This window comes from Burkholderia sp. E168m15, assembly GCF_016586105.1.
Classification (GTDB): domain Bacteria; phylum Pseudomonadota; class Gammaproteobacteria; order Burkholderiales; family Burkholderiaceae; genus Burkholderia; species Burkholderia orbicola.
Genome location: NZ_BCPO01000083.1, coordinates 1 through 55,727 on the forward strand (window position 1 = coordinate 1; position 55,727 = coordinate 55,727).

54 protein-coding genes and 1 pseudogene (1 of these 55 running past the window's edge) are annotated in these 55,727 nt (G+C 67.9%); 14 read left to right on the forward strand and 41 right to left on the reverse strand.

Annotation, left to right across the window (positions count from 1 at the left end; genetic code table 11):
• The 4 genes and pseudogenes from JMF86_RS14100 to JMF86_RS14115 all read right to left on the reverse strand — a co-directional run.
• A pseudogene (locus JMF86_RS14100) lies at positions 1–254 on the reverse strand (recombinase RecA); the annotation flags it as partial.
• Positions 255–486: 232 nt separating this feature from the next.
• Positions 487–1,281 (reverse strand): ABC transporter ATP-binding protein, encoded by a 795-nt coding sequence (locus JMF86_RS14105; RefSeq protein ID WP_027805337.1) that lies wholly within the window; start codon positions 1,279–1,281, stop codon positions 487–489.
• A 1-nt stretch (position 1,282) separates the two neighbouring features.
• Positions 1,283–2,179 carry an ABC transporter permease gene (locus JMF86_RS14110; RefSeq protein WP_011546267.1) on the reverse strand — a complete coding sequence of 299 codons (897 nt, stop codon included), beginning with the start codon at positions 2,177–2,179 and terminating at the stop codon, positions 1,283–1,285.
• Positions 2,180–2,317: 138 nt separating this feature from the next.
• Positions 2,318–3,283 carry an ABC transporter substrate-binding protein gene (locus JMF86_RS14115; protein WP_027805336.1) on the reverse strand — a complete coding sequence of 322 codons (966 nt, stop codon included), beginning with the start codon at positions 3,281–3,283 and terminating at the stop codon, positions 2,318–2,320.
• A 333-nt stretch (positions 3,284–3,616) separates the two neighbouring features.
• Here JMF86_RS14115 and JMF86_RS14120 point away from each other — a divergent pair, with 333 nt between their 5' ends.
• Positions 3,617–3,925: a VF_A0006 family four-cysteine protein gene (locus tag JMF86_RS14120; RefSeq protein ID WP_012329261.1), complete on the forward strand. Its 309-nt coding sequence runs from the start codon at positions 3,617–3,619 to the stop codon at positions 3,923–3,925.
• Positions 3,926–4,011: 86 nt separating this feature from the next.
• Here the strand turns inward: JMF86_RS14120 and JMF86_RS14125 are convergent, their stop codons facing one another.
• Positions 4,012–4,827, reverse strand: a complete 816-nt coding sequence (locus JMF86_RS14125) for a MetQ/NlpA family ABC transporter substrate-binding protein (RefSeq protein ID WP_006477742.1) — start codon at positions 4,825–4,827, stop codon at positions 4,012–4,014.
• 211 nt (positions 4,828–5,038) lie between these two features.
• Positions 5,039–6,676, reverse strand: a complete 1,638-nt coding sequence (locus JMF86_RS14130) for a methyl-accepting chemotaxis protein (RefSeq protein ID WP_201317019.1) — start codon at positions 6,674–6,676, stop codon at positions 5,039–5,041.
• Between the two features lie 227 nt (positions 6,677–6,903).
• Here JMF86_RS14130 and JMF86_RS14135 point away from each other — a divergent pair, with 227 nt between their 5' ends.
• Positions 6,904–7,194, forward strand: a complete 291-nt coding sequence (locus tag JMF86_RS14135) for a YciI family protein (RefSeq protein ID WP_012329263.1) — start codon at positions 6,904–6,906, stop codon at positions 7,192–7,194.
• 142 nt (positions 7,195–7,336) lie between these two features.
• Here JMF86_RS14135 and JMF86_RS14140 read toward each other — a convergent pair whose 3' ends face one another.
• The 5 genes from JMF86_RS14140 to JMF86_RS14160 are packed head-to-tail and all read right to left on the reverse strand — an operon-like array spanning position 7,337 to position 11,419.
• Positions 7,337–7,954 (reverse strand): SCO family protein, encoded by a 618-nt coding sequence (locus tag JMF86_RS14140; protein WP_077180365.1) that lies wholly within the window; start codon positions 7,952–7,954, stop codon positions 7,337–7,339.
• A gap of 18 nt (positions 7,955–7,972) precedes the next feature.
• Positions 7,973–8,875, reverse strand: a complete 903-nt coding sequence (gene cyoE, locus JMF86_RS14145) for a heme o synthase (RefSeq protein ID WP_006477738.1) — start codon at positions 8,873–8,875, stop codon at positions 7,973–7,975.
• Between the two features lie 8 nt (positions 8,876–8,883).
• On the reverse strand, positions 8,884–9,996 hold the full coding sequence (locus tag JMF86_RS14150; RefSeq protein WP_011546270.1) for a heme A synthase: 1,113 nt from the start codon (positions 9,994–9,996) through the stop codon (positions 8,884–8,886).
• Positions 9,997–10,021: 25 nt separating this feature from the next.
• Entirely contained in the window at positions 10,022–10,648 is a 627-nt protein-coding gene (locus JMF86_RS14155; protein WP_041492027.1) for a cytochrome c oxidase subunit I, read from the reverse strand.
• 60 nt (positions 10,649–10,708) lie between these two features.
• On the reverse strand, positions 10,709–11,419 hold the full coding sequence (locus tag JMF86_RS14160; protein ID WP_236593014.1) for an SURF1 family protein: 711 nt from the start codon (positions 11,417–11,419) through the stop codon (positions 10,709–10,711).
• 84 nt (positions 11,420–11,503) lie between these two features.
• Here JMF86_RS14160 and JMF86_RS14165 point away from each other — a divergent pair, with 84 nt between their 5' ends.
• Positions 11,504–11,713 (forward strand): twin transmembrane helix small protein, encoded by a 210-nt coding sequence (locus JMF86_RS14165; RefSeq protein ID WP_006477735.1) that lies wholly within the window; start codon positions 11,504–11,506, stop codon positions 11,711–11,713.
• A 174-nt stretch (positions 11,714–11,887) separates the two neighbouring features.
• On the opposite strand, the gene JMF86_RS14170 is transcribed toward JMF86_RS14165, so the two are convergent.
• From JMF86_RS14170 to JMF86_RS14205, 8 genes are all read right to left on the reverse strand, one after another.
• Entirely contained in the window at positions 11,888–12,745 is an 858-nt protein-coding gene (locus JMF86_RS14170; protein WP_006477734.1) for a cytochrome c oxidase subunit 3, read from the reverse strand.
• A 182-nt stretch (positions 12,746–12,927) separates the two neighbouring features.
• The gene (locus tag JMF86_RS14175; RefSeq protein ID WP_011546273.1) at positions 12,928–13,128 is read right to left on the reverse strand and encodes a DUF2970 domain-containing protein; all 201 of its coding nucleotides are present in this window, start codon (positions 13,126–13,128) and stop codon (positions 12,928–12,930) included.
• A gap of 16 nt (positions 13,129–13,144) precedes the next feature.
• On the reverse strand, positions 13,145–13,753 hold the full coding sequence (locus tag JMF86_RS14180; RefSeq protein ID WP_006477732.1) for a cytochrome c oxidase assembly protein: 609 nt from the start codon (positions 13,751–13,753) through the stop codon (positions 13,145–13,147).
• A 35-nt stretch (positions 13,754–13,788) separates the two neighbouring features.
• Positions 13,789–13,929: a cytochrome oxidase small assembly protein gene (locus JMF86_RS14185; RefSeq protein WP_011546274.1), complete on the reverse strand. Its 141-nt coding sequence runs from the start codon at positions 13,927–13,929 to the stop codon at positions 13,789–13,791.
• An 80-nt stretch (positions 13,930–14,009) separates the two neighbouring features.
• Positions 14,010–15,617, reverse strand: coding sequence for a cytochrome c oxidase subunit I (gene ctaD / locus JMF86_RS14190; protein WP_006477731.1), 1,608 nt, complete (start codon positions 15,615–15,617; stop codon positions 14,010–14,012).
• Between the two features lie 43 nt (positions 15,618–15,660).
• Positions 15,661–17,259: a cytochrome c oxidase subunit II gene (coxB, locus tag JMF86_RS14195; RefSeq protein WP_011694413.1), complete on the reverse strand. Its 1,599-nt coding sequence runs from the start codon at positions 17,257–17,259 to the stop codon at positions 15,661–15,663.
• A 56-nt stretch (positions 17,260–17,315) separates the two neighbouring features.
• Positions 17,316–17,840: a DUF2244 domain-containing protein gene (locus JMF86_RS14200; RefSeq protein ID WP_011546277.1), complete on the reverse strand. Its 525-nt coding sequence runs from the start codon at positions 17,838–17,840 to the stop codon at positions 17,316–17,318.
• 195 nt (positions 17,841–18,035) lie between these two features.
• Entirely contained in the window at positions 18,036–19,001 is a 966-nt protein-coding gene (locus tag JMF86_RS14205) for a methyltransferase domain-containing protein (RefSeq protein ID WP_011546278.1), read from the reverse strand.
• Between the two features lie 81 nt (positions 19,002–19,082).
• On the opposite strand from JMF86_RS14205, the gene JMF86_RS14210 reads away from it, so the two are divergent.
• Together JMF86_RS14210 and trmL are read left to right on the forward strand one after the other, a co-directional pair.
• Positions 19,083–19,880 carry a ComF family protein gene (locus JMF86_RS14210; RefSeq protein WP_054928063.1) on the forward strand — a complete coding sequence of 266 codons (798 nt, stop codon included), beginning with the start codon at positions 19,083–19,085 and terminating at the stop codon, positions 19,878–19,880.
• 95 nt (positions 19,881–19,975) lie between these two features.
• A complete protein-coding gene (gene trmL, locus JMF86_RS14215; protein ID WP_006477726.1) occupies positions 19,976–20,446 on the forward strand; it encodes a tRNA (uridine(34)/cytosine(34)/5-carboxymethylaminomethyluridine(34)-2'-O)-methyltransferase TrmL in 471 nt (156 codons plus the stop codon).
• A 34-nt stretch (positions 20,447–20,480) separates the two neighbouring features.
• On the opposite strand, the gene JMF86_RS14220 is transcribed toward trmL, so the two are convergent.
• The 5 genes from JMF86_RS14220 to JMF86_RS14240 form a co-directional block, all read right to left on the reverse strand.
• Positions 20,481–21,005, reverse strand: a complete 525-nt coding sequence (locus JMF86_RS14220; RefSeq protein ID WP_027807188.1) for an O-acetyl-ADP-ribose deacetylase — start codon at positions 21,003–21,005, stop codon at positions 20,481–20,483.
• Positions 21,006–21,097: 92 nt separating this feature from the next.
• Complete coding sequence (locus JMF86_RS14225) at positions 21,098–22,096, reverse strand: NAD(P)H-dependent glycerol-3-phosphate dehydrogenase (protein ID WP_054928064.1); 999 nt, start codon at positions 22,094–22,096, stop codon at positions 21,098–21,100.
• Between the two features lie 26 nt (positions 22,097–22,122).
• Positions 22,123–22,617: a protein-export chaperone SecB gene (gene secB, locus JMF86_RS14230; protein WP_006477723.1), complete on the reverse strand. Its 495-nt coding sequence runs from the start codon at positions 22,615–22,617 to the stop codon at positions 22,123–22,125.
• Positions 22,618–22,724: 107 nt separating this feature from the next.
• Entirely contained in the window at positions 22,725–22,985 is a 261-nt protein-coding gene (gene grxC / locus JMF86_RS14235; RefSeq protein ID WP_006477722.1) for a glutaredoxin 3, read from the reverse strand.
• A complete protein-coding gene (locus JMF86_RS14240; protein WP_006477721.1) occupies positions 22,982–23,404 on the reverse strand; it encodes a rhodanese-like domain-containing protein in 423 nt (140 codons plus the stop codon). The genes grxC and JMF86_RS14240 overlap by 4 nt, the downstream gene beginning before the upstream one ends.
• A gap of 135 nt (positions 23,405–23,539) precedes the next feature.
• Here JMF86_RS14240 and gpmA point away from each other — a divergent pair, with 135 nt between their 5' ends.
• The 3 genes from gpmA to JMF86_RS14255 all read left to right on the forward strand — a co-directional run bounded on the left by gpmA (position 23,540) and on the right by JMF86_RS14255 (position 26,947).
• Positions 23,540–24,286, forward strand: coding sequence for a 2,3-diphosphoglycerate-dependent phosphoglycerate mutase (gpmA, locus tag JMF86_RS14245; RefSeq protein WP_012329275.1), 747 nt, complete (start codon positions 23,540–23,542; stop codon positions 24,284–24,286).
• Positions 24,287–24,542: 256 nt separating this feature from the next.
• Complete coding sequence (locus JMF86_RS14250; RefSeq protein WP_011546283.1) at positions 24,543–26,090, forward strand: S41 family peptidase; 1,548 nt, start codon at positions 24,543–24,545, stop codon at positions 26,088–26,090.
• A 104-nt stretch (positions 26,091–26,194) separates the two neighbouring features.
• A complete protein-coding gene (locus tag JMF86_RS14255; protein ID WP_054928065.1) occupies positions 26,195–26,947 on the forward strand; it encodes a molybdopterin-synthase adenylyltransferase MoeB in 753 nt (250 codons plus the stop codon).
• A 68-nt stretch (positions 26,948–27,015) separates the two neighbouring features.
• Here the strand turns inward: JMF86_RS14255 and ptsP are convergent, their stop codons facing one another.
• The 7 genes from ptsP to JMF86_RS14290 form a co-directional block, all read right to left on the reverse strand.
• Positions 27,016–28,788 carry a phosphoenolpyruvate--protein phosphotransferase gene (ptsP, locus tag JMF86_RS14260; protein ID WP_027807186.1) on the reverse strand — a complete coding sequence of 591 codons (1,773 nt, stop codon included), beginning with the start codon at positions 28,786–28,788 and terminating at the stop codon, positions 27,016–27,018.
• 201 nt (positions 28,789–28,989) lie between these two features.
• On the reverse strand, positions 28,990–29,259 hold the full coding sequence (locus JMF86_RS14265; RefSeq protein ID WP_006477716.1) for an HPr family phosphocarrier protein: 270 nt from the start codon (positions 29,257–29,259) through the stop codon (positions 28,990–28,992).
• A 67-nt stretch (positions 29,260–29,326) separates the two neighbouring features.
• Positions 29,327–29,797: a PTS sugar transporter subunit IIA gene (locus JMF86_RS14270; RefSeq protein WP_006477715.1), complete on the reverse strand. Its 471-nt coding sequence runs from the start codon at positions 29,795–29,797 to the stop codon at positions 29,327–29,329.
• A gap of 237 nt (positions 29,798–30,034) precedes the next feature.
• Positions 30,035–30,991, reverse strand: a complete 957-nt coding sequence (gene gshB, locus JMF86_RS14275; protein ID WP_054928066.1) for a glutathione synthase — start codon at positions 30,989–30,991, stop codon at positions 30,035–30,037.
• 27 nt (positions 30,992–31,018) lie between these two features.
• The gene (gshA, locus tag JMF86_RS14280; protein WP_006477713.1) at positions 31,019–32,308 is read right to left on the reverse strand and encodes a glutamate--cysteine ligase; all 1,290 of its coding nucleotides are present in this window, start codon (positions 32,306–32,308) and stop codon (positions 31,019–31,021) included.
• A 242-nt stretch (positions 32,309–32,550) separates the two neighbouring features.
• Positions 32,551–34,053 carry an ammonium transporter gene (locus JMF86_RS14285; protein WP_006477712.1) on the reverse strand — a complete coding sequence of 501 codons (1,503 nt, stop codon included), beginning with the start codon at positions 34,051–34,053 and terminating at the stop codon, positions 32,551–32,553.
• 37 nt (positions 34,054–34,090) lie between these two features.
• Positions 34,091–34,429: a P-II family nitrogen regulator gene (locus JMF86_RS14290; RefSeq protein ID WP_006398175.1), complete on the reverse strand. Its 339-nt coding sequence runs from the start codon at positions 34,427–34,429 to the stop codon at positions 34,091–34,093.
• Between the two features lie 355 nt (positions 34,430–34,784).
• Between JMF86_RS14290 and JMF86_RS14295 the strand changes: the two genes are divergently transcribed.
• Positions 34,785–35,036, forward strand: coding sequence for an accessory factor UbiK family protein (locus JMF86_RS14295; RefSeq protein WP_006489451.1), 252 nt, complete (start codon positions 34,785–34,787; stop codon positions 35,034–35,036).
• Positions 35,037–35,315: 279 nt separating this feature from the next.
• A complete protein-coding gene (locus tag JMF86_RS14300) occupies positions 35,316–36,920 on the forward strand; it encodes a YifB family Mg chelatase-like AAA ATPase (RefSeq protein WP_175809937.1) in 1,605 nt (534 codons plus the stop codon).
• Positions 36,921–37,253: 333 nt separating this feature from the next.
• Here the strand turns inward: JMF86_RS14300 and JMF86_RS14305 are convergent, their stop codons facing one another.
• On the reverse strand, positions 37,254–37,826 hold the full coding sequence (locus tag JMF86_RS14305; protein ID WP_054928080.1) for a hypothetical protein: 573 nt from the start codon (positions 37,824–37,826) through the stop codon (positions 37,254–37,256).
• A gap of 157 nt (positions 37,827–37,983) precedes the next feature.
• Here JMF86_RS14305 and JMF86_RS14310 point away from each other — a divergent pair, with 157 nt between their 5' ends.
• Positions 37,984–38,520 (forward strand): peroxiredoxin, encoded by a 537-nt coding sequence (locus JMF86_RS14310; protein WP_006490813.1) that lies wholly within the window; start codon positions 37,984–37,986, stop codon positions 38,518–38,520.
• 103 nt (positions 38,521–38,623) lie between these two features.
• On the opposite strand, the gene JMF86_RS14315 is transcribed toward JMF86_RS14310, so the two are convergent.
• The 9 genes from JMF86_RS14315 to JMF86_RS14355 all read right to left on the reverse strand — a co-directional run bounded on the left by JMF86_RS14315 (position 38,624) and on the right by JMF86_RS14355 (position 51,593).
• Positions 38,624–39,976: a sigma-54 dependent transcriptional regulator gene (locus JMF86_RS14315; protein WP_175809959.1), complete on the reverse strand. Its 1,353-nt coding sequence runs from the start codon at positions 39,974–39,976 to the stop codon at positions 38,624–38,626.
• A gap of 87 nt (positions 39,977–40,063) precedes the next feature.
• A complete protein-coding gene (locus JMF86_RS14320; protein ID WP_006477706.1) occupies positions 40,064–42,073 on the reverse strand; it encodes an ATP-binding protein in 2,010 nt (669 codons plus the stop codon).
• A 4-nt stretch (positions 42,074–42,077) separates the two neighbouring features.
• Complete coding sequence (locus JMF86_RS14325) at positions 42,078–43,370, reverse strand: dicarboxylate/amino acid:cation symporter (RefSeq protein ID WP_006477705.1); 1,293 nt, start codon at positions 43,368–43,370, stop codon at positions 42,078–42,080.
• Positions 43,371–43,725: 355 nt separating this feature from the next.
• A complete protein-coding gene (locus JMF86_RS14330; protein ID WP_175809936.1) occupies positions 43,726–45,411 on the reverse strand; it encodes a cation acetate symporter in 1,686 nt (561 codons plus the stop codon).
• An 11-nt stretch (positions 45,412–45,422) separates the two neighbouring features.
• Positions 45,423–45,728, reverse strand: a complete 306-nt coding sequence (locus JMF86_RS14335) for a DUF485 domain-containing protein (protein WP_006477703.1) — start codon at positions 45,726–45,728, stop codon at positions 45,423–45,425.
• Between the two features lie 95 nt (positions 45,729–45,823).
• Positions 45,824–47,029 (reverse strand): CaiB/BaiF CoA-transferase family protein, encoded by a 1,206-nt coding sequence (locus JMF86_RS14340; protein WP_201317021.1) that lies wholly within the window; start codon positions 47,027–47,029, stop codon positions 45,824–45,826.
• Positions 47,030–47,059: 30 nt separating this feature from the next.
• Positions 47,060–48,205 carry an acyl-CoA dehydrogenase family protein gene (locus tag JMF86_RS14345; RefSeq protein WP_077180381.1) on the reverse strand — a complete coding sequence of 382 codons (1,146 nt, stop codon included), beginning with the start codon at positions 48,203–48,205 and terminating at the stop codon, positions 47,060–47,062.
• A gap of 14 nt (positions 48,206–48,219) precedes the next feature.
• Positions 48,220–49,428, reverse strand: a complete 1,209-nt coding sequence (locus JMF86_RS14350) for an acyl-CoA dehydrogenase family protein (protein WP_006477700.1) — start codon at positions 49,426–49,428, stop codon at positions 48,220–48,222.
• A gap of 38 nt (positions 49,429–49,466) precedes the next feature.
• Positions 49,467–51,593, reverse strand: a complete 2,127-nt coding sequence (locus JMF86_RS14355; protein ID WP_077180382.1) for a 3-hydroxyacyl-CoA dehydrogenase NAD-binding domain-containing protein — start codon at positions 51,591–51,593, stop codon at positions 49,467–49,469.
• Between the two features lie 179 nt (positions 51,594–51,772).
• On the opposite strand from JMF86_RS14355, the gene JMF86_RS14360 reads away from it, so the two are divergent.
• From JMF86_RS14360 to JMF86_RS35045, 3 genes are all read left to right on the forward strand, one after another.
• Positions 51,773–52,735: a LysR family transcriptional regulator gene (locus JMF86_RS14360; RefSeq protein ID WP_011546297.1), complete on the forward strand. Its 963-nt coding sequence runs from the start codon at positions 51,773–51,775 to the stop codon at positions 52,733–52,735.
• 95 nt (positions 52,736–52,830) lie between these two features.
• On the forward strand, positions 52,831–54,705 hold the full coding sequence (gene ggt, locus JMF86_RS14365; RefSeq protein ID WP_077180383.1) for a gamma-glutamyltransferase: 1,875 nt from the start codon (positions 52,831–52,833) through the stop codon (positions 54,703–54,705).
• Positions 54,706–55,105: 400 nt separating this feature from the next.
• Positions 55,106–55,727 carry the 5' portion of a hypothetical protein gene (locus JMF86_RS35045; protein ID WP_230463041.1) on the forward strand. Its footprint extends 329 nt past the window's final position, so only the first 622 of its 951 coding nucleotides appear in the window; it begins with the start codon at positions 55,106–55,108; its stop codon lies beyond the right edge, outside the window.

The window sequence follows — 55,727 nt, forward strand, 5'->3', positions numbered from 1 at the left end:
GGCGCGACGAGCGCGAGCGGCCGCCGCGCGCTGACGCTGCGGGCGAGCGCGGGCGCGAGCAGCCGCATCTCGCCGCCGCCCGGCTGCGCGGCCAGCAGTTCGACGAGGCCGCCGACCGGCCAGCCGCCACCCGGCAGCTCGGCCGACAGCGGCGCGAAGCCCGTGTCGATCGTGCGCGGACCGCCGCGCGCGAGCTGCGAGCCGCGCCAAAGGGACGGATGAAGGGATTCGGGAGCAATGGAGGATGCGAGCATGACGCCACCCACAACTGTATGGATATACAGTATATGGCAATGCGTCCGCGCCGCACAGCACCGGTGTAAAACCGGTTTTCGTCAGAAGAAAAACGACGGGAAAGCCGGCGTGGCCGTCATGTTACGCCGCGCCGGAGCGGGCGTGCCCGGATCGTGTCGCCCGGCCGGGCCGGCACGCCAACCCGCCGGAGAACCGGCACGATGCAGCACCCCGCACCGCACCGGCCGCCCGTCAGCCGAGCAGCAGCGCGTCGTCGTCGAGCTGCTCGTGCCGCACCTTCTCGAACATCTGCAGCAGGTCCGGCACGTCGAGCCCGCGACGCGCCTCGCCCGACACGTCGAGCACGACCTGCCCCTGGTGCAGCATCACCGTGCGGTCGCCGTAGTCGAGCGCCTGCCGCATGCTGTGCGTGACCATCATCGTCGTCAGCTTGCTCTCGGCGACGATGCGCGCGGTCAGCTCCAGCACGAACGCGGCCGTCTTCGGGTCGAGCGCGGCCGTGTGCTCGTCGAGCAGCAGGATCCGCGACGGCCGCAGCGACGCCATCAGCAGGCTCACCGCCTGCCGCTGGCCGCCCGACAGCAGCCCGATCCGGTCGGTCAGCCGGTTTTCCAGCCCGAGGTTCAGCAGCCGCAGCTTGTCGCGGAACAGCTCGCGCGACGGCCGGTCGAGCGCGGCCCGGAAGCCGCGCCGCGCGCCGCGCGCCATCGCGAGCGCCATGTTCTCCTCGATCGTCAGCGCCTCGCAGGTGCCGGCCATCGGGTCCTGGAACACGCGCGCGACGAGGTGCGCGCGATCCCACGCGGCCTTGCGCGTGACGTCCGTGCCGTCGATCGCGATGCGTCCCGCATCGACGCGCTGGTCGCCGCTGACCGCATTGAGGAAGGTCGACTTGCCGGCGCCGTTCGAGCCGATCACCGCGACGAACTGGCCGTCGGGAATCTCGAGCGACAGCCCGCGCAGCGCGCGCGTCTCGATCGGCGTGCCGGGATTGAACGTGAGTTTGAGATCGTGTGCGGACAGCATGTCAGGCCCCTCCGTTCTTGCGCGCGAACAGCTTCTTGCGCGTCGCCGGCAGCACCAGCGCGATCGTGACGAGCGCGGCCGTCACGAGGTTCAGGTCCTGCGCCTTCAGGCCGATGAATTCGCTGTTCAGCGCGAGCGCGATGAAGAAGCGGTAGACGATCGCGCCAAGCACGACGGCGAGCGTCGTCAGCACGAGCCGGCGCGCGGGCAGCAGCGTCTCGCCGATGATCACCGCGGCCAGCCCGATCACGATCGTGCCGATCCCCATCGAGATGTCCGAGCCGCCCTGCGTCTGCGCGAACAGGGCACCCGCGAGCGCGACGAGCGCGTTCGACAACGCCATCCCGGCGAGCGTCGCGCGGCCGGTCGCGATGCCTTGCGCCCGCGCCATCCGCGGGTTCGCGCCGGTCGCGCGCATCGCGAGGCCGAGCTGCGACGAGAAGAACCAGTCGAGGCCGAGCTTCGCGACCACGACGACGATCGCGAGCAGCGCCGGGCGCAGCACGTAATCGGGCATCCAGTCGGGCTGCAGCACGGTGAAGAGCGTCGGCTCGGTGATCAGCGGCACGTTCGGCCGGCCCATGATCCGCAGGTTCACCGAGTAGAGCGCGATCATCATCAGGATACTGGCGAGCAGATCCATGATCTTCAGGCGCACGTTCAGCCAGCCGGTGACGAAGCCAGCCAGCGCGCCCGCGACGATCGCGATCACGGTCGACGTGAATGGGTCATGGCCAGCCGAGATCAGCGTCGCGGCGACGGCGCCGCCGAGCGGAAAGCTGCCGTCGACGGTGAGGTCGGGGAAGTTGAGGATGCGAAACGAGATCAGCACCCCGAGGGCGACGAGGCTGAAGATCAGGCCGATCTCCAGTGCGCCCAGAAACGAGAACAGAGACATGATGGGGAAATCCTGTTGCTTCCCGGCCGGACGTGTACGGCCGGGCGAAGCGAACGGGCGGCCCCGGGTGGAGGCCGCCCGTCCGGCGATGTCGTCGAGGCCCGGATCGGGCCTGCCAGCGCGGCGTCGGGCCGCGGCTTACTTGATGACCGTCTTCGCTTCCTTCACGAGATCCGGCGACAGCGTGACACCCTGCTTCGCGGCCGCGCCCGTATTGACGAACAGCTCGAGGTTGCTGCTCGTCTCCGACGCGATCGCGCCCGGCTTCTCGCCCTTCAGGATGCGCGCGACGACCTTGCCGGTCTGCCGGCCGAGGTCGCCGTAGTTGATGCCGAGCGCCGCGATGCCGCCGCGCTTCACGCTGTCGGTATCGCCCGCGACGAGCGGGATCTTCGCTTCGTTCGCGACCTTCACGAGCGCTTCGTACGCGGACACGACGTTGTTGTCGGTGTTCGTGTAGATCACGTCGACCTTGCCGATCAGGCTCTTCGCGGCCGGGCCGATGTCGACGGTACGCGGCGCGGCCGCTTCCTTCAGCGTCATCCCCTGCTTCGCGAGGATCTCCTTGAGCTCCTTCACGACGACGACCGAATTCGCCTCGCCCGGGTTGTAGACCATGCCGACCGTCTTCGCATTCGGCACGACGCGCTTGATCAGCGCGACCTGGCGATCGAGCGGCAGCTTGTCGGACACGCCCGTCACGTTGGTGCCCGACGGGCCCCAGCCCTTCACGAGCTGCGCGGCGACCGGGTCGGTCACGCCCGAGTAGACGACCGGCACGCTCTTCGTCGCGGCGACGACCGACTGCGCGGCCGGCGTCGCGATCGCGACGATCACGTCGGGCTTGTCGCCGACGAACTTGCGCGCGATCTGCGCGGCCGTGCCCGTGTTGCCCTGCGCGCTCTGGTACTCCCACTTGAGCTTGTCGTCGCCGTAACCTTCCGCCTTCAGTTCGGCGCGCACGCCGTCGCGGATCGCATCGAGCGCCGGATGGTCGACGATCGACAGCACCTTGACGGTCTGCGCATGCGCGGCGCCGGCCAGCGCGAATGCGGCGACGCCGGCCGTGATCGAACGGATCGCGAAAGTCTTGAATCGCTTCATGGGTATGTCTCCCCCGTATTGTGTCGGTTCTGGATGATGGATTCCCGCCGCCGTCGGGCGGGCGCCGCCCGTGCGTACGAAACGCGGGCGATCGGCCCGCGCATGCTCCGGGAAAGCATGCAGCGGCGAACGCACGAGGATACCATTTCCGCAGACCACCGCCTGACTCCACGCTTTCACGCGGCACGCCGGACGCAGCCCTCGCCGAGGCCCCGCGAAGGCGTCCAAAGCCCCGCCGGTGGCGGCTCCGGCGCGTGTCGGCCAACGCGTCAGCCGTGCTCATGGCTTTACGCTATGCTGTCGGCCGACCCAATCCACTCCATCGGAGGGCAGATGAAACGGGGTATCCGAGCCGTCGCGTTCGCCGCCGTCGCACTGGCGCTGCCGGGCGCGGCGTTCGCACTGACCGACGGCAGCGCGCAATACGACGACTGCATGCTCAATGCGCTGCGCGAAAGCCGCAACGGCGCGGCGGCCCAGTTGATCCAGCGCTCGTGCGACGCGCTGTACCGCAACAACGCGATGCTGCTGCCGCGCGAGCGGCGCTTTCACGAGTGCGTCGTGCAGTCGCTGCCCGGCGTGCGCGACAACTACGCGATCCAGCAGATCATGTCGATCTGCTCGCGGCGCGGGGAGATGTAGGCATAGGCGCGCGTGCCGCGCCAATGAAAAAAGGGCCTGCGCGATGCAGGCCCTGTTCGTTCAGCGGTCCGACCGGTGAGCAGCGTTCAGAACGACGCGACCATCGAGCCCTTGAACTGCTTCTTGATGAATTCCTTCACTTCCGGCGACTGGTACGCCTTGACCAGCTTCTTCACCCACGGCTGATCCTTGTCCTTCGCGCGCACGGCGATCAGGTTCGCGTACGGGCTGGTCAGCGCCTCGAGTGCGATCGCGTCCTTGGTCGGCTGCAGGTTCGCGGCCAGCGCGTAGTTGGTGTTGATCACGGCCGCATCGACGTCCGACAGCACGCGCGGCAGTTGCGCGGCGTCGAGTTCGGAGATCTTCAGCTTCTTCGGGTTCTCGGCGATGTCGAGCACCGTCGCGTTGTTGCCGCCCGTGCCGGCGCCCGCCTTCAGCTTGATCACGCCTTGCGTCTGCAGCAGCAGCAGCGCGCGGTTTTCGTTCGACGGATCGTTCGGCACCGCGAGCTTCGCGCCCTGCGGCAGATCCTTCAGCGACTTGAACTTCTTCGAGTACACGCCGATCGGCGAGATGTAGGTCAGGCCCGCGCTGACGATCTTGTAGCCGCGCTGCTTCACCTGGCTGTCGAGGTAGGGCTGGTGCTGGAAGCTGTTCGCGTCGAGGTCGCCCGAATCGAGCGCCGCGTTCGGCTGCACGTAGTCGTTGAACTCGATGACCTTCACGTTCAGGCCTTCCTTCTCTTTCGCGACCTTCTGCACGACTTGCCATACTTCCGAATCCGGGCCGGCGACCGTGCCGACCTTGATCACCTTGTCTTCGGCGTGCGCGCCGGCCGACAGCGTCAGCGCGGCACCGGTGGCCAACACGGAAAATACCTTCAGGAGACTGCGACGCTTCATCTGTTTCTCGCTTGCTTGCTTACTTGAAATGGGGCGCGATACGGGTATGCCCGGACTCGCAGGAAGGGCCAAATGGTGTCACAGGATCGGTGGGAAGTGAAATACATCCCGCTCATATGGGTATGCACCAGCGCAGTGCTGGGGGCCGACGCGTCGACTCGGCCGTTAGTTGCATTTCTCGCTCAACGCATCGGCCCGTCGACCGACCGCGTCACGCCGCCACCGCCTCGTCGGCCGTCTGCTTGCCGAAGGCCGGCTCGGCTGCCCGCGCGCCGGCTCCGCGCGGCGACGCGCCGCCGGTATTGCCGACCCGGAACGCGCCGACCGCATCGCGCAGCCGTGCGGCCTGCTCCTGCAGCGACGCGGCCGCCGCCGCAGCTTCCTCGACCAGCGCCGCATTCTGCTGCGTCACCTGGTCCATCTGCGTGACCGCGCGCCCGACCTGCGTGATGCCGCTCGCCTGCTCCTCGGACGCGGCCGCGATCTCGCCCATGATGTCGGTCACGCGCGCGACCGCCTGCAGGATCTCGCCCATCGTCGTGCCGGCCTGGCCGACCAGCGTCGAGCCGTTGCGCACGCGCTCGACCGAATCGACGATCAGCTCGCGAATCTCTTTCGCGGCCGTCGCGCTGCGCTGCGCGAGCGAACGCACCTCGCCCGCGACCACCGCGAAGCCGCGCCCCTGCTCGCCCGCGCGCGCGGCCTCGACCGCCGCGTTCAGCGCGAGGATGTTGGTCTGGAATGCGATGCCCTCGATCACGCCGATGATGTCGGCGATCTTGCGCGAACTGTCGTCGATCTCGCCCATCGTGCCGATCACGCGGTTCACGACGTCGCTCCCGGTGCGCGCGATGTCCGACGCGTTGTTCGCGAGCCCGCTCGCCTGCCGCGCGTTGTCGGCGTTCTGCTTCACCGTCGCGGTCAGCTGCTCCATGCTCGCAGCCGTTTCCTCGAGCGACGCGGCCTGCTCCTCGGTGCGCTGCGACAGGTCGTCGTTGCCGGCCGAGATCTGGCGGCTCGCCGACGCGATCGCTTCGGCCGACTGGCGAATCCCGCCGATCGTCGCCTGCAGCCGCGCCTGCATGTCGTGCATCGCGGCCATCATGCTCGTGCGGTCGCCCGCGCGCACCGGCACCGGCAGCGTGAGGTCGCCCTGCGCGATGCGCGCCGCGAGCGCGGCCGCTTCGTCCGGCTCGCCGCCGAGGCTGCCGCGCACGTTGCGGATGATCACCAGCATCGCCGCGCTGATCACGAAGCCGATCACGAACACCACGGCCAGGTGGCCGAGCAGCGTCCGGTAGTAGACGGTGTCGATGTCCTTCAGGAACACGCCGCTCGAGATGTTCCAGTCCCACGGCGCGAACCGCGTGACGTAGCTGATCTTCGGCACGGCCGTCTCGCTGTGCGGCAAGCGCCCGCGATATTCGGCGAATCCGCTGCCGGTTGCCTTCGCGGCGTTCAGGATCGTCACGAACAGCGGCTTGCCGTCCGGATCGAGATAGTCGCCGACCTGCGTGTCGACGAGCTTCGGCAGCGTCGGATGCATCAGCACGACCGGCTTCGAATCCATCACGAACACATAGCCCGAATCGCCATAGCGCATCGCGGCGAGGCTCGCGAGCGCGTCGCGCTTCGCGTCGGCCTCGGGCAGCGTGCCGTTCTGCGCGAGCGCGTGATAGGCCTTCACGATGCCCGCCGCCGAGTCGACGAGATTCGCGATGCCGGCCTTGCGTTCGGCGAGCATCGTCGCGCGCGTCTCGTAGGCGCTCCATGCGCCGACGCCCAGAAGACCGATCCATACCAGCGCAAGCGCGAGCCACAGCTTGCGGTTCAAACTCATTCTGCTCATCTGCGTGCCTCTGTCGATGTCGATGCATCCGGCGCGCCAACGGCCTGCCGCGCGCAAACGGTTGCTCTTTTATTTACGGCAACGAGGCTTACATCTTGAATACACGCGAACACGGCGAACCGGAGATCGACAAACGCGCCGCCCGCCGGCGCGACAGCCCGCATCCGCTGTGCTAAAAAGACCGGCTGACCGTCGCACAAAGCGCCGGCATCATTCCAAGGCCATCCATGTACGTCATCGACATCCACTACACCGCGTCGCTCGAGCGCATCGACGACGCGCTCGAACGCCACCGCGCGTACCTGCAGCCGCAGTTCGACAAGGGCATCTTCATCGCGGCGGGGCCGAAGGTGCCGCGCGAAGGCGGCGTGATCCTCGCGGCCCGCATCGATCGCGACGCACTCGACGCGATCCTCGAAACCGACCCGTTCGTCACCGAGGGGCTCGCCACCTATCGCGTGACGGAATTCCGGATCACGCGCGCCGCGTCGGGCTTCAACGTGCCGGCGCTGCCGTAACGCGGCTTCGGCGCAATACGCGCGCATGCCGACGCGCCGCCCGGCGGGCAGCGCATGTGCACGACAACGAGAGCGGGAAAACGCGACGGCGCGAAAACGGCCGTCACGCGAAACGCCGGACCGGGCGCCCGGCGGTTGCCGGTCAGTCGACCAGCAGCTTCAGGTCGTGGACCCACGGGGCCGGGCCCTGGCCATCGCGTACGAACAAGCGCAGCTTGCCGTCGCGGTCGAACACGTAGCTCGCGGCCGTGTGATCCATCGTGTAACTGCCGGGCGTCTTGCCGGGCACCTTCGCGTAGTACACGCGGAAATCCTTCGTGACCTTCTTCAGCGCCGCGTCGTCGGCCGGCCGCAGGCCGATGAACGACGGATCGAACGCGGGCACGTACTGACCGAGCAGCGCCGGCGTGTCGCGTTCCGGATCGACGGTGACGAACAGCACCTGCACGCGCTTCGCGGCGTCGGGGCCGAGCTGCTTCAGCGCTTCGGACAATTCGGCCATCGTGGTCGGGCACACGTCCGGGCAATGCGTATAGCCGAAGAACATCACGACGGCACGGCCCTTGAAGTCGGCGAGCGTGCGGACCTTGCCGGTCGTATCGGGCAGCGAGAAGTCGCTGCCGAACTGCGTGTTGCCGGTGATGTCGAGATTCTGGAATTTCGGCGCGTTGTCGCATCCGGCGAGCAGCAGCGCTGCCGTGAATGCGCACGCGAGCATCCAGCCTTGGCGCGCGCGGCGCCCGAACCGTGATGGAAGCATTGCGTTCAAACCGTGCGGTTACACGCCGAGCAGCGGGCGTGCATAGTGATCGACGAGCAGCGCAGCAAACAGCAGCGACAGATAGACGATCGAGTAGCGGAAGGCCTTGCGGGCGAGTTCGTCCGAATAGTCGCGATGGATCTTCCACGCATACGCGAGGAACACCGCGCCGAGCAGCACTGCGCTCGTCAGGTAGACGGCCCCGCTCATCCCGGAAATGAACGGCATCAGCGTGACCGCGAACAGGATCACCGTGTACAGCAGGATGTGCAGCCGCGTGAACTTCTCGCCGTGCGTGACGGGCAGCATCGGCAGCCCGGCGTTCTCGTAATCCTTGCGGCGATACAGCGCGAGCACCCAGAAATGCGGCGGCGTCCAGACGAAGATGATCAGCACGAGGATCCACGCGTCGCCCGGCACCGCGCCGGTGACGGCGGCCCAGCCGAGCGCCGGCGGCATCGCGCCCGACGCGCCGCCGATCACGATGTTCTGCGGCGTCATCGGCTTGAGCAGCAGCGTGTAGATCACCGCGTAGCCGACGAACGTCGCGATCGTCAGCCACATCGTCAGCGGGTTCGTGAACGTATAGAGCGTCCATGCGCCGACGCTGCCGAGCACGGCCGAGAACAGCAGGATCTGCGGCGTCGTGATCTCGCCGCGCGCGGACGGACGCCACGCGGTGCGGCGCATCATCGCGTCGATCTTCTGTTCGACGAGGCAGTTGATCGCGAACGCGGCGCCGGCCAGCAGCCAGATGCCGACGGTGCCGCCGATCAGCACATGCCACGGCACCATGCCCGGCGTCGCGAGGAACATGCCGATCACCGCGCAGAACACCGCGAGCTGCGTGACACGCGGCTTCGTCAGCGCCATGTACTGGGAAAAGCGGCTACCGGGCGATTGGGAGAGGGTGCTTTGCATGGGGACGGTCACGCCGGGGCGGCGTCGCGCGCAGGCTGCGCGACACGGCCGGGGCGGCTTGAAAGGATGCGAAAGTTTAACATGACGACGAGCAGCAGCAGGATCGCGGCCCCGCCGTTGTGCGCGACGGCGACGGGCAGCGGCCACTGCAGCACGATGTTGGTCAGGCCCGTCACGAACTGCAGCAGGACGACCAGCAGCACGCCGTTCGCGGGCCGCCGCAGCGAGTCGAAGCGGCGCATCTTCAGCGCGAACGCGACCAGATACGCGACCACGACGAACGCGAACGTGCGGTGCGTCCAGTGGATCGCGACCAGCGCGTCCTGCGTGATCGCGTCGCCGTCCTTCGTCATTCCGAGCGCGCGCCACAGGTGGAAGCCGTGCTGGAAGTCCATCGGCGGAATCCACTGGCCGTTGCAGGTCGGGAAGTCGGTGCACGCGAGCACCGCGTAGTTGGTGCTCACCCAGCCGCCGAGCGCGATCTGCACGACCAGCAGCACGAGCGCCGCGAGCGCGGCCGCACGGTAACGCCCGGCCTCGGGGTCATACGACGGCAGCGGCGTCTGCCGCGCCGCGAGCCAGCCCAGCGTGCCGAGCAGCGTGAGACCGAGCAGCAGGTGGATCGTGACGATCACCGGTTGCAGCTTCATCGTGACCGTCCATGCGCCGAACGCGCCCTGCACGAGAATCAGCAGCAGCAGGCTCGTCGGCCACCACGGCGACACGTGCAGCGGGCGGCGGCGCAGCCGCGCGGCCCATGCGATCACCGTCTGCGCGATGATCAGCACGCCGATCGCCATCGCGAAATAGCGGTGGATCATCTCGATCCACGCCTTCGTCATGCTGACCGGCCCGGTCGGCATCGCCTGGTGCGCGGCCGTGATCGCCGCGTGCGCGATGAACGGCGACGACGTGCCGTAGCAGCCGGGCCAGTCGGGGCAGCCGAGGCCCGAGTCGGTCAGCCGCGTGAAGCCGCCGAACATCACGAGGTCGAGCGTCAGGAACGTGGTGATCCACACGAGCTTGCGGAACTTGTCGTCGTCGGCCTTCACCCACACGTACGACAGCGGCAGCAGCGCGATGCACAAGCCGATCAGGCCGAGTTGCAGTAGATACGACATCGGAATGGTGCCTCGTTCTCTCGCCTTAACCGATGCTCGACCACTTCAGCAGCTTCGTCACGTCCGACTTGATCTTGCTGGGATTCGGGTCTTTCGGGAAACGCATCATCAGGTTGCCGTTCGGGTCGACCATGTAGATGTGGTCGCTGTCCTTCGTGCCGGCATCGGCCGGCAGCCACGCGGCCACCGCGGCCGGATCGGCGACGAGCCGGCGCGTGTCCGGATACGCATCCAGCACCTTCTGCGGCATCGCGCCCGCATCGCTGCGCAGCCACACCATCGTGATCCGGTGCCGTTCGCCCGCCTGCGTGACGCGGACCTGACGCATGAAATAAAGCTTCTGCGCGCAGGCGTCGTCGCACGCGCTGCGGTCGGTCATCACGAACAGCCAGACCCCGCGCAGCGACGACAGCGGCACCGTCTTGCCGGTTTCGTCGGTGACCTGCAGATCCGCCGGGATCGGGCGCTGCGGCTCGATCAGCGTGCCGTAGTTCGTCGACCCGCCCTTCGGCTTGATCACGTAATAGGTGAAGTACGACGCGATCATCGGCGCGGCGCACACGAGACCCAGCAGCACGAGCATCCAGCGGCCGCGCTTGCGGGCCGCGGGCGACATCGGCGCAGCGGCCGAACCCTGACGGGGAGATTGCATGGACAAATCAGACCTCTCGAAACGAACCCGCGGCGCCGGCGCCGCGTCCTGGCATGACGCTCACGCGCCGGCCGACTTCTTCGCCGCACGCCGCGCGGCGTACAGGCCGAAGCCGAGCGCGGCCGCCGCCATCGCCCACCACTGAAACATGTAACCGTAATTGCGCTCGACGCCGGTCGTCGCCGCCGGCCAGTCGCGCACGAGCTTGTCGCCGTCGTCGCTCGTCTGCTGGATCACGAACGGCTGCAGCGGCAGCCCGGTTTCCTTCGCATACGCGGCGACGTCGAGGTTCTGCCGGATCTTCTGGTACGCGGCCGACCCGCCTTCGCCGAGCTCGAACGCGCGCGACGCGTCGGCACGCGCGATGCCGACGATCTCGATGTCGCCCGCCGGCGTCGCGAACGGCTCGATCGCCGTGCGATCGGCGATGTTGCGCGGCAGCCAGCCGCGGTTCACGAGCACGACGCCACCGCCCGTGAGTTTAAACGGCATCACGACGTAAAAACCCGGCTGGTCGTTATACGGCCGATTGTCGAGGAACACCGCCTGCTCGGGCATAAAACGGCCCTTTGCCCGTACGCGATGAAACTCGATCGACGCGAGCGGCACCGGCTGCGCGCCGATGTCGACCGGCACCGCCTGCTCGTAGCGCTCGACGCTCGCCTGCAGCGCTTCCTTCTGGTGCGCGCGGTCGCGCTGCCAGAACCCGAGACGGATCGTGATGGCGACGACGACGAGGATCAGCAGCGCGGGCAGCCAGCGAATCTTCATCATGCGGCCCGCCCGGCACCTGCGCGAAAGCGAAGTGCGATAATTATCCTCTTCCTTTCGAATTGCCGTCGTCCGGTTCGTGTCATGCACATACTCGTTCCCATCGCCTTCGTCCTCATCATTGCCAGCATGGGCTCGGCGCTCTACTTCATGATGCACGACCGCGGCCATACGAAGCGCATGGTCTGGTCGCTCGCCACCCGCGTCGGGCTGTCGGTGTCGCTGTTCCTGCTCATCCTGTTCGCGAACTGGATGGGCTGGATCCATTCGACCGGCCTGCCGATCGGGCGTTGATGCCTTTGCCGCGCCGACCGCTGTGACATTTAGCCGCACGGCCGCGCCACCAAGCAAAAGCGCCGCCTGACTGAGTCGCGGCGGCGCCAGGGTGGTATCGCTCGCGGCTTCGCCGCCGCGCCCACGACACCAATGAAAACGGCCCGCGCATCGCTGCGCGGGCCGTCGTTCCATTTACAGCCAGTAGACGACGACGTACAGGCCGAGCCAGACGACGTCGACGAAGTGCCAGTACCACGCGGCGCCTTCGAAGGCGAAGTGATGATCGGGCTTGAAGTGGCCGCGGATCATCCGCACCAGCACCACCGCGAGCATCGTGCCGCCGAGGAACACGTGGAAGCCGTGGAAGCCGGTCAGCAGGAAGAACGTCGAACCGTACACGCCCGAGTTCAGCGTCAGGTTCAGTTCGTTGTACGCGTGGTAGTACTCGAAGCCCTGCAGGAACAGGAAGCAGATCCCGAACACGAGCGTCGCGGCCAGCCACGCAATCGCCTTCTTGCGATGATCGTCGCGCAGCGCGTGGTGCGAGATCGTCAGCGTCACGCCCGACGACAGCAGGAACGCGGTGTTCAGCGTCGGGATCGGCCACGGGCCCATCGTCTTGAAGTGACCGGCGAGCGCGGCGGGGCCTTCGTTCGGCCACACGGCGGAGAAGTCCGGCCAGATCAGCTTGTAGTCGAGGCTGCCGAGCTGGTGCAGCGCGATCTCACGCGCATAGAACAGCGCGCCGAAGAACGCGCCGAAGAACATCACTTCCGAGAAGATGAACCAGCTCATGCTCCAGCGGTACGACTTGTCGACGTTCTTGCCGTAATGACCGCCTTCCGATTCGGCGATCGCGTCGCCGAACCAGTGATACAGCGTGAAGAGCAACCACAGCAGGCCGAGCAGCGCCGTAAACGGCGCCCAGTCGTGACCGTTGATCCACAGCGCGGCCGACCCGAGCATGACCAGCAGGCCGATGGCCGCGCTGATCGGATGCTGCGACGGATGCGGCACGAAATAGTACGGGGTCTGGTTTTGACCGCTCATGCTTGATTCTCCACTTCAGTCCAATTTGTGTACCGGAAACCGCTCCGGCTTTATTTCTTGCGCGGCGAGACCGCCGCCGCGCTTTCCCGCACGCCGCGCCGTGGCGCCGCGCACTGCATTCTTTCGTCGTTGCTAGCCGCTAAGCCGTGCGCCGCTAGCCGCACGCCACTAGCCGTGCGCCCTCAACCCACGACGGCACGCACGATCAGGATCAGCACGCCGATGAACACGCCGGCCGCGAGCAACGCGACGATCAGCACGTGCAGCGGATTGAGCTGCGTCGCGTCGGCCTCCAGGTCGCGCCGCTTGCGCACCCCGAAGAACGACCACAGCACCGCTTTCAGCGCCTGACCGAACGTTCCGCTCCGCTTGACCTCCGTCATCGCCCCGTCTCCTTCGTCATGCGTCCGGCTTCGCCGCACCCTGCGCCGCCGTACTGCGCTGCGCCGGTGCCGGCGTGGCCGGAGTATTCAGCTCGAAGAACGTGTACGACAGCGTGATCGTCTTCACGTCCTTCGGCAATTTCGGGTCGATCACGAACACCACCGGCATCTTGCGCGACTCGTTCGCGGTCAGCGTCTGCTGCGTGAAGCAAAAGCACTCGATCTTCTTGAAGAACTCCGTGGCCTGCTTCGGCGCGTAGCTCGGAATCGCCTGCGCGACGACCGGCCGGCCCTGCCCGTTCGTCACGTCGTACACGATCGTCGTCAGTTCGCCCGGATGCACGTCGAGGCTGTTGTGCTCCGGCTTGAACCCGAGTGGCCCGCGCGCGTTCGCATCGAACTCGACCGACACCGTGCGGCTGGTGTCGACCTGCGAGTTCTTCACCTCGCGCTCGCTGACATCGCGCTGCACCAGGTTGTTGATGCCGGTGATCTGGCAGATCGCCCGATACATCGGGATCAGCGCGAAGCCGAAACCGAACATCAGCCCGGCCACGACGAAGAGCTTCACCAGCATCGAACGATTGAACGCACGATCCACGGCGCCCTCTTCCGGCTTCGACATACGACGACTTCCTCGCTACTGCGTCAGTTACTGCATCAGTGGGTGGACAGCCACCACTGCTTGATCACGACACCCACGAAAAAAACGGCGGCGATGACGAGCAGGGTGAGGCCGAGCCGCTTGTTGCCCGCGCGGATCTGCTCGGGCGTTCGTCTTTCTGGTGGATTCCGGGTCATCTGAAACTTCGCTGAAACTTCCGTTCCGCGCCCGCCGCGCCTGCCTGCGCGGCAGGCAGCGGCGGAACGCTCGGTGAAACTTATTCGACGTGCGGCGGTTGCTCGAACGTGTGGAACGGAGCCGGGCTCGGTACCGTCCACTCGAGGCCCGTCGCGCCATCCCACGGCTTGTCCGACGCCTTTTCCAGCTCGCCGCCGCCACGGTAGGCCGGCAGCGCGACCGCAAACAGGAAGTACACCTGCGCGAGGCCGAAGCCGAATGCGCCGATCGTCGCCACCTGGTTGAAGTCCGTGAACTGCGCCGGGTAATCCGCATAGCGGCGCGGCATGCCCGCGAGACCGACGAAGTGCATCGGGAAGAACGTCAGGTTGAAGAAGATCATCGACGCCCAGAAGTGGATCTTGCCGCGCGTCTCGTTGTACATCCAGCCCGTCCACTTCGGCGCCCAGTAGTACCAGCCCGAGAACAGCGCGAACAGCGAGCCGGCCACCAGCACGTAGTGGAAGTGCGCGACCACGAAGTAGGTGCCGTGATACTGGATGTCGAGCGGCGCCATCGCGAGCATCAGGCCCGTCAGGCCGCCGAACGTGAACACGAACAGGAAGCCGATCGCGAACAGCATCGGGGTTTCGAACGTCATCGAGCCGCGCCACATCGTCGCGAGCCAGTTGAACACCTTCACGCCCGTCGGCACCGCGATCAGCATCGTCGCGTACATGAAGAACAGCTGGCCGGTGACCGGCATGCCCGTGGCGAACATGTGGTGCGCCCAGACCATGAACGACAGGATCGCGATCGATGCCGTCGCGTACACCATCGAGCTGTAGCCGAACAGCGTCTTGCGTGCGAACGCCGGGATCACCTGCGACACGATCCCGAACGCCGGCAGAATCATGATGTACACCTCGGGGTGGCCGAAGAACCAGAAGATGTGCTGGTACATCACCGGGTCGCCGCCGCCTGCCGCGTTGAAGAACGACGTGCCGAAGTGGCGGTCGAACAGCACCATCGTGATCGCGCCCGCCAGAACCGGCATCACGGCGATCAGCAGGTACGCGGTGATCAGCCACGTCCACGCGAACATCGGCATCTTCATCAGCGTCATGCCCGGTGCGCGCATGTTCAGGATCGTCACGACGATGTTGATCCCGCCCATGATCGACGATGCGCCCATGATGTGGACCGCGAAGATCGCGAAGTCCATGCCCGGGCCCATCTGCGTCGACAGCGGTGCGTACAGCGTCCAGCCGGCGGCCGTCGCGCCGCCCGGCGCGAAAAACGAGCCGACCAGCAGCACGGCCGCGACCGGCAGCAGCCAGAAGCTGAAGTTGTTCATCCGCGCGAACGCCATGTCGGATGCGCCGATCTGCAGCGGAATCATCCAGTTCGCGAAGCCGACGAACGCCGGCATGATCGCGCCGAACACCATGATCAGGCCGTGCATCGTCGTGAGTTCGTTGAAGAACTCCGGACGCATGATCTGCAGGCCCGGCTCGAACAGCTCGGCACGGATGCCGAGCGCCATCACGCCGCCCGACAGGAACATGATGAACGAGAACAGCAGGTACAGCGTACCGATGTCCTTGTGGTTGGTGGCGAACAGCCAGCGACGCCAGCCGTGCGGGGCTTCGTGCGCGTGGTCGTCGTGCGCGTGGTCCGCGGCTACGTCGTGCCCGATGCTAGACATGAGAATCTCCTAATGCGAATACGTCGACTAACTCAGCGACACGTCAAGCCGCCGGGCCGATCTCGACACGCCGGGCTTCCTTCGCGTCAGCCCCGCCCGTGATCGTTTCCGGCTTTTTGAGAATAATGTGGTCTTCCGCCACGCCTGCTGCCTTCAGCGCATCGCGCACGGCCTGCGCGCGATGCTTCGCCAGTTCGGCGTTCGCGTCGGCCGAGCCCGTCTTGTCGGTGAAGCCCGACAGCGCGAGCTTCGCGTCCGGATGTGCCTTCGCATAGTCGGCCGCGGCGGCGATCGCCGCCTTCGCGTCGGCCGGCAGCACGCTCTTGCCCGTCTCGAAGTAGATCGTCGACAGCGCGGCCGATGCCGCTGCCGCCGGCTGCTCGGCGCCCGACGCGGCTTGCGCCGGTGCCGAAGCCGCTTCTGCCGGGGCCGCTGCCGTTGCCGCGCCCGCCGTGTCTTCCGGCAGCTTGCCGTTGCGTGCGTCAGCCACTTGCTTCGGCTGCAGCAGGTCGTTCTTGTGGTTGCCCCACGAGTTGCGTTCGTACGTGACGACCGAAGCGATGTCGAGGTCCGACAGCGACGCCCACGACGGCATCGCGCCCTTGCCGTGCAGCACGCGCTCGACGTGCGCGGCGATCGGGCCGTTCACGATCGGGCTGCCGTCCATCGCCGGGAACGCGCCGAGGCCCTTGCCGTTCACCTGGTGGCAGGCCGCGCAGTTCGCCTTGTAGACTTCCTCGCCGTGCGCGACGAGTTCGGCCATCGTGTAGACCTTGTTCGGGTCGACCGCCGCGCTGGCCAGCTTCGCCTTCTGCGCGCTGACCCACTTCGCGTAGTCGTCGTCCGACAGGACTTCGACGACGACCGGCATGTACGCGTGCTCCTTGCCGCACAGCTCGGTACAGAAACCGCGGAACGTGCCGACCTTGTCGGCCTTGAACCACGTATCGCGCACGAAGCCGGGGATCGCATCCTGCTTCACGCCGAACGCGGGCACGTACCACGAGTGGACGACGTCGTTGGCGGTCGTGATGATGCGGATCTTCTTGTTGACCGGCACGACGAGCGGGTTGTCGACTTCCTGCAGATAGGTGTCGGTGATCGGCTTCTTGCCCATCACTTCGTCGCGCGGGGTGGTCAGCGTCGACAGGAAGCCGATGCCCTCGCCCGGGCCCTTCACGTAGTCGTAGCCCCACTTCCACTGGTAGCCGGTGACCTTGATCGTGAGATCGGCGTTCGTCGTGTCCTTCATCGCGACGACGGCCTTCGTCGCCGGCAGCGCCATCAGCACGACGATGACGAACGGCACGATCGTCCAGATGATCTCGACGGTCGTGCTTTCATGGAAATTGGCGGCCTTGTGGCCCTTGGATTTGCGGTGCGCGAAGATCGAATAGAACATCACGCCGAACACGCCGACGAAGATCACCGTACACAGGATCAGCATCATCGTGTGGAGATCGTAGAGCTCCTCGGCGATCTTCGTGACAGGCGGCTGAAAGTTGATCTCGTTGACACGGGGGCCGCCCGGGCTATCACCGACCGCCAGGGCCGCACCGGCAAAGAGCAATCCGCTGCATGCCAGCACGCCCGTGAGGGCTCGCTTGATTGTTTTCATAGCATCCTTACCCAAAATTTCCATTCAAACCCTCCCCCGTCGCAAGCCACCAGCCTCGTCCGGCCAATGACCGCGCCTCGTCAGCCGCAGCGCCTGAGCGACACGCGCAGCTCGTCGGCGAACTGCGCACGCTTGTACTGCGCGAGATGCTGCCCGATTACGACGGTCTGCCCGCGCGATACCAGCCGAATCGGATCGCGTGGCGTCGCACCCGGCTCGACCCGCACCCAGCGCGGGTTGAATTCGATCTGCGTGAGCCGCTCCGCATCCATCCGCTCGATCACGAGCCGGTGCGGAAACAGCCTGATGCGCTCGTAATCGACCGCATGGCGAGCATAGATCGCAAATGCGACACCCACCGCCAGCAACTCGATTCCGGTAAAGGGCATGACGAGCCAGACCCCTCTCCACAACAGCAACGCCGCGATCGCCAGCGAGAAGCCCGCGAGCGACGCGTAAAACAGCACGAACTGGCGTGGCGACACCGAACAGTTGCGTTTCATGAGCCAGTCTTCGAGGACCGGTTCGCTGTCCGCCGTCTCCGCCAAAACCCTCGCTGCTTCCATCGCCGCCTCACGCGAATGGCATGCGATGCATGCCTGCATCGGACTCGTCGCCCCGTATTGCGGGGACCCCGGGACGACAAGCTGACGCATTATAGGCGGGTTCAATGGCATCCACAAGCAAGCGCCTATCGCCCGCCAAGCCAAGCGCGACAAGCTTTCCGGCCGTTTTGGCCGCCAATTCGACCCCGCTTTGCGCCGCTAATTTCAGACATAACAAAACCCCTCTTTACCGCTTTACCGATTCTTCGGACGCCCCTTGCCGATGTCCTCGATGCGCACGATCCCGTGCCCTTCGGCGGTCGTGCGCGGCACGGCCTTCCACGCGTGGCCGTAGATCACCTCGAACGTCAGCGGAATCGTGCCGTCCTCGCGCCGGCGCGCGTCCAGCGCGTCGCCGAGCGCCGCGCGAAAGCGCCGCGTCGCGTGCTGCGGCGTCGCCCGCTCGAACGGATAGGCGCCCCAGCGGCGCACGTCGGCCAGCAGGGAATCGGGGGACTTGTAGGTGACGGTCAGCACTTCCTGGTCCATCACGGGAATCTCGAAGCCGCTCTCGACGAGCATGTCGCCGAGGTCGTGCATGTCGACGAAATCGATCACGCGGGCGGCGGGCGGGGCGATGCCGAGCGCCGCTTCGGCGTCCGCGCAGGCCGCGCGCAGTTCGCGCAGCGTGTCGGGGCCGAGCGTGCTGAACATCAGCAGCCCGTTCACGCGCAGCACGCGCTGCCATTCGGGGAAGACGGTATCGGGACGCGAATGCCAGTGAAGCGCGAGATTCGACCAGATCAGGTCGAACGCGCCGCCCGGGAACGGCAGTGCGGCGAAATCGGCCTGCGCGACGCGCGGGCCGCGCTGGCCCAGCGCCCGGCCGAGCGACGCCGGCAGCCAGCGGCGCCAGGTGGTCTGCTCGACTTCACGCTGACCGGCCCGCGCGAGCATCGCGCCGGACAGGTCCACGCCGAACACCGGCGCTTCGGGAAAACGCGCGCGCAGCGCCGGCAGGTCGTCGCCCGGGCCGCAGCCCGCATCGAGCACGGCCGCGGGGCTCACCTTGATGTATTCGAGGCGCTCGTTCATCCGCTGCGCGATCTCGCGCGGCAGGAACGCAACCGCATCGAACGTGGCGGCACGGCGATCGAAGATCCGCCGCAGGCGCCTGGTGTCATTGGCCGGACGGCCGGTTGAAGTCGAAGCTGGGGACATGTCGGGCACACTGGCGAAGAGCCCGAAGTATACTCGCTCGCCTCGCAAGCTTCATTGAGGCGGCGTGCCAGGAGTGTTGCGATGGTCCGCGGTTCCGCCGAGCGCACGTTGCGCGTCGTTTTGTCGCAGGTTCGAACGCTGGCCGTGCGCGTCGCCGCCGCCACGTTGCCGAATCGCTGCGCGTTATGCGGCAATTTGTCACACGCCGTGATTTGCGGCGCCTGCGATGCCGCGTACTGGAATGAAGCGCAGTTGCGCTGCGAGGTCTGCGCGCTGCCGCTCGGTGTCGGACACGCGCGATCGGCCGGCGGCGGTCGCCTCGGCGCCGGCCGCGCGGGCCTGTACCAGTGCGACGCGTGCCGCACCGCGCCGCCGCCGTTCGACGCGACGCTCGCGCTTGCCGATTACCGCGCGCCGCTCGACGGGCTCGCGCGCGGCCTGAAATTTCACGCACAGCTCGCGCTCGGTGGTGAATTCGCAGCCCGGCTTGCACGGCTGGTCGACGATACGCGCGGCGCGGGGGGCTTCGACCTCGTCGCGCCGGTACCGCTGTCGCACCGGCGGCTCGTCGCGCGCGGCTACAACCAGGCGTGGGCGATCGCGCGTCCGCTGGCGCGCCGGCTCGGCGTGCCAGCGGAGGCAGCCTTGCTCACGCGCGTCGCCGACACCGCGCCGCAGTCGCGGCTCGATCGGCACGCACGACGCGACAACGTGATGGCGGCTTTCGCGGTGGCAGGCGGCGTCGCCGGCCGCCACATCGCGCTCGTCGACGACGTGATGACGTCCGGCGCGACGCTCGCGGCGGCCGCGCAGGCGCTGAAGGCGGCGGGCGCCGCGCGCGTGACGAATCTGGTTGCGCTGCGCACCGCCAGGGATTAATTAGATAGAGAGGCCGCCCGCATGCGGCCGTCACGAACCGGCCAGCCGGATGCACGCGCATTGCGCCGCTCCGGCCGCCCCAGCCAAACCGAAACATGTTCAACGTCGTTCTCGTCGCCCCCGAAATTCCGCCGAACACCGGCAACGTGATCCGCCTGTGCGCGAACACCGGCGCGCATCTGCACCTGATCGAGCCGCTCGGCTTTCCGCTCGACGACGCGCGGATGCGCCGCGCCGGCCTCGACTATCACGAGTATGCGCAGATGCGCGTGCACCGCGACTGGGATGCGTTCGTCGCCGCCGAAACGCCCGATCCCGCGCGGATGTTCGCGTTCACGACGCGCGGCTCGGGCCGCTTCCACGATCATGCGTTCCTGCCCGGCGACTGGTTCGTGTTCGGCTCGGAAACGCGCGGCCTGCCGGCCGAACTGCTCGAACGCTTCCCGAACGAGCAGCGCGTGCGCCTGCCGATGCGGCCGGACAACCGCAGCCTGAACCTGTCGAACACGGTCGCGGTGGTCGTGTTCGAGGCGTGGCGCCAGGCCGGCTTCGAAGGCGGCGCCTGACGCCCGCCGGGTGTAGCCCGCGGCGCCGAACGCGTCAGGTCCGCGCGAGCCGCGCGCGGTACAGGTCGTAGATGTCGGGGGAAAAGCACGCGAACACCACGCGTGCTAGGTTCGGCGCCTGCGCGAGCATCTCGACGACGGTGCCGACCGCGATGTCGACGGCGGCTTCGGCCGGATAGCGGTAGACGCCGCAACTGATCGCCGGAAACGCGATCGACGTCGCGGCAACCTCTTCGGCCAGCTCGATCGCGCGCCGGTAGCACGACGCGAGCAGCTCGGCCTCGCCGCGCGCGCCGCCGTACCAGACCGGCCCGACCGCGTGGATTACGTAGCGCGCCGGCAACCCGTGGCCGCGCGTGAGCTTCGCGTCGCCGGTGTCGCACCCGCCGAGCGTGCGGCACTCGGCGAGCAGGCCGGGGCCGGCCGCGCGGTGAATCGCGCCGTCGACGCCGCCCCCGCCGAGCAGCGAACCGTTCGCGGCGTTGACGATCGCATCGACATCGAGCGTCGTGATGTCGACGACCTGCGCATCGAGCGTGGTGGAATGGATCTGCAGCATGACAACCTCGCGGAACGCCGAAGACTGTTCAAGCGTAGTCCGCTTTGGCGCCGCGCGCCCGGCGCAACCGTGCCGGGCGAACCCGGCCCGTGCTACTCGGCGCGTGCGTCGCGGCGCAGCAGGCCGCTGACGGCGTCGCGCGGTGCGATGCCATCGAACAGCACGCCGCACACGGCTTGCGTGATCGGCATATCGATCGACTGCGCGCGCGCGAGCGCCAGCACGGCCTGCGCGCAGCGCACGCCTTCGGCCACGTGGCCGAGCGCGCCGAGGATGTCGTTCAGCGTGCGGCCGGCCGCCAGTTGCAGCCCGACCGTGCGGTTGCGCGACAGGTCGCCCGTCGCGGTGAGGATCAGGTCGCCGAGGCCCGTGAGGCCCGTGAAGGTTTCCGCGCGGCCGCCGAGCGCCACGCCGAGCCGCGACATTTCGGCGAGGCCGCGCGTGATCAGCGCGGCGCGCGCGTTCAGCCCGAGGCCGAGGCCGTCGGAAATGCCGGTCGCGATCGCCAGCACGTTCTTCACCGCGCCGCCGACCTCGACGCCGACCACGTCGTCGCCCGTATAGATCCGCATCGCGCCGTGATGGAACGCGGCGAGCGTGCGCTCGCGGCATTCGGCCGACGCGCTGGCCACCGTCAATGCGACGGGCAACGACTGTCCGACCTCGCGCGCGAAGCTCGGGCCCGACAGCACGCCGTTGCTCTGCTGTTCGGGCAGTTCGGCCGCGATCACCTGATGCGGCAGCAGATGCGTGTCGGCCTCGAAGCCCTTGCAGACCCAGACGACGTGCGCGGGCACATAGCCCGCGTCGCGCATCGCGTGACACAGCGTGCGCAGCCCGGCCACCGGCGCGGCGATCACGCACAGCGCGTCGTCCGCGGCGCCATGCGCGAGCGCGGCGCCGAGATCGGCGTCGTAGCGCAGCGCGTCAGGCAGCGCGATGCCGTCCAGATAGCGGGAATTTTCGTGCCGGGCCTGCAGCCCGGCGATGAGCGCGGCGTCGCGCGCCCACAGAAGCGTATCGTGCCGCGCGGCCAGATGGCCCGCGAGCGCGGTGCCCCAGGCACCGGCGCCGAGAACGGCTACTTTCATACCCAGCACCGGTCCGGAGTGAAACGTCAGTTCAGCGTCGTGCCATTCGGCGCGCCGTTCGGTGCGCCTGCTGCGGCGCCGGCTTGCTGCTGAAGCTGCGCGAGACGCTGCTCGTACAGCGCCTGGAAGTTGATTTCCGCGAGGTGGATCGGCGGGAAGCCGGCGCGCGTGATCGCGTCGGCGATGTTCGAGCGCAGGTACGGGAACAGGATCGTCGGGCATGCGATGCCGACGAGCGGATCGAGCTGTTCGTCCGGAATGTTGCGGATGTCGAAAATGCCAGCCTGCTTCGCTTCGATCAGGAATGCGACCTTGTCCTTCACCTTCGCGGTGACGGTACCCGACACGACGACTTCGAACACGCTTTCCGCGAGACGGTCGGCCTTGACGTCGACTTCGACTTCAACCGACGGCATGTCCTGCTCGAGGAAGATCGCCGGCGAATTCGGCTGCTCGAGCGACATATCCTTCAGGTAGACGCGCTGGATGTTGAAGAACGGTTGGTTTTCGACGTCGGACATGGTGTTTCCCTAAAAGTGGTGACGGGGCGGTCCGGCTGTTCGCCGGCCGCCACGGATGAATCCTGCGCGCCCGACCCGCGGCGCGGCCGGCGGCCATTCTGCCCTAATCAGGCCGCTTGCAGAAGCGGCACGAGGCCGCCTTCGCGGTCGAGCTTCGACAGATCGTCGTAGCCGCCGACGTGCGTGTCGCCGATATAGATCTGCGGCACCGTGCGGCGCCCCGTGCGCGTCATCATTTCCTCGCGGCGGGCCGGATCGCGATCGATCAGCACCTTTTCGATCTGCTCGACGCCGCGCAGCTTCAGCAGGCGCTCGGCCTGCATGCAATACGGACACACCTGCGTGCTGTACATCAAAACCTTGTTCACTTCGCCACTCCTTGTTTGACGACCGGCATCCCGGCCTGCTGCCAGGCGGCCACGCCGCCTTCGAGCACGTGCACCTCGGCGTAGCCCGCCGCCTCGACCTCGCGCGCCGCCTTCTGCGACTGCTGGCCATTCTGGCAGACGAGCAGCACCGGGGTGCTCTTGTTCTTCGCGACCTGCGCAATTTTCGCGCCGATCTCGCCCGCCGCGACCTGGCGCGCCGACGGCAGGTGGCCGGCGGCGAAATCGGCGGCGGCACGCAGGTCGATCACGACCGCGTTGCGGCGATTGATGAGCTGCGTCGCTTCCGCAGCCGACAGCCCGCCGCGGCCGCGGCGCAGGGCCGGCCATGCCAGCAGGCCGCCGGAAACCAGCAGGATCGCGATAAGGGCCAGGTTCGTGTAATTGGTAAAGAACGTCACGGAATGCCGCCGGAAAAAGAGAAATCGGATGAGGACAATCCCGCCATTATAAAATAACCGTCTTGCGCGATGTCGGGCCCCGGTTCGGTCCCGTGCGGCGCGCCCCGCTTCCCATCACTACCGACCGCAAGATCCATGTACAAACTCGTTCTCATCCGCCACGGCGAATCGACGTGGAACAAGGAAAACCGCTTCACCGGCTGGGTCGACGTCGACCTGACCGAACAGGGTCGCAACGAGGCCTACCAGGCCGGCGAACTGCTCAAGGAGGCCGGCTACACGTTCGACATCGCGTACACGTCGGTGCTCAAGCGCGCGATCCGCACGCTGTGGCACGTGCAGGACAAGATGGACCTGATGTACCTGCCGGTCGTCCACTCGTGGCGCCTGAACGAGCGCCACTACGGCGCGCTGTCGGGCCTGAACAAGGCGGAAACGGCCGCGAAGTTCGGCGACGAGCAGGTGCTCGTGTGGCGCCGCAGCTACGACACGCCGCCGCCCGCGCTCGAGCCGACCGACGAGCGCGCGCCGTTCAACGACCCGCGCTACGCGAAGGTGCCGCGCGAGCAACTGCCGCTCACCGAGTGCCTGAAGGACACGGTCGCGCGCGTGCTGCCGCTGTGGAACGAGTCGATCGCGCCGGCGGTGCGCGCCGGCAAGCAGGTGCTGATCGCCGCGCACGGCAACTCGCTGCGCGCGCTGATCAAGTACCTCGACGGCATCTCGGACAGCGACATCGTCGGCCTGAACATCCCGAACGGCGTACCGCTCGTGTATGAACTCGACGAGAACCTGAAGCCGATCAAGCACTATTACCTCGGCGACCAGGACGCGATCGCGCAGGCGCAGGCCGCCGTCGCGAAGCAGGGCAAGGCGGGCTGACGCCCGGCGCGGCGAGCAGGCCGCGTTCCGGCGCGGCGTGCCGGGCCCCGGCCCGCACGCCGCGCGAACCTTCCCGGCCCCGCTGCGGTCGAACCCGCTTTCGAACCCCGCAGCGCGCCTGGCGGTGCCCCGCCGGGGCCTCTGCGGCCTTTTCGACGCTTTTCGCGCCGTTCCACTGAGTTATCGGACGAACAGTTATACTTGTCCGCTACATCCCCGCTACCGCCACGCGCTTCCCGACCGCACCAGACTCTCTATGCGAATGAATTTGAAGAACATCGGCCTGATTGCCGCGGGCCTCGCCACGGGCGTGTTCGCCACGCTGCAGGTTTCCGCATCGGCCGAGCAGACCGCCACGGCGCCGCTTCCCCTCGACCAGCTCCGCCTGTTCGCGGAAGTATTCGGGCAGATCAAGCGCGAGTACGTCGAACCGGTCGACGACAAGAAGCTGCTGACGGCGGCGATCAAGGGCATGGTGTCGAGCCTCGATCCGCACTCGTCGTTCCTCGACAAGACCGACTATGACGAACTGCAGGAGCAGACGAAGGGCCGCTTCGCGGGCCTCGGCATCGAGATCTCGCAGGAAGACGGCCTCGTCAAGGTGATCTCGCCGATCGAGGACACCCCCGCGTTCCGCGCCGGCATCCGTCCGGGCGACCTGATCACGCGCATCAACGACAAGCCGGTGCGCGGCATGACGCTCGACAAGGCCGTCAAGCAGATGCGCGGCGAGCCGGGCACCAAGGTCACGCTGACGATCTTCCGCAAGAGCGACGACCGCACGTTCCCGGTCACGGTCACGCGCGCGATCATCAAGGTCCAGAGCGTGAAGATGAAGATGCTCGACCCGGGCTACGCGTATGTCCGCATCACGAGCTTCCAGGAGCGCACGACGCCCGATCTCGCGCAGAAGCTGCAGGACATCGCGCGCCAGCAGCCGAACCTGAAGGGCCTCATCCTCGACCTGCGCAACAACGGCGGCGGCCTGCTGCAGAGCGCGGTCGGCGTGGCCGGCGCGTTCCTGCCGCCCGACTCGGTCGTCGTGTCGACCAACGGCCAGATCCCCGATTCGAAGCAGGTCTACCGCGATACGTACGACAACTATCGCCTGCCGTCCTTCGACGGCGATCCGCTGAAGAACCTGCCGCCGGTCTTCAAGACCGTGCCGATGATCGTGCTGACGAACGCATATTCGGCGTCCGCGTCGGAAATCGTCGCCGGTGCGTTGCAGGATTCGAAGCGCGCACAGATCATGGGCAAGACGACGTTCGGCAAGGGTTCGGTGCAGACGGTCCGCCCGATGACGGCCGACACCGCGCTGCGCCTGACCACCGCGTACTACTACACGCCGAGCGGCCGTTCGATCCAGAACAAGGGCATCACGCCGGACGTGCCGGTCGATCAGTACGCGGACGGCGATCCGGACGACGTGCTCGTGACGCGCGAGGTCGACTACACGAACCACCTCGCGAACACGCAGGATCCGAACGAGAAGAAGGAACAGGAAGAGCGCGAGCAGCGCCGGATGGATCAGCTGCGCGTTCTCGAAGAGCAGAACGACAAGAAGACGCCGGAGCAGCGCCAGAAGGATCGCGATCGCAAGCCGATCGAGTTCGGCAGCGCCGACGACTTCATGATGCAGCAGGCGCTCAACAAGCTCGAAGGCAAGCCGGTCCAGGAATCGAAGTCGCTGCTCGCCGAGAGCACGGCGAAGAGCCCGGCCGCCAAGGCAGCCGCGAAGGCATCGGGCGCCAGCGCCGCGAAGCCGGCTTCCGCACCGAAGCCGGCATCCGCGCCAAAGTAAGCGCCAGCCGGCATCCAACGGGCCATCGCGGGAAGACCGCGATGGCCCGTTTTTCATGCGCGCCTAAAATAACGAACGTCCGCCCGCCTCGCTCACGACTCCCCATGAACGACGATCAACTCCTTCGCTACTCCCGCCACATCCTCGTCGACGAGATCGGCATCGAGGCGCAGCAGCGCTTTCTCGACGCGCATGCGATCGTCGTCGGCGCGGGCGGCCTCGGCTCGCCGGCCGCGATGTATCTCGCGGCGTCGGGGGTCGGCACGCTCACGCTCGTCGACGCCGATACGGTCGACCTCACGAACCTGCAGCGGCAGATCCTGCACGTGACGGCATCGGTCGGCCGCAGCAAGGTCGAATCGGGACGCGACACGCTCGCGCAGCTGAACCCCGAGGTGACGGTGAACGCGGTCGCGGAACGCGTCGACGACGCGTGGCTCGACGCACACGTGCCGCACGCGAGCGTCGTGCTCGACTGCACCGACAACTTCGCGACGCGGCATGCGATCAACCGCGCGTGCGTCGCGCACGGCGTGCCGCTCGTGTCGGGCGCCGCGCTGCGCTTCGACGGCCAGATCAGCACGTTCGACTTCCGCGACGCGGCCGCGCCCTGCTATGCGTGCGTGTTTCCGGAAGACCAGCCGTTCGAGGAAGTCGCGTGCTCGACGATGGGCGTGTTCGCGCCCACCGTCGGGATCATCGGCGCGATGCAGGCGGCCGAGGCGCTGCGCGTGATCGGCGGCATCGGCAAGACGCTCAACGGGCGGCTGATGATGCTCGATTCGCTGCGGATGGAATGGACGACGATGAAAATCGCGCGCCAGGCCGACTGCCCCGTATGCGGGGACCGGCACTGACGCGCGACGGGCATGCGCCAAACGGCCCATGCGTGACACTTCGCTACAGTTAGCGACGCCGAAAACGCCTACGCGGCCGCGTCCGCCCGCGGCTCGGCGACCGCCAGCCGCTGCAGCGCCGCCTGCACTTCCTCCGGCTCGAACGCGGCCAGCACGTCGGCCGTCGGCTTCTCGAGCGCCTTCAGGTGCGCGCGCAGGATCTCCTGCTTCACGACGAGCAACTGGCTCGGGTGCATCGAGAACTCGGTGAGCCCCATCCCGAGCAACAGGCGCGTGAGCGCCGGGTCGCCCGCCATCTCCCCGCACACCGACACCGACACGCCCGCGCGCTTCGCCTCGCGCAAGGTGTACGCGATCAGGTGCAGCACGGCCGGATGCAGCGGGTCGTACAGGTGCGCGACCGCGTTGTCGGCGCGATCGATCGCGAGCGTGTACTGGATCAGGTCGTTCGTGCCGATCGACAGGAAATCGAAGCGCTTCAGGAACAGCGGCAGCGCGATCGCCGCGGCCGGGATCTCGATCATCGCGCCGAGGCGCACGTTCGGATCGTATGCGAGCCCCGCGTCGTCGAGCTGCCGCTTCGCCTCGCGGATCAGGTCGAGCGTCTGGTCGATCTCCTGCGCGTGCGCGAGCATCGGGATCAGGATCTTCACCTGGCCGAACGCGGACGCGCGCAGGATCGCGCGCAACTGCGTGAGGAACATCTGCGGCTCGGACAGGCTCCAGCGGATCGCGCGCAGCCCGAGCGCCGGGTTCGGCGCCGTTTCGTAGCCTTCGTCGAGCGCCTCGAGCGGTTTGTCGGCGCCGACGTCGATCGTGCGGATCGTCACCGGCATGCCCTTCATCCACTCGACGGCCCGCTTGTACGCGGCGAACTGCTCCTCCTCTTCCGGCATCTCCTTCTCGTGCATGAACAGGAACTCGGAGCGGAACAGGCCGACGCCGACCGCGCCGGCCTCGACGGCCGCCTTCGCGTCGTCGGGCAGCTCGATGTTCGCGTACAGGTCGATCTTCGTGCCGCACAGCGTTTGCGTCGGCGAGAACTTCAGGCGCTGCAGCTTGCGTTGCTCCAGCAGCTTCTCGGACTGGCGGTACGAATATTCCTCGAGGACGATCGGCGCCGGATCGACGATCACGATGCCCTGGTCGCCGTCGACGATGATCAGGTCGTCCTGGCGGATCAGCGAACTCGCATGCTGCACGCCGACCGCGGCCGGAATGCCGAGGCTGCGCGCGACGATCGCCGTGTGCGACGTGCGTCCGCCGAGATCGGTGACGAACGCCTGGAACGACTGCGTCTTGAACTGCATCATGTCGGCCGGCGCGATGTCGTGCGCGACGACGATCATGTCGTTCGTGCCGTTCCTGGCCGCGCCGTCAAGCGCCTGCGACGCGGACGGCGCACCGGCGAGCGCCTTCAGCACGCGCTCGACCACCTGCTCGATGTCGGCCTTGCGCTCGCGCAGGTATTCGTCCTCGATGTCGTCGAAATGGCGCGTCAGCAGTTCGAGCTGCTCGGTCAGCGCCCATTCGACGTTGTAGCGGCGCGTGCGGATCAGGTCGATGGTTTCCTGCACGAGCATCTCGTCGCTCAGGATCATCGTGTGGACGTCGATGAATGCACCGACTTCGCTCGGGGTATCGTCGGTCAGGTCGGCGCGCAGCGCTTCGAGCTCGCGGCGCACGACGTCGAGCGCCGTGCGGAATCGCTCCACTTCGGCGTCGGTCCGGTTGGCCTCGATCAGGTAATGGGCGACGTCGAGCGCCGCCGGCGCGATCAGATACGCTCGCCCGATCGCGATACCTCGTGAGACGGGAATGCCATGCAGCGTGAAGGACACGCGCACCTCCTCTGTACAAGTAAAGCCGCGGCACACTGCTGCGATGCGCTTATGACCCCGGTTAGCGATTATAAATTCCGCGACTCCCTGCTGACTGCATGCAGCGCAGCATTGCGCATTCCGCATCAATGCTTCCGACGAAAAAAATGCCGCGACATCCGCGGCATTCTGACTGGAAACGGCAATGATTCCGCGTGGCGATCACTGGCCTTCGCCGAACTTGTCGGCGATCAGCTTCAGCAGCGCATCCATCGCTTCCCGCTCGTCGGGCCCTTCCGTCTCGATCGTCACGGTGCTGCCGATGCCGGCCGCCAGCATCATCACGCCCATGATGCTCTTCGCATTGATCTTGCGCCCGTTGCGTGTCATCCAGACTTCCGACTGGAAGTTGCCGGCCAGTTGCGTAAGCTTGGCCGATGCGCGCGCATGGAGCCCCAATTTATTGACGATGGTGGTTTCTTGTTGAAGCATGATTCTCGGTCGGGTCGGTCGAGGCCGCCGGCGACGGGCGTCGGCGGGTCAGTCTAAAACGGAGCGGTCAGTGCGATTCGGTGCGCGGCTGCGGTTCGGGCGGAATCGGCGCGCACTGGCCGCAGCCGGTCTCCGACGGCGGCGGCGGCGTGCCGGCCGACACCTCGTGGACACCCTTCGCGCCGCCGGACAGCGCCTTGTCGACCAGCTTGTCGAGCGGCACGGTGCGGTAGCAGACGGCCCGCACGAGCATCGGCAGGTTCACGCCGGCCAGCACGCGCACGTTGTCGAGCTTCGCGAGCTGGCCCGCGATGTTCGCGGGCGTCGCGCCGTACATGTCGGTCAGCACGACCACGCCGTTCTCTTCCTTGAGCCGCGCGAGTTCCGCGTGCGCGAAGGCCATCACCTGGGCCGGATCGCTGTCCGCCGTCACGTCGATGCAGCCGATGCGGGCGGGCACGCCGCCGTAGATGTGCGCGATGCAGTCCCGCAGCGCGGTGGCGAGCGGAGCGTGCGCGATGATCAGGATTCCGGCCATGTCAGATCGCTCCCGGCCGCCCCTGGCGGGCCGATACCCCGCGGCGGGGCAATGAGCGTAGCGAGTGTGGAGAACGTTTCATGTTCAGCCTTGCAACAGTGTCGGCCCGACCGCCGGGCCTTCGGTGCGCCGATCACGGCACCGGGCAAGCGGGCATTGTAGCAGGCCGGTCAAGCTGCTCCGGCGACGGGGGACCTGCGCGGCCGCCGCCGGGGTTGCGCGGGAAACGGGTCGGGCCTACGCGGCCGCGCGCTCCAGCGCGTCAATGAACATCGCGGCGACGTCGAAGCCCGTCTGCTCCATGATCTCGCGGAAGCACGTCGGGCTCGTGACGTTCACCTCGGTCAGCCAGTCGCCAATCGCGTCGAGCCCGACCAGCAGCAGCCCGCGCGACGCCAGCACGGGCCCGAGCGTGTCGGCGATCTCGCGGTCGCGGGTCGTCAGCGGCTGCGCGACGCCGAGCCCGCCCGCGGCGAGATTGCCGCGCACCTCGCTGCCCTGCGGAATCCGCGCGAGCGAATACGGCACCGGCTCGCCGCCGATCAGCAGGATGCGCTTGTCGCCGGCCTTGATCTCGGGAATGAACTTCTGCGCCATCACCGAGCGCGTGCCGTCGTGGCTCAGCATCTCGACGATCGAGCCGAGGTTCATGCCGTCCGGCTTCACGCGGAACACGCCCATCCCGCCCATTCCGTCTAGCGGCTTCAGGATCACGTCGCCATGCTCGGCGTGGAACGCGCGCAACCGTTTCGCGTCGCGCGTGACGAGCGTCGGTGCGACGAACTGCGGAAACTCGCCGATCGCGAGCTTCTCCGAATGGTCGCGGATCGACTGCGCCTTGTTGAACACGCGCGCACCCGCACGCTCGGCCAGCTCGAGCAGCCACGTCGACGTCACGTACTCCATGTCGAACGGCGGGTCCTTGCGCATCAGCACCGCGCCGAACGATTCGAGACGGCGCGCGTCGACCGGGCCCGCTTCGAACCAGATGTCGCGATGCAGGTCGTCCAGCTCGCCGACGAACGTGATGCGCCGCACGTCGGCCTCGACGGCCGAGCCCGTCCAGGCGAGATGGCGCGGCTCGCACGCGTACACCGCATGCCCGCGCCGGGCGGCCTCCGCCATCATCGCGTAGGTCGAATCCTTGTAGATCTTGAAATGCTCGAGCGGGTCGGCGATAAAAAGAATGTCCATGCGGGTCCTGTACGTAGCGAAGGTCCGTTACACCTGGATGGCTTCGGGATCGGTCTTTTCCAGTTCGATCGACGACGCGATCAGCGACAGCCGCGCGACGACGCCGTACATGTAGAAACGGTTCGGCGGCGCGGCGCCCGGCTTGGCGCCTGCATCCGGCAGCGCGGTGTGCTCGAAGCCGAGCGGCACGTAGTGCATGCCGGGCGCGTTCAGGTTCTGGTCGCGCTCGCGGCCGCCGTGCGTGCGGTAGAAGCCGCCGACCACGTAGCGGTCGATCATGTACACGACGGGCTCGGCCACTTCGTCGCCGACGCGCTCGAACGTGTAGACGCCTTCCTGCACGATCACGTCGCGCACCGCGAGGCCGGCTTTCGATTCGGCCATCTGCGCGCGCTCGGCCTTCGTCATGCGGCCGATCTCCGCCGCGTCGTGCACGGTCATCACGCCACGGCCCGCGGTGCCCGCGTCGGCCTTCACGACGACGTACGGCTTCTCGCTGATCCCGTATTCGCGATACTTGCGCGCGATCTTCTTCAGCACGCCGTCGATCGCGTCGGCGAGCGCCTGCTCGCCTTCATGCGCCTGCCAGTCGACGCCTTCCACGTGCGCGAAATACGGATTCACCATCCACGGATCGACGCCGACCATCTTCGCGAACTTCTTCGCGACGTCGTCGTAGCACGAGAAATGCGTCGACTTGCGGCGCACGGCCCAGCCCGCGTGCAGCGGCGGCAGCAGGTACTGCTCGTGCAGGTTCTCCAGCACGGCCGGAATGCCGGCCGACAGGTCGTTGTTCAGCAGGATCGAGCACGGATCGAAATTCTTCAGGCCGAGGCGGCGCTGCGAACGCTCGAGCGGCTCGAGCACGATCTTCTGGCCGTCGGCCAGCGTGATCGGCGTCATGTCGGTGATGCTCGGGTCGAGCGAGCCGAAGCGCACGTTCAGGCCGGCCTGGCGCATGATCGTCGCGAGGCGCGCGACGTTTTCCAGGTAGAACGCGTTGCGGGTCGGCAGCTCGGGAATCACGAGCAGATTCTTCGCGTCCGGGCAGATCTTCTCGATCGCGGCCATCGCGGCCTGCACGGCGAGCGGCAGCACTTCGGACGGCAGATTGTTGAACGCGCCGGGAAACAGGTTCGCGTCGACGGGCGCCAGCTTGAAGCCGGCATTGCGCAGGTCCACCGAACAATAGAACGGCGGGGTGTGTTCCTGCCATTCGAGCCTGAACCAGCGTTCGATCGCAGGCGTCGCGTCGAGGATCTTCTGCTCGAGTTCGAGCAGCGGACCGTTCAACGCGGTAACGAGGTGGGGAACCATGAATCACTCGCGAGCGGGAGAATGAAGATTGTAGAGCAATTGCCTTGCCCATTTGGGGATTGTTCCCGGCTTCGCAAGGATATCGAGGAACTTTTCGGCTATTGACCCGATAGAGTGAAGGGTTATCCGCTACGGCAGCGGGTGACAGGAGAAAAAAGCCCGCCGGGTAGGCGGGCCGAAGTCGCTGCGCTCATTCGGGGCGGGCGCCGTCGTCGCGGCGGCCCGCCGTTGATTCGTGTGACTTATTCCACGTGCTCGCCGTGCAGGATCACGTCGAGACCTTCGCGCTCTTCCTCTTCGGTCACGCGCAGGCCGATCGTCAGGTCGATCAGCTTCAGCAGCACGAAGCTCAGCACGCCGCTGTAGACCAGCGTGATCAGCACGCCCTTGGCCTGCAGCAGCAGGCTGCCGTCGAAGCCGCCGATGTCCTTGACCGCGAATACGCCCGTCAGCAGCGCGCCGAGAATCCCGCCGATGCCGTGCACGCCGAACGCGTCGAGCGAATCGTCGTAGCCGAGCTTGGACTTGAGCCAGGTAGCCGACCAGAAGCAGACGACGCCCGCCGCGATACCGATCACCAGTGCGCCCGCCACGCCGACGAAACCGGCGGCCGGCGTGATCGCCACGAGACCCGCGACCGCGCCCGACACGATGCCGAGCACCGACGGCTTGCCCTTCGCGATCCACTCGGCAAACATCCAGCCGAGCGCCGCGCAGGCGGTCGCCACTTGCGTGGTCAGCATCGCGAAGCCAGCACGGCCGTCGGCCGCGACCGCGGAGCCCGCGTTGAAGCCGAACCAGCCGACCCACAGCATCGAGCCACCGATCATCGTCAGCACCAGGTTGTGCGGCGCCATCGATTCACGGCCGTAGCCGACGCGCTTGCCGAGCACGAGGCACGACACGAGGCCCGCGATACCGGCGTTGATGTGCACCACCGTGCCGCCCGCGAAGTCGAGCACGCCGTCGGCCGACAGCCAGCCGGTCGGCTCCCACACCATGTGCGCGATCGGCACATAGACGATCAGCGACCAGAGCGTCATGAACACGAGCATCGCCGAGAACTTCATCCGGTCGGCGAACGCGCCGCAGATCAGAGCCGGCGTGATGATCGCGAACGTCATCTGGTAGACGAAGTAGACCGATTCCGGAATCGTCGACGCGAGATGGCTGACGGTCAGCGTCGTCGCCTTGTCGCCCTTGATGTAGTTCATGCCGTGCAGGAACGCACGCGACAGGCCGCCGATGAAGCCGTTGCCCGGCGTGAACGCGAGGCTGTAGCCGACCACCGTCCACAGCACCGTGATCACCGCGGTGATCGCGAAGCTCTGCATCACGGTCGCGAGCACGTTCTTCTTGCGGACCATGCCCGCGTAGAACAGCGCGAGGCCGGGGATCGTCATGAACAGCACGAGCGCGGTGGACGTCAGCATCCATGCCGTGTCGCCCGCGCTGATCTTCGACGAATCGACCGAGAACGGGGCGGTGGGCGCGGCCGGGGCGGCCGGCGCGGACGCGGCGGCGGCAGCCGATGCGTCGGCCGTGCCCGAAGCCGGTGCGGCAGCGGCGGATGCGTCGGCGGCCGGCGCCGATGCGGCCGGTGCAGCGGCAGCCGACGCGTCGGAAGCGGTGGCGGCGGGCGCGGAAGCTGCCGCGGCGGACGCCGCGTCGTCGGCGAGCGCGGAGCCGACGCCGGTCGCGATCAGCGAACCGGCCATCAGCAGGGACATCAGAAGTTTTCGCATCTTGGGTTTCCTCTTGTCGCTTGTCTTGTCTGTTCTGTTACAGCGCGTCCGCGCCTGTCTCCCCGGTGCGAATCCGGATCACCTGTTCGATCGGCGTGACGAAGATCTTGCCGTCGCCGATCTTGCCGGTGCGCGCGGCCCGCTCGATCGCTTCCACCGCCTGGTCGACGAGATCGTCGGACACGGCCGCCTCGATCTTCATCTTCGGCAGGAAATCGACCACGTATTCGGCGCCGCGGTACAGCTCGGTGTGCCCCTTCTGGCGCCCGAACCCTTTCACCTCCGTCACCGTGATGCCGGAGACGCCAAGCGCCGACAGCGCCTCGCGCGTCTCATCGAGCTTGAACGGCTTGATGATTGCGGTAATGAGTTTCATGAAGTCCTCTCGCTGGGTTGTCCCGTCGAATGAGTTGGAATGTTGTAACGGACTCTTCTCAGCAACTCGCATGCCATGTTGGCCCGAACACCGTCTCGAACGGCTCCGGAACGGGGTCGCATCCCGCGATGTAAGGCGCAAAAGCCCGGCCGAATGGCCAACATGGCCCGGTTTGCTGGCGCGGCGAAAGGATCGTTGCTAGAGTGCACGCACGTCCCGGATCGCCGGGCCATTCACCCATGCGGGCGCCATGCCCGGAATTCGCGCCCCGCGCGCACCATTTCCGGTCATGCGTGCATCATGGGCACGTACGCAACTGAAGATGCACATTTTTTGTGCAAGGAAGGGGAATCACATGAAGCAACCCAGCGACGTTTTCAACGATCTGCAGTCGCGCGTCAGCGATTTGCTGAAAAACTCGCCGGCCAAGGACGTCGAGCGCAACGTGAAGGCCATGCTGTCGCAAGGCTTCTCGAAGCTCGATCTCGTCACGCGCGAGGAATTCGACACCCAGGCGCAGGTGCTCGCCCGCACCCGCGTGCGCCTCGAGGAACTCGAAAAGCGCGTCGCCGAACTCGAGCAGAAGCTCGCGGCCCCGCAGGCCTGACGCTCTACCCGGGTGCGGGCCGCGTCGTGCGGCCCGCACCCGCCACCTTCCGCCACGCTTCGTCGTCCGTCGTTCTTCGCTGCACCCCGCTCTTCGCTGCACCCCCGCTCTTCGCTGCACCCCCGCTCTTCGCAGTCCATCGCTCTTCGCAGTTCGTCGTTCCGCAACACCTCGTTCTTTCCCCGCGCCACGCCGGCAAGCGCGCACCCGATTCCTCCGATTCCCGCGGCATGCGGCCCCCAACGGCCGTCGTCCGCCTGCTTTTACAGGAGCCTCGCCATGTCGCTCGCCGTGGTGCGCAGTCGCGCGCCCGCCTCCGGCCGCGCGCCGGACGTCACCGTCGAAGTCCATCTCGCCAACGGGTTGCCGTCGTTCTCGATCGTCGGCCTGCCCGATCTCGAAGTCCGCGAAAGCCGCGAGCGCGTGCGTGCCGCGCTGCAGAACTGCGGGTTCGAATTCCCGGTGCGCCGCATCACCGTCAATCTCGCGCCGGCCGATCTGCCAAAGGAATCGGGCCGCTTCGATTTGCCGATCGCGCTCGGCATCCTCGCCGCGAACGGCCAGATCCCGGCCGACGCGCTGGCCGGCCGCGAATTCGCCGGTGAGCTGTCGCTGACGGGCGCACTGCGGCCGATGCGCGGCGCGTTCGCGATGGCGTGCGGCGCCGCGCGGGACCGGCGTGCGGAGGAATCCGGCGCGGGCCTCGCCGGCGGCCCGGGCCTGGATGCCGGCGAGACGCGCGCTTGCACCGTGACGTCGCGCTCGCCCGAGTTGTACCTGCCGCTCGACAGCGCCGCCGAGGCCGCGCTCGTGCCGGGCGTGACCGTATTCGGTGCACGCGACCTGCCCGCGCTGTGCGCGCACCTCGCCGATGCGCCGGACGGGCGGCTCGCGCCGGTCGCGGCGCCCTGCCTCGACGGCCTGCCGGCACCCGCCGCGCCCGACCTCGCGGACGTCGTCGGCCAGCGCGGCGCCCGGCGCGCGCTGGAAGTGGCGGCTGCGGGCGGCCATCACATGCTGATGGTCGGCCCGCCCGGCGCCGGCAAGTCCATGCTGGCCGCGCGCCTCGCCGGGCTGCTGCCGCCGCTGACCGACGACGAGGCGCTGACCTCGGCCGCGCTGCTGTCCGCGAGCCGGCTCGGCTTCTCGCCCGCGCAGTGGCGCCGCCGGCCGTTCCGCGCGCCGCACCACTCGTCGAGCGCCGCCGCGCTGGTGGGCGGCCGCAATCCGCCGCAGCCGGGCGAAATCACGCTTGCGCACCTTGGCGTGCTGTTTCTCGACGAACTGCCGGAATTCGACCGGCACGTGCTGGAAATGCTGCGCGAGCCGCTGGAAGCCGGCCGCATCACGATCTCGCGCGCGGCCCAGCAGGCCGACTTCCCCGCCGCATGCCAGCTGATCGCCGCGATGAATCCGTGCCCGTGCGGCTGGCATGGCGATCCGTCCGGGCGCTGCCGCTGCTCGCCGGACGTGGCCGCCCGCTATCTGCGCAAGCTGTCGGGGCCGCTGCTCGATCGCATCGACATCCAGATCGATCTGCCCGCGCTGTCGCCGGCGGAACTCGCGACCCGCGCGACGGCGCCCGGCGAACCGAGCGCGTCGGTGGCCGCCCGGGTTGCGCAAGCGCGTGCGCTGCAGCTCGCTCGGCAGGGCAAGACGAATCACATGCTGAGCGGCCGCGAAACCGACGACCTGTGCCGGCCCACCGACGAAGGTGAGCGATTGCTGCGCGAGGCCGGCGAGCGCTTCGGGTGGTCGGCGCGCGCGTATTTCCGCGTGCTGAAAGTCGCGCGGACGATCGCCGACCTGGCCGGCGACCCGTTGCCGACGGCCGCGCAGATCGCCGAGGCGATCCGCTACCGGCGTGCGCTGACGGCGCTGTAAGCGCGCTGGGAGGACAAAATCAGGCTGTCAAGACTTGACTTATGCACAATTCCCCTAATCCGGCCCCGGATCGCGGCTCGCCGCGGCCTTTGCCGGACGGAATGCGTATCCCGTTGTTTTGATTGATTTTTCTCAAAGGGCGAATGGGCGACCAAACGAGCCGGAGGGCCGTCCGGCGCGGCTTTGCGGGAAATCCGTGCGACTTTTCAACAAAGTTATCCACATGCGCTGTGGATAGCCGAAAAACCCTCGCAAAATCCGGTGATTAGCGTCGAAAGCTGCGAATGAACTTTCAGTTGCCGTTGCCTGTCGGAGCGCCCTCGCCGGCCGTCGTCAATCGAGTTTGAACGAGCCGAAAAACTGGTCCAGCTGCTCCTGCGCGAGCGGCCCGTCGGCGATCACGACGGCCTGGTACGCGTGCCGGCCGCGCGCGGCAAGCCGCGCGACGATCGTCTTGCGCGCGCGATCGCCGCCGGCGGCGGCCCCCGCGATACGCAGTTCGAGCCCGTTCACCGCGCCGCCGGCGGCGAGCGGCACGGGCACCGCGGCCGTCTGCGGCGCGCCGTCGAGGTTGCGCGACAGCCCCGCGCGCAGGAAGTCGAGTGCCGTGCGGCGCGTGTCGTCGCGGTCGTCCGGCAGCGTCAGCGTGCCGACCGCGAACACCGCGCCGTCGACGTGCGCGGCCTGCATCCGCATCGGCATCGACGTGCCGCCGAGCGCCACCGGCTGCTCCTCGACGGTCGGCTTCGCCGGCAGGTCGATCGTGTAGCCGGCATCGTTGTGCAGCGTGCGCCAGTCGTACGACGGCGAGCACGCGGCCAGCGCAGCGCTCACGCAGGCCAGCGCGGCGAAGTGTCGCAGCGGGCGAAAAAGGGGGCGCAACGAATCGATGACTTCCTTCGGCATGGCGTGGATCGCGGCAGGCAAAGCGGCCATTATCCGCCGAACCTGAAAACCGGGATGCGAGGCCGCCGCCGGTGCACACGCCGCATTCGCGCTAAAATGAGCGCCGAATTTCGACGTCCTTTGCATCGATCCGCGTCATCGACTCCGAGAGCACCAGATGAACACCACGCCTCCCGCCCGCCGCAGTACCGGCCCCGTCCGCTATATCGTCGCGGCCGCCGTCGTCGCGGCGATCGCCGTCGCCGGCTTCTTCGCGTTCAACGGCAAGTCCAGCGTGCCGGACGCGACCTTCACGCTGCTGTCGGGCCAGAAGGTCTCGACCGCCGGCGACCTGAAAGGCAAGGTCTATCTGGTGAATTTCTGGGCGACCAGTTGCGCGACCTGCATGCAGGAAATGCCGCAGATGGTCGACACCTACAATCGCTTCAAGGGCCAGGGGCTGGAATTCGTCGCGGTCGCGATGAACTACGATCCGCCGATGTACGTCGCGAACTATGCGCAGACGCGCCAGTTGCCGTTCAAGGTCGCGCTCGACGACGGCAGCGTCGCGAAGCAGTTCGGCAACGTGCAACTCACGCCGACGACCTTCGTCGTCGACAAGGACGGCAAGATCCTGAAGCGCTACGTCGGCGCGCCGCAATTCGCGGAACTCGACGCGCTGCTCAAGAAGGCGCTCGACGGCAACGCGGCCTGAGCGCCGCCGAATCGGATTCGAAGGGGCGCGCACCGCACCGCCTCTTTCGGTAAAACAACGGACCGCATGACCGGGCACCCCGGTTCCGCGGTCCGTTTGCTTTTCAGCGCTCGGTGTCGCCTTTCGCCGACAGCCCGTAGCGCTTCATCTTCTCGTACAGCGTCGCCTTGCCGACATGCAGCCGGTCGGCCGTCGCGGCGACCGCGCCGCCCGTCTGGTTCAGCGCCTCGGCGATCACCGCGCGCTCGAACTGCTCGATGCGCTCCTTCAGCGTCTGGTCGTTGTCGGCGTCGTCGCCCGTACCCGTTTCCGGCGGCATGTCGGCCACGCCGAGCACGAAGCGGTCGGCCGCATTGCGCAGCTCGCGCACGTTGCCCGGCCAGTCGCGCTGCATCAGGCTCGCGCGCTGCCGGTCGGTCAGCACCGGCGCCGGCCGCCCGTAGCGCACGGCCGCATCGAGCATGAAGTGCTCGAACAGCGGCACGATGTCCTCGCGGCGCTCGGCGAGCGGCGGCAGCGCGATCGTCACGACGTTGAGCCGGTACAGCAGGTCGCGCCGGAACGTGCCGGCCGCGACCAGTTCGCTCATGTCGCCCTTCGCGGCCGCGACCACGCGGCAGTTCACGCGGATCGGCTGGTTCGAGCCGAGCCGTTCCAGCACACCGTCCTGCAGCACGCGCAACAGCTTCACCTGCAGCGCGAGCGGCATGCTTTCGATTTCGTCGAGGAACAGCGTGCCGCCGGACGCGTATTCGAGCTTGCCGACGCGCCGCTTCGCCGCACCGGTGAACGCCCCGGGCTCGTAGCCGAACATCTCCGACTCGAACATCGGCTCGGGCAGCGCGCCGCAATTGACCGCGATGAACGGCTTGTCGCGGCGCGGCGACAGCTCGTGCAGGCTGCGCGCGATCAGTTCCTTGCCGGCGCCCGTGTCGCCGTTGATCAGCACCGACGCGTCGGTGGGCGCGACGTTCGCGATCAGCTTGCGCACCTGCTCGATCGCAGGGCTGCGGCCGATGATGCGCGGCGCGACCACGTTCTGCCCGGCCAGCTCGCGCCGCAGCGCGTGGTTCTCGAGCACGAGCTCGCGGCGCTCGAGCGCGCGGCGCACCGTCTCGATCAGGCGCTCGGCCGCGAACGGCTTTTCGATGAAGTCGTACGCGCCGTCGCGCATCGCCTGGACGGCCATCGAGATGTCGCCGTGCCCGGTGACGAGAATCACCGGCACGTCGGGCACGCGCTCGCGGCACTGCGCGAGCACGTCGAGCCCGCTCGCGCCGGGCAGCCGGATGTCGCTGACGATCACGCCGGCGGTATCCGCGACGATCGCCTTCTCGGCCGCCTCGGCCGACTCGAAGCCGGCGACGTCGAAGCCCGCCAGTTGAAGGCTCTGCACGCTCGCCCGGCGCACGAGCGCATCGTCTTCGATATAGATCACTTGCAGCCGGTTGGCCATCTTGGTCACTTGCTCCTGACAGGCCGCGCGGCGCTGGTGCGTGCGGCTCTCGTTGATTCCGATCGTTCGTCGACCGGCCTGTTCACGCTAATGCGAGCCCGCCGGCTCGGACACGGAGTCCGGATGATGCGTGCGGGCGCGCCGCAGCGTCAAGACGAACAGCGCGCCGCCCGACGGTGCGTTGCGTGCGGTCAGCGCGCCGCCCGCGTCGCTCGCGATCGACGACGAGATCGCGAGGCCGAGCCCGAGCCCGCGCCCCATTTCCTTGGTCGTGAAGAACGGCTCGAACAGGCGCGGCAGCAGATCGGGCGCAATGCCGGAGCCGTTGTCGCGCACCTCGAGTGCGAGCGTCGCGGCCGACACCGCGATCGTCACCTCGATGGCCGGCGCCGCGACGCCGGCCACCGCGTCGAGCGCGTTGCCGAGCAGGTTGATCAGCACCTGTTCGAGGCGCAGGTCCTCGCAGCGCGCGACGAGTTCGGGATAGTCGCGCGCAAGGTCGAGCGGCGCGTCGTGCGCGGGCGACACGGTCGCGTCCTGCAGCGTCAGCGTGAGCGCGACGCCGCGCAGGCGCTCGCCGAGCAGCGACAGCACGCTGCGCAGCGCGCGCACGACGAGTGCCCGCTCGTTGCGCGGCTTCGCTCGGCCGACGAACAGCTTCAACTGGTTGGTGATCTTGCCCATCCGCTCGGTGAGCGCGGCGATCGCCTCGAGATTCTCGCGCGCGGCGGCCAGCTCACCGCGATCGAGCAGCACGCGCGTGTTGTCCGAGAAGCTGCGCAGCGCCGCGAGCGGCTGGTTCAGCTCATGCGTGATGCCGGCCGCCATCTGGCCGAGCGCGGCGAGCTTGCTCGCCTGAATCAGTTCGTCGTGCGCGGCGCGCAGCTCCTGCTCCGCGCGAATCCGGTCGCCGACCTCCTTCTGCAACTGCTCGTTCGCCTCGGACAAATCGGCCGTACGCTCCTCGACGCGCCGGTTCAGCTCCGCGTACGCCTGCTGCAGCAGCGCGCGGCCGCGGATCATCTCGCGCACGCGGGCGCGGCGCATCCGCCAGTAGAACGCCAGGAGCGCGACCGACACGAAGCCGAAACCAGTGACGATCGTCGCATTGCGCGCATCGGCATCGATCGGCGCGAGCGGCGCGAGCGTGACGAGCAGCCAGTCGGGCTCGCCGATCCGGCGCTTGCTGGCGAGGAAGCGCGGCGCGCGCCGGCCGGCGCCGAGGCGCACGATTTCCGCGTCGGCGCCGAGCGTCTGCTCGACGCGCAGCGGCAGCGGCGTGACCGGTTGCTGCGCGTACTGGCGCGTTTCGTAGATCGACGCGGCGACGGGCCCCGTGAGCGGGCGCAGCGTATGGTACTTCCACGCGGGCACCGACGACAGGAACACGACGCCGTGATCGTCCACGACGACGAGCGGCTCGGACGCGTCGGCGCCCTGGAACCATTCGAGATTGAGCTTCACGACGACGACGCCCGCGATCTTGCCGTCGCGCCACACGGGCTGCGAGATGTAGTAACCGGGATCGCGCGAGATCGTGCCGATCCCGAAGAAGCGGCCGACCTGGCCGTTCATCGCATCGAGGAAATACGGGCGGAAACGGTATTCGATCCCGACGAAGCTGTCGGGCGCGCGCCAGTTGCTGGCGGCGACGCACAGGCCGTCCGCGCCGATCACGTAGGTGACGGTCGCGTGCGCGTGTTCGTTGAGGTCTTCGAGATAGCGGTTGACGCGGGCGGTGTAGTCGCCGCGCTTCGGGTCGGCGAGCAGATCCTGCACGTACGGATGGCTGCCGAGCAGATAAGGCAGCGATTCGTAGCGGTCGAGCGTGCTCTTGAGCGCGCTGGTGGTGCGGTCGACCCGCACCGCGGCATTGCGCTGCAGCTCGGCGACGCCGCGCTGCCAGGTGATCGTCCACGTCAGCGCGCACGCCGCGACGAGCGCGGCGGCGAGCACGACGAGGATGAGCAGGCGGCGCGTCACGGTCGAGGCTTCCTGGCGATGCGGATCGCCTATTGTGTCATAGGCCTCCGCCTCGATGCCCCGGCCGCCGCGGGCCGCACGGCCGGCGGGGGGTGCCGCCGCCTGCTCCTTCATCGCGTCAGACGCCGGCCGTCGTCTCGGTCGGCGCGACTTCGCCGCCGCCCTTCAGCGCCTGGCGCAGCTTGTTGCGGTCGAGCTCCTTCTCCCACGCCGACACGACGACGGTGGCCACGCCGTTGCCGACGATGTTGGTCAGCGCACGGCATTCGCTCATGAAGCGGTCGATGCCGAGGATCAGCACCATGCCCGACAGCGGGATCGTCGGCACGACGGCCAGCGTTGCGGCCAGCGTGATGAAGCCCGCGCCGGTCACGCCGCTCGCGCCCTTCGACGTCAGCATCGCGACGGCCAGCAGCGTGAGCTGCTGCATCCACGTCAGCTCGATGTTGGTCGCCTGCGCGATGAACAGCACGGCCATCGTCATGTAGATGTTGGTGCCGTCGAGGTTGAACGAGTAGCCGGTCGGCACGACGAGGCCGACGACCGAACGCGAGCAGCCGGCCTTCTCGAGCTTTTCCATCAGCTGCGGCAGCGCGGCTTCCGACGAGCTCGTGCCGAGCACGATCAGCAGCTCTTCCTTGATGTACGACACGAAGCGGATGATCGAGAAGCCGGTGAAGCGCGCGATCGCGCCGAGCACGACCAGCACGAACACGACCGACGTCAGGTAGAACGTGCCGATCAGCTTGAGCAGCGGCACCAGCGAGCCGACGCCGTACTTGCCGATCGTGAACGCCATCGCGCCGAACGCGCCGATCGGGGCCAGCTTCGTGACGATGTGCACGATGCCGAACAGCACGCGCGTCAGGCCGTCGATGAAGTCGGTGACCACACGGCCGCGCTCGCCGAGGTGCGCGAGCACGCTGCCGAACAGCAGCGCGATCAGCAGGATCTGCAGGATTTCGCCCTGCGCGAACGCGTCGACCATCGTGTTCGGGATGATGTGCATCAGGAAGTCGACCGTCGACTGCCCGTGCGCCTTCGCCGCGTACGACGCGACGGCCTTGCCGTCGAGCGTCGCCGGATCGATGTTGAAGCCGACGCCCGGACGCAGCAGGTGCGTGGCCGCGAGGCCGAGCAGCAGCGCGAAGGTCGACACGATCTCGAAGTACAGCAGCGCCTTGCCGCCGACGCGGCCGACCTTCTTCATGTCCTCCATGCCGGCGATGCCGGTGACGACCGTACAGAAGATGATCGGGCCGATCACCATCTTGATCAGCTTGATGAACCCGTCGCCGAGCGGCTTCATGTCGGTGGCGATCGATGGGTAGAAGTGGCCGAGGATCACGCCGACGATGATGGCGAAAATCACCTGCACATAGAGCACTTTGTAGAAGGGTTTCTTCTTCACGATGGTTCCTGCTGAAGTAGATGAGCCGTGGAAACGGCGTCACGCGCGCAGGCGAATGTCTCAGGGGAAAGGCATTCACCCGCGCGGCTGCCGTGCCGCAACAAGCGATGCCTCAGGACATCCGGAGGGGGAGGAAGGCATTGGTCATCGGTTGTCTCCTTGCTTGCTGTAGTAGTTCGGCCGGGGGATGGCCGTGCGCTTTATATCGCAAGGTCGATGCCAGGTTTCCGGAACCCCTCAAGCCGTTGTTTTCATTGTATTTCCCATAATGCGGCAGGCAAGGAAATCCGGGATTCCGGATTTCCGGAAAATATCCGTCCAGCGATCCGGACGGATGCGTCGTTCATCAGAGGAATCAGTGCTGCACGGCCTCGCCGGCCAGCAGGCCGGTCTGCGCGTAGAACTCCTGCTGCGCGAACGCGTCGCGCTCGCGGCGTGCGCGCTCGCCACGATCCGCGAGCGAGCCGACCACGATCCCGACGAACGCGAGCGGCACCGACACGAGCGCCGGGTTGTCGAGGAACACCGCCGCGTGCGCGTGGTGCAGCACATCGACCCACACCGACCTCGACAACACCGTGAGCGCGACCGCCGACACGAGGCCGAGGCCGCCGCCGAGCACCGCGCCGCGCGTGGTCATCCCGCGCCAGAAGATCGACATCGCGAGCACCGGGAAATTGGCGCTCGCGGCCACCGCCGCGACGAGCCCGACCATGAACGCGACGTTCACGTGCTCGAACAGGATCGACAGCGCGATCGCGACGGCCGACAGCCCGATCGTCGCCGCGCGCGAGATGCGCATCTCGAGCCGTTCGTCGGGCTTGCCGCGCGCCCACATCTGCGCATACAGGTCGTGCGAGATCGTCGTCGCGCCGGCGAGCGTCAGGCCCGCGACCACCGCGAGGATCGTCGCGAACGTGACGGCCGCGATGAACCCGTAGAACCAGTTGCCGCCCACTGCCTGCGCGAGTTTCACCGCGACCATGTTCGAGCCGCCGAGCAGGTCGTGCGTCAGGTTGAACGTGCCGTTCGCGCCGAGCCGGAAGAATTCCGGATGCTGCGCGAGCAGCACGATCGCCGAGAAGCCGATCACGAAGGTCAGCAGGTAGAAGTAGCCGATGAAGCCCGTCGCGTAGAGCACCGACTTGCGCGCCTCCTTCGCGTTCGGCACCGTGAAGAAGCGCATCAGGATGTGCGGGAAGCCGGCCGTGCCGAACATCAGCGCGATGCCGAGCGACAGCGCGTTGGCCGGGTCGCGGATCAGCTTGCCGGGCCCCATGATCGACAGCGCGCCCGGATGCACGGCCACCGCGCGGCGGAACATCGCGTCGATGCTGAAGCCGAATTCGCCGAGCGCGAGCCACGCGAGCAGCGTCGCGCCGCACAACAGCAGCACGGCCTTGATCACCTGCACCCAGGTGGTCGCGGTCATCCCGCCGAAGAACACGTAGACGACCATCAGCACGCCGACGATCAGCTCGGCCGTGCCGTACGACAGCCCGAACAGCAACTGGATCAGCTTGCCCGCGCCGACCATCTGCACGACGAGGTACAGCACGACGATGGTCAGCGCGTTCGCCGAGGTCAGCAGCCGGATCGGCCGCTGCGCGAAACGGTACGCGACGACGTCGACGAACGTGAACTTGCCGAGGTTGCGCAGCGGTTCCGCGATCAGGAACATCACGAACGGCCAGCCGACCAGGAAGCCGATCGAGTAGATCAGCCCGTCGAAGCCGAACGTGAACACCATCCCGGACAGCCCGAGGAACGATGCGGCCGACATGTAGTCGCCCGCGATCGCGAGCCCGTTCTGCAGCCCGGTGATGCCGCCGCCGGCCGTGTAGAAGTCGCGCGTCGAGCGCGTGCGGCGCGCGGCCCAGCGCGTGAGCGCGAGCGTCGCGAACACGAACGCGAAGAACATCCCGATCGCGACCGGGTTCAGCTCGACCTTGTCGGGCATCGGGCCGGCGATGCCGGTGGCATGGGCGGTGGAGGAAACGAGAACGATCAGCGCGCCGAGCGCGCGCGAAATGCGTCGCATGCGGGCCTCCGTCACGAACGTTGCAGGATCGCGTCGACGCGGCGGTCGAACGCACGGTTCGCGCGCAGCACGTAGCACGCGGTCAGGCCGATCGCGATCAGGATGATCGCGACGCCCGCGGCGATCCCGACCGTCGTCGTCGCGCCGCGGTACAGCGGCGCGGCGAGCACGTGCGGCGCGAGCGCGACGAGCAGGATGAAGCCGTAGTACGTGGCGATCATCAACGCGGTGAGCGTGAAGCTGAAGCGGCGCCGGGCCCGCACGAGCTGCTGGTAGTCGCGGCGCGCCGTGACCGATTCGATGACGGAAAGCTCCATGGTGTCTCCATTTCCGGCTCATCATTGCGAGCGGTGTTTTGTGGAATGGTCGGCGCGCGTCGACTCACCGCCCGCGCCGCGGCGGAACAAGCGATCTACACGACGCGATCCGCCCGCAGCCGCGCGACGTCCTCCGCCGACATCCCGAGCCAGCCGCCGAGCACCGCAGCGGTATCGGCGCCGAGCACCGGCGGCGCACCGCGCACCGGCAGCCTCGCGCCGTCGAAGCGGTACGGCGGCGCGAGCACGTCGACCGCGCCCGCAGCCGGATGCGGCTGCCGCGTGACGAGCCCGGCGCGGGTGGCGCGTTCGGACGTCAGCGCTTCGTGCAATCCGAGCACTTCGCCGCATGGAATGCCCGCGTCGGCGAGCGCCGCCAGCAGCGTCGCGCGCGACCGCCGCGCGAGTTCGCGGCGAATCTCGGGCAGCAGGTCGGCACGATTCTGCGAGCGGCCGAGGTTGGTCTTGTAGCGTTCGTCGGCCGCGAGATCGGGCCGCTCGATCGCGTCGCAAAAGCGCGCGAACTGCGTGTTGTTGCCGACCGTGATCACGAGCGGGCCGTCGGCCGCGTCGAACACGCCGTACGGCACGATCGACGGATGCGCGTTGCCGTAGCGCGGCGGGTCCTCGCCCATCAGCAGCGCGTCGAGCCCGTAGTACGCGGTGATCATCAGCCCGCAATCGAACAGCGCCATCTCGATGCGCCGCCCGCGCCCGGTCGCATGGCGTTCGTACAGCGCGGCGAGGATCGCCTGCGCCGAATACATGCCGGTGAACAGGTCGACCGCCGCGACGCCGAACTTCAGCGGCGGCTGGCCGGCCTCGCCGTTCAGCGCCATCAACCCGGCCTCGCCCTGCACGACGAGGTCGTAGCCGGGCCGCGCGGCCTCGGCGCCCGACCGGTCGTAGCCCGAGATCGCGCAGTGCACGAGGCGCGGATTCAGTTCGGCCAGCGCGTCGTAGCCGAGCCCGAGTTTCTCCGCGCCGCCGCACTTGAAGTTGTGGATCAGCACGTCGGCCTGCGCCGCCAGCTCGCGCGCGATGCGCTGGCCGGCTTCCGTCTGCAGGTCGACGCAGATCGACCGCTTGCTGCGGTTCACGCTGTTGAAATAGGTGGTTTCGGTGTCGCCGATCCGCAATCCCCAGTCGCGCGTATCGTCGCCGCGCGCCGGATGCTCGACCTTGATCACTTCCGCACCGAAATCGGCAAGCACCATCGCACACCACGGGCCGGCGAGCACGCGCGAGAAATCGAGCACCTTCACGCCGGCCAGCGGCAGCGCGCACCGTTCGTTCGTCATCGTTGTCTCCTCCATTCGCGCCGTGCGCCCTTACTGTTTCGACAGCGCGATGTAGCGCGCGAGATGGTGATCCTCGTCGCCGAGCTGGTGATCGATCATCACGAGCCGCTTCGCGTAGTGCGACAGCGGCAGCTCCCACGTCATCCCGATCCCGCCGTGCAGCTGGATGCTTTCCTCGGCGACGAGCGTGCCGATCCGGCCGATGCTGTATTTCGCCGCCGCGAGCGCGCGCTCGCGCACCGCGCGCGGCGCATCGAGCTGCGCGGCCGCGTTGATCACGGCCGAGCGCGCCTGCTCGACCTCGAGCAGCAGGTCGGCCATCCGGTGCTGCAGCGCCTGGAAGCTGCCGATCGGCAACCCGAACTGCTTGCGCGTGCGCAGGTAGTCGAGCGTGTGCGCCTTCGCGACGTCCATCGCGCCGAGCGCTTCCGCCGACAGCGCGAGCAGCCCGTAGCCGAGCACGCGTTCGAGCAGCTCGGCGCCCGCTTCGCCGTCGAGCGCATCCGGCGCGCCGAGCGCGGCGTCGGCCGGCAATGCGACACGCTCGAAGCGCACTTCGGCCGCGCGGCCGCCGTCGATCTTCTTGTAATCGCGCAACGACACGCCCGGCGCATCGGCCGGCACGACGAACAGGCCGATGCCGGCCGCGTCGTCGTCGTTGCCGGACGCGCGCGCGCTGACGACGAAAAACGCCGCCTGCGCAGCCTGGTCGACGACGCCCTTCGCGCCGGTCAGCACCCAGCCGTCGCCCGAACGTTCGGCGCGCGTGCGCACCGTCGTCAGTTCGTAATGCGAGCCCGGTTCGTCGTGCGCGAACGCGGCGCTCGCGCTGCCGTCGATCAGCGCGGCGAGCCGGTCGCGATGCGCATCGCCACCGGCGAGCGCGAGCGCACGGCCCGCGAGCAGCGCGCCGAGGAACGGCTCGACGACGAGTCCGCGCCCGAGGCATTCGAACACCACGGCGATGTCGAAGCCCGCGCCGCCGAAGCCGCCGTCGGCTTCGGCGAACAGCGCGCCGACCGAGCCGAGTTCGGCGAAGCGCTGCCACATCGCGCGATCGAACCCTTCGGCCGACTGCGCGATGCGGTCGCGCACCGGGAACGCGTACTGTTCGGCGATGAAGCGGTTCAACGTGTCCGCCAGCATCCGGCGGTCTTCTGTGTGCTGGAAATCCATCGTCGCGTCCCTCGTTACAGCCCGAGCATCATCTTCGCGATGATGTTCTTCTGGATCTCGTTCGAGCCGCCGAAGATCGACAGCTTGCGGTTGTTGAAATACTGCTGCGCGGCGCTCGCGGCTTCTTCCGGGCCGACCGGTTCGCCGTCGTAATCGGCGTCGAGCGCGTCGTCGACGAACGGCTGCGCGTACGGCCCCATCGCGCGCCGCATCAGCGCGGTGATCTCCTGGCGGATCTGCGTGCCGCGAATCTTCAGCATCGAGCTTTCCGCGCCCGGCACGCCGCCGCCCGCGACCGCGGCCAGCACGCGCAGGTTGGTCGTGCGCATGTTTTCCAGTTCGATCTCGACGCGGGCGAGCCGCGCCGCGAAGAACGGATCGTCCGCGAGCGGCCGGCCGTTCTTCGTGACCTTCGCGGCGACCGCGCGCAGCCGGTCGAGGGCAGCGGTCGAGAAGCCGATCCCCGCGATGTTGGTGCGCTCGTACGTGAGCAGGTATTTCGCGTAGGTCCAGCCGCGGTTCTCTTCGCCGACCAGATTCTCGACCGGCACACGCACGTCGGTGAAGAACACCTCGTTCACCTCATGCTCGCCGTCGAGCGTGATGATCGGGCGCACTTCGACGCCCGGCGTATTCATGTCGATCAGCAGGAAGCTGATGCCCTCCTGCTTGCGCACGTCGGTCGCGGTGCGCACGAGACAGAAGATCATGTTCGCGTAGTGGCCCAGCGTGGTCCACGTCTTCTGGCCGTTCACGACGTAGTGAGCGCCCTGCGCATCCACACGCCGCACCGCGCTCGTCTTCACCGCCGCGAGATCGGAACCGGCGCCCGGCTCCGAATAACCCTGGCACCACCAGTCGGTGCCGTCGAGAATGCGCGGCAGCCAGTGACGCTTCTGCGCTTCGTTGCCGTACTTGATCAGCACCGGGCCGAGCATGTTCACGCCGAACGGCACGATGCGCGGCGCGCCGGCGAGCGCGCATTCGTTGTCGAACAGGAATTTCTGCGCGACGCTCCAGCCGGGGCCGCCGTATTCGCGCGGCCAGTGGCTCGCGAGCCAGCCGCGCGCATTGAGGATCGCGTGCCATTCGCGCATGTCGTCGCGCGTCAGGTGCAGGCCGCCCTTCACCTTGCGCGCGGTGCGCGCCGGCAGTTCGGCGGCGAGGAAGCGCTGCACTTCCGTGCGGAAGGCTTCCTCTTCGGGAGTGAAATTCAGGTCCATCTTCGGTCCGTGGCAAATGCGGTGGGTGCGGTGGGTGTTCAGTCGATGCGGTTCAGGCTCGCGAAATCCGCGCCGCGCGCGACGAGATCGACGAGCAGCGGCGACGGCTTCCAGAACAGCGGATCTTCCTTCGCGAACGCGCGGATATCGGCGAGCACGTTCGCGAGGCCGACCGTGTCCGCGTAGTGCATCGGGCCGCCGCGATAGCGCGGGAAGCCGTAGCCGTACAGGAACACCGCGTCGACGTCGAGCGGGCGCAGCGCGATCTTCTCGTGCACGACGTTCGCGCCTTCGTTGATCATCGCGGCGAGGTAGCGGCGCAGGATCTCGTCGTCGGAGAAGGTGCGCGGCGTGACGCCCTTCTTCGCGCGTTCTTCCGCGACGATCGCGTCGACTTCCGGGTCGGGCGTGCCGACGCGCGCGCCGTCCGGATACAGGTAGTAGCCGCGGCCGGTCTTCTGCCCGAACCAGCCGCGCTCGCACAGCCGGTCGGAAATCTCCACGTAGCGCGCGTTCGGATCGCGCGTCGCCGCGCGGCGCTTGCGGGTCGCCCAGCCGATGTCGCCGCCCGCGAGGTCGACCACCTGGAACGGGCCCATCGGGAAGCCGAACCCGCGCACCGCGCGATCGATCTGGTACGGCGACGCGCCGTCTTCCATCAGGTAGTCGGCCGCTGTCCGATAGACGGCGAGGACCCGGTTGCCGATGAAGCCGTCGCAGACGCCCGCGCGCACCGGCGTCTTCTTCAGCTGCTTGGCCAGCGCGAACGCGGTCGCGACGACGTCCGGGCTCACGCGCGCCGGCACGACGATCTCCAGCAGCTTCATCACGTTGGCCGGCGAGAAGAAATGCAGGCCGATCACGTCGGCCGGCCGGTCGATGCTGGCGGCAAGTACGTCGATGTCGAGATACGACGTATTGGTCGCGAGCACCGCGCCCGGCTTGCACACGCGCGCGAGTTCGGCGAACACGGCCTGCTTCACGGCCATGTCCTCGAATACGGCTTCGATCACGACATCGGCCTGCGCGAGCGCGTCGTACGACGTGCTGCCCTTGAAGCGCGCGAGACGCGCCGCGTGCGCGGCCGGCGTCATCCGCCCTTTCGCGACGAGGCCGTCGTACACCTTCTCGACGTGCGCCCGGCCGCGCGCGAGCGATGCTTCGTCGCGCTCGATCATCGTCACCGGCAGCCCGGCGTCGAGCGCCGCGACCGCGATGCCCGCGCCCATCGTGCCGCCGCCGACCACGCCGATCCGCTCGACCGGCCGCGCACTCGCGCGCCGCGCCTCGGGCGCCTTCGCCGCTTCGCGTTCCGCGAAGAACGCATGCACGAGGCCCGCGCGCTGCGGGCTGTCGAGGCATTGCAGGAACAGGCTGCGTTCGAACTTCATCCCGGCGTCGAACGACTGCGTGAGCGCGGCCTCGACCGCGTCGACGATCTTCGCCGGCGAGAACAGGCCCCGCGACTTCTTCGGCAATTCCGCACGCGCCGCGTCGATCGCGGCCTGCGCGGCCGCGCGGTCGGCCAGCCCCTGCGCGTCCCGCGTGCGGCGCACCGGCGCGCCGAGCGACACGAGTTCCTGCGCATAGGCGAGCCCTTCGGCGAGCGTGTCGTCGCTGTACGCGATGCGATCGACGAGGCCGAGCGCGAGCGCTTCCTCGGCGCTCGCATGGCGGCCCGTCAGCATCAGGTCGAGCGCGGCCTTCGCGCCGATCAGGCGCGGCGCGCGCTGCGTGCCGCCCGCGCCGGGCAGCAGGCCGAGCGTCACTTCGGGCAGCCCGAGCTTCGCGCCGGGCACCGCGAGCCGGTAATGCGCGGCCAGCGCGACTTCGAGGCCGCCGCCGAGCGTCGCGCCGTGCAGCGCGACCACGACCGGCTTGGTACCCGATTCGATCCGCTCGCACACGTCGGGCAGCGACGGCGGTACGGGCGGCTTGCCGAATTCGCGGATATCGGCGCCCGCGATGAAGTTGCGGCCGGCGCCGACGATCAGCACCGCGCGGATCGCGTCGTCGGCCTGCGCGGCGTCGATCGCATCGGCGAGGCCGCGCCGCACGTCGGCGGACAGCGCGTTGACGGGCGGATGGTCGATCGTGACGACGAGCACCTTGTCGCGCCGTTCGCGCGTGACCGTGCCGGTTGAGGGGATGGCGGGGGAATTCATGGCGTCTCCGGTCGAAGCTGTCGAGGCAGCAGGCATGCCCTGATTCTCGATTGATCGAGATTCATTGACAATTCCCGCACGCCTTTACAAGCTGTCAAATCTGACTTGACACTGAATGTTTTCGGACCGTGTCGGACCGCTTCGATCCGATTAACGGGCCAGATCAGGAGAGACCCCGCATGGACCTGAACGCGCTGACACTGCTCGTCGAGATCCTCGACGCCGGCAATCTCAGCAAGGCCGCGCAGCGGCTGAAAATGAGCCGGGCGAACGTCAGCTACCGGCTCAACCAGCTGGAGCGCTCGATCGGCCAGCAGCTCGTGCGGCGCACGACGCGGCGCATGGAGCCGACCGAGATCGGGCTGAAGCTGTACGAGCACGGCCGGCGCATCCGCAACGAGCTGCTCGCCGCGCAGGAGTCGGTGACGACGCTCGGACAGGACCTGCAGGGCCGCGTGCGGCTGTCGGTGCCGAGCGGCTACGGGCAGATCGTGATGTCCGACTGGCTGCTCGCGTTCAAGCGGCGGCATCCGGGCATCGTGCTCGACGTGGTGTTCGAGAATCGCGTGGAAGACCTGATGCGCGACGAAGTCGACATCGCGATCCGCGTGATGTCCGAGCCGCCGCAGAATCTGGTCGCCCGCGACATGGGCGCGGTGCGCTACGTCGCCTGCGCGTCGCCCGCGTTCGCGGCCGCGCACGGGATGCCGGCGAGCCTCGGCGCGCTGGCCGCCGCGCCGGTCGTCACCGCGACGGTGATGGGCCGGCAGCTCCGCATCGCCGCGTATCTCGGCGACGAACGCCACGAGGTGCTGCTCGAGCCGACGCTGATTTCGGAGAACTTCCTGTTCCTGCGCCAGGCGATCCTCGCGGGCATCGGCGTCGGCATCGTGCCCGACTACGTGATGCAGGACGACCTGCGGCACGGCACCGTCGTCACGTCGCTCGATGCGTACCGGCTCAGCATCTTCGGTACCCACATGTACATGCTGTACATGCCGAACCGCCACCACACGCGCGCGACTTCCACGTTCATAGAGTTCATCCTCGAACAGGCCGGAAAGACCGGCCGGGGCGGGCCCGGCGGGATGCGTCAGGGTTTCCTGACGGATGACAAGCCGCCGGGCACGCGGCGACAATAGCGCGCCGGGGCGGGCCGCACCGTTGCGCCCGCGCCGACGTCAACGTCAACATCAACACCGCCGCCTCCTTCGAATTCACTGCTGCCGAGGGTTCAATGTTCGACCGGATTCGTCCGCATTCGCGTCCCTGGACGCTGCTCGCCGCCGTCGCGTTCGTCGCGTTGAACACCGGCTGCACGTCCCCGTCCGCGCCGTCGGGCGCCGTCGTCCCGGTCGCCGCCGCGTCGGGCGCGGCCGTCCCGCTGCCCGGCGTACACGCGCCCGAACTGTCGTCCGGCTGGACCGACAAGTCGGGCTGGACCTCGCAGCACTTCATGATCGCGGCCGCGAACCCGCTCGCGACGCAAGCCGGCTACGACATGCTGAAGGCGGGCGGCACCGCGATCGATGCGGCCATCGCGACGCAGATGGTGCTCGCGCTGGTCGAGCCGCAATCGTCGGGGATCGGCGGCGGCGCGTTCATGCTGTACTTCGACGGCAAGACGACGCAGGCGTACGACGGCCGCGAAACCGCGCCGGCCGCCGCGACCGAGCGCCTCTTCTACGGCCCGACCGGCCAGCCGATGAGCTTCTACGAAGGTGTCGTCGGCGGGCGCTCGGTCGGCACGCCGGGCGTGCTGCGCATGCTCGACGCCGCGCACCGCGCGCACGGCAAGCTGCCGTGGCGCCGGCTGTTCCAGCCGGCCATCCGGCTCGCCGAGCGCGGCTTCACGATCAGCCCGCGCCTGGCGATGCTGATCGCGAACGACAGGTACCTGAAGAACGACCCGGCCGCCCGCGCGTACTTCTACAACGCGGACGGCACGCCGAAGGCCGCCGGCACGGTGCTGAAGAACCCGGCGCTCGCGACCGTGCTACGCCAGGTCGCCGACCGCGGCGCGAACGCGTTCTATGGCGGCGCGATTGCGCGCGACATCGTGACGAAGGTGCGCAAGCACCCGACCAACCCGGGGCTGCTGTCGCTGCAGGATCTCGCGCGCTACAAGGCGAAGGTGCGCGCGCCGCTGTGCGCCGACTACCGGCGCTCGGTCGTGTGCGGGATGCCGCCGCCGTCGTCGGGCGGCCTCGCGATCGCGCAGATGCTCGGCATCCTGGAAGCGATGCCCGACTGGCAGCAGATCGGCGCGCAGAAACCGGTGCGCAACGAGGTCGGCTACGAGCCGACGCCGTTCGCCGCGCACCTGTTCAGCGAAGCCGGGCGCCTCGCGTACGCGGACCGTGCGCGCTACGTGGCCGATCCCGATTTCGTGCCGCTGCCGGGCGGCACCTGGGCGAGCCTCACCGACAAGACCTATCTCGCGCAGCGCGCGCGGCTGATCGGCGACACCAGCATGGGCGTCGCGCAGGCCGGCACGCCGCAGGGCGCGGCGCTCGCGCTGGCCGACGACCGCAGCCCCGAATTGCCGTCGACCTCCGACATCGCGATCGTCGACCGCTACGGCCAGGCGCTGTCGATGACGACCAGCATCGAGGACGCGTTCGGCTCCCGGCTGATGGTGCGCGGCTTCATGCTGAACAACCAGCTCACCGATTTCTCATTCGCGTCGAACGACAACGGCCGGCCGATCGCGAACCGCGTGCAGCCGGGCAAGCGACCGCGCTCGGCGATGTCGCCGGAACTCGTGTTCGACAAGAAGACGAAGCAGGTGACGATGATCGTCGGTTCGGCCGGCGGCCCCGCGATCATCAATCACGTGACGAAGACGCTGGTCGGCGTGCTCGACTGGGGCATGACGATGCAGCAGGCGATCGCGCTGCCGAACTTCGGGTCGATGAACGGGCCGACGCAGCTCGAACGCGGCCGCGTGTCGGACGCGCTCGCCGACGGGCTGAAGGGCCGCGGGCACGACGTGCAGATCGTCGAGATGAACTCGGGGCTGCAGGGCATCCAGCGGCTGAACGTGCAGGGGCAGACGGTGTGGTTCGGCGGCGCGGACCCGCGCCGGGAAGGGGTCGCGATGGGCGATTGAGCGGACGATGTTCGTCCGTCGGTGGTGGTGTGCGTGAATCGACGTACATCGCCCATGGGGCCCTGGCGTTCATGCGCCATGCGCCCCCGCCCTCTCTGCGCGCCCGCCGGCCCTGGCCGCGCGCTGCCTCAACGCCCCGCCTGTACCCGATCCATCCCGGCGACACCGCCGGCACGCGATCATGCGCTCGTAGCGCGTCCTATATCCGCCCAATCACTTTCGAAACTGTCTGATCGACGGCGCCTGCGTGCGTACGTATAGTCGCTCCCCTTACGTCGGGGGCGACGTGATTGCGGTTCGCCGCACACCCGCCACCGCACTTCGCCCCCGCCTTTCGACGAAGCCGCACAGGCGTCATCCGGCTGCGTCACGCATAACGTTGATCAGGACTACGATTAATATGTCAGGTATCTCCGCTGCACACTCCCGTACGACGCGTGCCCGCTCGCATGCTTCGCTCAAACGACAACGCACGCCGTCCGCCCGCCTGTCGGCGCTCGCCCTCGCCATCGCCGCACTCGCGCCGTGCTACGGCCACGCGTCCGGCACCGATCTCGTCGAGACCAACCTGATCGTCAAGGGCGGCGACAGCGGCGACCCGATCGCCTCGGGCGCCGGCTCGATCGCAATCGGGGCGGGCGCGAAGGCGACCGGCGAAACCGGTGGCGATTATTCCGCGATCGCGATCGGTGACAGAGCCGTCGCCAATGGTCGCTCGACCATCGCCGTCGGCGAAGCGGCGAACGTCCACGGCGATCGCTCGAGCGCCTTCGGCGTGTCGTCAAGCGTCAACGCGAATCGCGCGCTGGCGCTCGGTGCGGACGCGAAGGTCACCGCGCACGGTGCGGTCGCGCTCGGCCAGGGCAGCGTCGCCGATCGCACGAACACCGTGTCGATCGGCACGGCGGACACCCAGCGCCAGCTCGTCAACCTCGGCGCAGGCACGCGCGACACCGACGCAACCAACCTGTCGCAGTTGAAGCCCGTGGTCGCGGCGCTCGGCGGCGATGCGGCCGTCAATG

Bases quoted from the DNA above. Each gene is read 5' to 3' on its own strand.
- JMF86_RS14105 (WP_027805337.1), bottom strand. From the start codon at position 1,281: ATGCTGTCCGCACACGATCTCAAACTCACGTTCAATCCCGGCACGCCG.
- JMF86_RS14110 (WP_011546267.1), bottom strand. From the start codon at position 2,179: ATGTCTCTGTTCTCGTTTCTGGGCGCACTGGAGATCGGCCTGATCTTC.
- JMF86_RS14115 (WP_027805336.1), bottom strand. From the start codon at position 3,283: ATGAAGCGATTCAAGACTTTCGCGATCCGTTCGATCACGGCCGGCGTC.
- JMF86_RS14120 (WP_012329261.1), top strand. From the start codon at position 3,617: ATGAAACGGGGTATCCGAGCCGTCGCGTTCGCCGCCGTCGCACTGGCG.
- JMF86_RS14125 (WP_006477742.1), bottom strand. From the start codon at position 4,827: ATGAAGCGTCGCAGTCTCCTGAAGGTATTTTCCGTGTTGGCCACCGGT.
- JMF86_RS14130 (WP_201317019.1), bottom strand. From the start codon at position 6,676: ATGAGCAGAATGAGTTTGAACCGCAAGCTGTGGCTCGCGCTTGCGCTG.
- JMF86_RS14135 (WP_012329263.1), top strand. From the start codon at position 6,904: ATGTACGTCATCGACATCCACTACACCGCGTCGCTCGAGCGCATCGAC.
- JMF86_RS14140 (WP_077180365.1), bottom strand. From the start codon at position 7,954: ATGCTTCCATCACGGTTCGGGCGCCGCGCGCGCCAAGGCTGGATGCTC.
- cyoE (WP_006477738.1), bottom strand. From the start codon at position 8,875: ATGCAAAGCACCCTCTCCCAATCGCCCGGTAGCCGCTTTTCCCAGTAC.
- JMF86_RS14150 (WP_011546270.1), bottom strand. From the start codon at position 9,996: ATGTCGTATCTACTGCAACTCGGCCTGATCGGCTTGTGCATCGCGCTG.
- JMF86_RS14155 (WP_041492027.1), bottom strand. From the start codon at position 10,648: ATGCAATCTCCCCGTCAGGGTTCGGCCGCTGCGCCGATGTCGCCCGCG.
- JMF86_RS14160 (WP_236593014.1), bottom strand. From the start codon at position 11,419: ATGAAGATTCGCTGGCTGCCCGCGCTGCTGATCCTCGTCGTCGTCGCC.
- JMF86_RS14165 (WP_006477735.1), top strand. From the start codon at position 11,504: ATGCACATACTCGTTCCCATCGCCTTCGTCCTCATCATTGCCAGCATG.
- JMF86_RS14170 (WP_006477734.1), bottom strand. From the start codon at position 12,745: ATGAGCGGTCAAAACCAGACCCCGTACTATTTCGTGCCGCATCCGTCG.
- JMF86_RS14175 (WP_011546273.1), bottom strand. From the start codon at position 13,128: ATGACGGAGGTCAAGCGGAGCGGAACGTTCGGTCAGGCGCTGAAAGCG.
- JMF86_RS14180 (WP_006477732.1), bottom strand. From the start codon at position 13,753: ATGTCGAAGCCGGAAGAGGGCGCCGTGGATCGTGCGTTCAATCGTTCG.
- JMF86_RS14185 (WP_011546274.1), bottom strand. From the start codon at position 13,929: ATGACCCGGAATCCACCAGAAAGACGAACGCCCGAGCAGATCCGCGCG.
- ctaD (WP_006477731.1), bottom strand. From the start codon at position 15,617: ATGTCTAGCATCGGGCACGACGTAGCCGCGGACCACGCGCACGACGAC.
- coxB (WP_011694413.1), bottom strand. From the start codon at position 17,259: ATGGAAATTTTGGGTAAGGATGCTATGAAAACAATCAAGCGAGCCCTC.
- JMF86_RS14200 (WP_011546277.1), bottom strand. From the start codon at position 17,840: ATGCAGGCATGCATCGCATGCCATTCGCGTGAGGCGGCGATGGAAGCA.
- JMF86_RS14205 (WP_011546278.1), bottom strand. From the start codon at position 19,001: ATGTCCCCAGCTTCGACTTCAACCGGCCGTCCGGCCAATGACACCAGG.
- JMF86_RS14210 (WP_054928063.1), top strand. From the start codon at position 19,083: ATGGTCCGCGGTTCCGCCGAGCGCACGTTGCGCGTCGTTTTGTCGCAG.
- trmL (WP_006477726.1), top strand. From the start codon at position 19,976: ATGTTCAACGTCGTTCTCGTCGCCCCCGAAATTCCGCCGAACACCGGC.
- JMF86_RS14220 (WP_027807188.1), bottom strand. From the start codon at position 21,005: ATGCTGCAGATCCATTCCACCACGCTCGATGCGCAGGTCGTCGACATC.
- JMF86_RS14225 (WP_054928064.1), bottom strand. From the start codon at position 22,096: ATGAAAGTAGCCGTTCTCGGCGCCGGTGCCTGGGGCACCGCGCTCGCG.
- secB (WP_006477723.1), bottom strand. From the start codon at position 22,617: ATGTCCGACGTCGAAAACCAACCGTTCTTCAACATCCAGCGCGTCTAC.
- gpmA (WP_012329275.1), top strand. From the start codon at position 23,540: ATGTACAAACTCGTTCTCATCCGCCACGGCGAATCGACGTGGAACAAG.
- JMF86_RS14250 (WP_011546283.1), top strand. From the start codon at position 24,543: ATGCGAATGAATTTGAAGAACATCGGCCTGATTGCCGCGGGCCTCGCC.
- JMF86_RS14255 (WP_054928065.1), top strand. From the start codon at position 26,195: ATGAACGACGATCAACTCCTTCGCTACTCCCGCCACATCCTCGTCGAC.
- JMF86_RS14265 (WP_006477716.1), bottom strand. From the start codon at position 29,259: ATGCTTCAACAAGAAACCACCATCGTCAATAAATTGGGGCTCCATGCG.
- JMF86_RS14270 (WP_006477715.1), bottom strand. From the start codon at position 29,797: ATGGCCGGAATCCTGATCATCGCGCACGCTCCGCTCGCCACCGCGCTG.
- gshB (WP_054928066.1), bottom strand. From the start codon at position 30,991: ATGGACATTCTTTTTATCGCCGACCCGCTCGAGCATTTCAAGATCTAC.
- gshA (WP_006477713.1), bottom strand. From the start codon at position 32,308: ATGGTTCCCCACCTCGTTACCGCGTTGAACGGTCCGCTGCTCGAACTC.
- JMF86_RS14285 (WP_006477712.1), bottom strand. From the start codon at position 34,053: ATGCGAAAACTTCTGATGTCCCTGCTGATGGCCGGTTCGCTGATCGCG.
- JMF86_RS14290 (WP_006398175.1), bottom strand. From the start codon at position 34,429: ATGAAACTCATTACCGCAATCATCAAGCCGTTCAAGCTCGATGAGACG.
- JMF86_RS14295 (WP_006489451.1), top strand. From the start codon at position 34,785: ATGAAGCAACCCAGCGACGTTTTCAACGATCTGCAGTCGCGCGTCAGC.
- JMF86_RS14300 (WP_175809937.1), top strand. From the start codon at position 35,316: ATGTCGCTCGCCGTGGTGCGCAGTCGCGCGCCCGCCTCCGGCCGCGCG.
- JMF86_RS14305 (WP_054928080.1), bottom strand. From the start codon at position 37,826: ATGCCGAAGGAAGTCATCGATTCGTTGCGCCCCCTTTTTCGCCCGCTG.
- JMF86_RS14310 (WP_006490813.1), top strand. From the start codon at position 37,984: ATGAACACCACGCCTCCCGCCCGCCGCAGTACCGGCCCCGTCCGCTAT.
- JMF86_RS14315 (WP_175809959.1), bottom strand. From the start codon at position 39,976: ATGGCCAACCGGCTGCAAGTGATCTATATCGAAGACGATGCGCTCGTG.
- JMF86_RS14320 (WP_006477706.1), bottom strand. From the start codon at position 42,073: ATGAAGGAGCAGGCGGCGGCACCCCCCGCCGGCCGTGCGGCCCGCGGC.
- JMF86_RS14330 (WP_175809936.1), bottom strand. From the start codon at position 45,411: ATGCGACGCATTTCGCGCGCGCTCGGCGCGCTGATCGTTCTCGTTTCC.
- JMF86_RS14335 (WP_006477703.1), bottom strand. From the start codon at position 45,728: ATGGAGCTTTCCGTCATCGAATCGGTCACGGCGCGCCGCGACTACCAG.
- JMF86_RS14340 (WP_201317021.1), bottom strand. From the start codon at position 47,029: ATGACGAACGAACGGTGCGCGCTGCCGCTGGCCGGCGTGAAGGTGCTC.
- JMF86_RS14345 (WP_077180381.1), bottom strand. From the start codon at position 48,205: ATGGATTTCCAGCACACAGAAGACCGCCGGATGCTGGCGGACACGTTG.
- JMF86_RS14350 (WP_006477700.1), bottom strand. From the start codon at position 49,428: ATGGACCTGAATTTCACTCCCGAAGAGGAAGCCTTCCGCACGGAAGTG.
- JMF86_RS14355 (WP_077180382.1), bottom strand. From the start codon at position 51,593: ATGAATTCCCCCGCCATCCCCTCAACCGGCACGGTCACGCGCGAACGG.
- JMF86_RS14360 (WP_011546297.1), top strand. From the start codon at position 51,773: ATGGACCTGAACGCGCTGACACTGCTCGTCGAGATCCTCGACGCCGGC.
- ggt (WP_077180383.1), top strand. From the start codon at position 52,831: ATGTTCGACCGGATTCGTCCGCATTCGCGTCCCTGGACGCTGCTCGCC.